The 40,642-nt window shown below is 70.5% G+C and carries 44 protein-coding genes, 3 tRNA genes and 1 pseudogene; 19 read left to right on the forward strand and 29 right to left on the reverse strand.

Annotation, left to right across the window (positions count from 1 at the left end):
- Nucleotides 1–39: 39 nt before the first annotated feature.
- Nucleotides 40–306 (forward strand): hypothetical protein, encoded by a 267-nt coding sequence (locus E6G06_13510; protein TML89965.1) that lies wholly within the window; start codon nt 40–42, stop codon nt 304–306.
- Nucleotides 307–635: 329 nt separating this feature from the next.
- Here E6G06_13510 and E6G06_13515 read toward each other — a convergent pair whose 3' ends face one another.
- The 5 genes from E6G06_13515 to E6G06_13535 form a co-directional block, all read right to left on the reverse strand.
- Nucleotides 636–1,580 carry an integrase gene (locus E6G06_13515; protein ID TML89966.1) on the reverse strand — a complete coding sequence of 315 codons (945 nt, stop codon included), beginning with the start codon at nt 1,578–1,580 and terminating at the stop codon, nt 636–638.
- A 94-nt stretch (nt 1,581–1,674) separates the two neighbouring features.
- Nucleotides 1,675–2,217 carry a redoxin domain-containing protein gene (locus E6G06_13520; GenBank protein ID TML89967.1) on the reverse strand — a complete coding sequence of 181 codons (543 nt, stop codon included), beginning with the start codon at nt 2,215–2,217 and terminating at the stop codon, nt 1,675–1,677.
- A complete protein-coding gene (locus E6G06_13525; protein TML89968.1) occupies nt 2,210–3,196 on the reverse strand; it encodes a hypothetical protein in 987 nt (328 codons plus the stop codon). Before E6G06_13525 ends, E6G06_13520 begins: the two co-directional genes overlap by 8 nt.
- Nucleotides 3,197–3,823, reverse strand: a complete 627-nt coding sequence (locus tag E6G06_13530) for a hypothetical protein (protein ID TML89969.1) — start codon at nt 3,821–3,823, stop codon at nt 3,197–3,199.
- On the reverse strand, nt 3,823–5,529 hold the full coding sequence (locus E6G06_13535) for a hypothetical protein (GenBank protein ID TML89970.1): 1,707 nt from the start codon (nt 5,527–5,529) through the stop codon (nt 3,823–3,825). The genes E6G06_13530 and E6G06_13535 overlap by 1 nt, the downstream gene beginning before the upstream one ends.
- Here E6G06_13535 and E6G06_13540 point away from each other — a divergent pair.
- Nucleotides 5,513–6,478 carry a cytochrome c oxidase assembly protein gene (locus E6G06_13540; GenBank protein ID TML89971.1) on the forward strand — a complete coding sequence of 322 codons (966 nt, stop codon included), beginning with the start codon at nt 5,513–5,515 and terminating at the stop codon, nt 6,476–6,478. The two genes, E6G06_13535 and E6G06_13540, sit on opposite strands and share 17 nt — an antisense overlap.
- On the opposite strand, the gene E6G06_13545 is transcribed toward E6G06_13540, so the two are convergent.
- Nucleotides 6,420–7,319, reverse strand: a complete 900-nt coding sequence (locus E6G06_13545; protein TML89972.1) for a protoheme IX farnesyltransferase — start codon at nt 7,317–7,319, stop codon at nt 6,420–6,422. The two genes, E6G06_13540 and E6G06_13545, sit on opposite strands and share 59 nt — an antisense overlap.
- Nucleotides 7,320–7,385: 66 nt before the next feature.
- Between E6G06_13545 and E6G06_13550 the strand changes: the two genes are divergently transcribed.
- Genes E6G06_13550 through E6G06_13560 form a run of 3 tightly spaced genes read left to right on the forward strand, consistent with a single transcriptional unit; the run spans nt 7,386 to nt 9,125 of the window.
- Nucleotides 7,386–8,348 (forward strand): heme A synthase, encoded by a 963-nt coding sequence (locus E6G06_13550; GenBank protein TML89973.1) that lies wholly within the window; start codon nt 7,386–7,388, stop codon nt 8,346–8,348.
- A 2-nt stretch (nt 8,349–8,350) separates the two neighbouring features.
- Nucleotides 8,351–8,662, forward strand: coding sequence for an ATP-dependent Clp protease adapter ClpS (gene clpS / locus E6G06_13555; GenBank protein TML89974.1), 312 nt, complete (start codon nt 8,351–8,353; stop codon nt 8,660–8,662).
- On the forward strand, nt 8,652–9,125 hold the full coding sequence (locus E6G06_13560; protein TML89975.1) for a DUF2017 family protein: 474 nt from the start codon (nt 8,652–8,654) through the stop codon (nt 9,123–9,125). Before clpS ends, E6G06_13560 begins: the two co-directional genes overlap by 11 nt.
- Here the strand turns inward: E6G06_13560 and E6G06_13565 are convergent.
- Together E6G06_13565 and E6G06_13570 are read right to left on the reverse strand one after the other, a co-directional pair.
- Nucleotides 9,122–9,952, reverse strand: coding sequence for a DegV family protein (locus tag E6G06_13565; protein ID TML89976.1), 831 nt, complete (start codon nt 9,950–9,952; stop codon nt 9,122–9,124). The two genes, E6G06_13560 and E6G06_13565, sit on opposite strands and share 4 nt — an antisense overlap.
- Complete coding sequence (locus E6G06_13570; GenBank protein ID TML89977.1) at nt 9,949–10,545, reverse strand: glycerol-3-phosphate acyltransferase; 597 nt, start codon at nt 10,543–10,545, stop codon at nt 9,949–9,951. Before E6G06_13570 ends, E6G06_13565 begins: the two co-directional genes overlap by 4 nt.
- Before the next feature lie 15 nt (nt 10,546–10,560).
- Here E6G06_13570 and E6G06_13575 point away from each other — a divergent pair, with 15 nt between their 5' ends.
- The 5 genes from E6G06_13575 (at nt 10,561) to E6G06_13595 (ending at nt 12,990) form a co-directional block, all read left to right on the forward strand.
- Nucleotides 10,561–11,436 carry an alpha/beta hydrolase gene (locus E6G06_13575; GenBank protein ID TML89978.1) on the forward strand — a complete coding sequence of 292 codons (876 nt, stop codon included), beginning with the start codon at nt 10,561–10,563 and terminating at the stop codon, nt 11,434–11,436.
- Complete coding sequence (locus tag E6G06_13580; protein ID TML89979.1) at nt 11,433–12,695, forward strand: hypothetical protein; 1,263 nt, start codon at nt 11,433–11,435, stop codon at nt 12,693–12,695. Before E6G06_13575 ends, E6G06_13580 begins: the two co-directional genes overlap by 4 nt.
- Before the next feature lie 36 nt (nt 12,696–12,731).
- Nucleotides 12,732–12,804: transfer RNA gene (locus E6G06_13585), tRNA-Glu, on the forward strand.
- Nucleotides 12,805–12,819: 15 nt separating this feature from the next.
- Nucleotides 12,820–12,894 (forward strand) — tRNA-Asp (locus E6G06_13590).
- A gap of 20 nt (nt 12,895–12,914) precedes the next feature.
- Nucleotides 12,915–12,990: transfer RNA gene (locus tag E6G06_13595), tRNA-Phe, on the forward strand.
- A gap of 27 nt (nt 12,991–13,017) precedes the next feature.
- On the opposite strand, the gene E6G06_13600 is transcribed toward E6G06_13595, so the two are convergent.
- The gene (locus E6G06_13600) at nt 13,018–13,839 is read right to left on the reverse strand and encodes a sulfite exporter TauE/SafE family protein (protein TML89980.1); all 822 of its coding nucleotides are present in this window, start codon (nt 13,837–13,839) and stop codon (nt 13,018–13,020) included.
- A gap of 11 nt (nt 13,840–13,850) precedes the next feature.
- Here E6G06_13600 and E6G06_13605 point away from each other — a divergent pair, with 11 nt between their 5' ends.
- Nucleotides 13,851–14,741 (forward strand): LysR family transcriptional regulator, encoded by an 891-nt coding sequence (locus E6G06_13605; GenBank protein TML89981.1) that lies wholly within the window; start codon nt 13,851–13,853, stop codon nt 14,739–14,741.
- A 25-nt stretch (nt 14,742–14,766) separates the two neighbouring features.
- Here E6G06_13605 and E6G06_13610 read toward each other — a convergent pair whose 3' ends face one another.
- From E6G06_13610 to cbiM, 3 genes are read right to left on the reverse strand one after another with little or no spacing between them, the layout of a single operon-like run.
- A complete protein-coding gene (locus E6G06_13610) occupies nt 14,767–15,627 on the reverse strand; it encodes an ABC transporter ATP-binding protein (GenBank protein TML90005.1) in 861 nt (286 codons plus the stop codon).
- A complete protein-coding gene (gene cbiQ, locus E6G06_13615) occupies nt 15,584–16,510 on the reverse strand; it encodes a cobalt ECF transporter T component CbiQ (protein TML89982.1) in 927 nt (308 codons plus the stop codon). Before cbiQ ends, E6G06_13610 begins: the two co-directional genes overlap by 44 nt.
- The gene (gene cbiM, locus E6G06_13620; GenBank protein TML89983.1) at nt 16,507–17,613 is read right to left on the reverse strand and encodes a cobalt transporter CbiM; all 1,107 of its coding nucleotides are present in this window, start codon (nt 17,611–17,613) and stop codon (nt 16,507–16,509) included. Before cbiM ends, cbiQ begins: the two co-directional genes overlap by 4 nt.
- 74 nt (nt 17,614–17,687) lie before the next feature.
- Here cbiM and E6G06_13625 point away from each other — a divergent pair, with 74 nt between their 5' ends.
- Together E6G06_13625 and E6G06_13630 are read left to right on the forward strand one after the other, a co-directional pair.
- On the forward strand, nt 17,688–18,260 hold the full coding sequence (locus E6G06_13625; protein ID TML89984.1) for a transcriptional repressor: 573 nt from the start codon (nt 17,688–17,690) through the stop codon (nt 18,258–18,260).
- A complete protein-coding gene (locus E6G06_13630; GenBank protein TML89985.1) occupies nt 18,236–19,417 on the forward strand; it encodes a DUF2029 domain-containing protein in 1,182 nt (393 codons plus the stop codon). The genes E6G06_13625 and E6G06_13630 overlap by 25 nt, the downstream gene beginning before the upstream one ends.
- Nucleotides 19,418–19,451: 34 nt before the next feature.
- Here E6G06_13630 and E6G06_13635 read toward each other — a convergent pair whose 3' ends face one another.
- Together E6G06_13635 and E6G06_13640 are read right to left on the reverse strand one after the other, a co-directional pair.
- The gene (locus tag E6G06_13635; GenBank protein TML90006.1) at nt 19,452–20,348 is read right to left on the reverse strand and encodes an alpha/beta fold hydrolase; all 897 of its coding nucleotides are present in this window, start codon (nt 20,346–20,348) and stop codon (nt 19,452–19,454) included.
- Nucleotides 20,349–20,401: 53 nt separating this feature from the next.
- The gene (locus tag E6G06_13640) at nt 20,402–21,337 is read right to left on the reverse strand and encodes a diiron oxygenase (protein TML89986.1); all 936 of its coding nucleotides are present in this window, start codon (nt 21,335–21,337) and stop codon (nt 20,402–20,404) included.
- Nucleotides 21,338–21,390: 53 nt separating this feature from the next.
- Between E6G06_13640 and E6G06_13645 the strand changes: the two genes are divergently transcribed.
- Nucleotides 21,391–22,122 carry a MerR family transcriptional regulator gene (locus E6G06_13645; GenBank protein TML89987.1) on the forward strand — a complete coding sequence of 244 codons (732 nt, stop codon included), beginning with the start codon at nt 21,391–21,393 and terminating at the stop codon, nt 22,120–22,122.
- Between the two features lie 17 nt (nt 22,123–22,139).
- Here E6G06_13645 and E6G06_13650 read toward each other — a convergent pair whose 3' ends face one another.
- Nucleotides 22,140–22,337 carry a BldC family transcriptional regulator gene (locus E6G06_13650; protein TML89988.1) on the reverse strand — a complete coding sequence of 66 codons (198 nt, stop codon included), beginning with the start codon at nt 22,335–22,337 and terminating at the stop codon, nt 22,140–22,142.
- 201 nt (nt 22,338–22,538) lie between these two features.
- Between E6G06_13650 and E6G06_13655 the strand changes: the two genes are divergently transcribed.
- The 3 genes and pseudogenes from E6G06_13655 (at nt 22,539) to E6G06_13665 (ending at nt 25,733) form a co-directional block, all read left to right on the forward strand.
- Entirely contained in the window at nt 22,539–23,618 is a 1,080-nt protein-coding gene (locus E6G06_13655; protein ID TML89989.1) for a Glu/Leu/Phe/Val dehydrogenase, read from the forward strand.
- 96 nt (nt 23,619–23,714) lie between these two features.
- Nucleotides 23,715–24,605, forward strand: a pseudogene (locus tag E6G06_13660) (thiamine pyrophosphate-dependent dehydrogenase E1 component subunit alpha).
- Nucleotides 24,606–24,671: 66 nt separating this feature from the next.
- The gene (locus E6G06_13665; GenBank protein TML90007.1) at nt 24,672–25,733 is read left to right on the forward strand and encodes an alpha-ketoacid dehydrogenase subunit beta; all 1,062 of its coding nucleotides are present in this window, start codon (nt 24,672–24,674) and stop codon (nt 25,731–25,733) included.
- Here E6G06_13665 and pyrE read toward each other — a convergent pair.
- From pyrE to purL, 5 genes are read right to left on the reverse strand one after another with little or no spacing between them, the layout of a single operon-like run.
- The gene (pyrE, locus tag E6G06_13670; protein ID TML89990.1) at nt 25,702–26,337 is read right to left on the reverse strand and encodes an orotate phosphoribosyltransferase; all 636 of its coding nucleotides are present in this window, start codon (nt 26,335–26,337) and stop codon (nt 25,702–25,704) included. The genes E6G06_13665 and pyrE overlap by 32 nt on opposite strands.
- 9 nt (nt 26,338–26,346) lie before the next feature.
- A complete protein-coding gene (locus E6G06_13675) occupies nt 26,347–26,769 on the reverse strand; it encodes a response regulator (GenBank protein ID TML89991.1) in 423 nt (140 codons plus the stop codon).
- Entirely contained in the window at nt 26,766–27,887 is a 1,122-nt protein-coding gene (locus E6G06_13680; protein ID TML89992.1) for a phosphoribosylformylglycinamidine cyclo-ligase, read from the reverse strand. The genes E6G06_13675 and E6G06_13680 overlap by 4 nt, the downstream gene beginning before the upstream one ends.
- A complete protein-coding gene (purF, locus tag E6G06_13685) occupies nt 27,850–29,394 on the reverse strand; it encodes an amidophosphoribosyltransferase (protein ID TML89993.1) in 1,545 nt (514 codons plus the stop codon). Before purF ends, E6G06_13680 begins: the two co-directional genes overlap by 38 nt.
- Nucleotides 29,355–31,604: a phosphoribosylformylglycinamidine synthase subunit PurL gene (purL, locus tag E6G06_13690; GenBank protein ID TML89994.1), complete on the reverse strand. Its 2,250-nt coding sequence runs from the start codon at nt 31,602–31,604 to the stop codon at nt 29,355–29,357. The genes purF and purL overlap by 40 nt, the downstream gene beginning before the upstream one ends.
- A gap of 125 nt (nt 31,605–31,729) precedes the next feature.
- Here purL and E6G06_13695 point away from each other — a divergent pair, with 125 nt between their 5' ends.
- Nucleotides 31,730–32,152: a hypothetical protein gene (locus E6G06_13695; protein ID TML89995.1), complete on the forward strand. Its 423-nt coding sequence runs from the start codon at nt 31,730–31,732 to the stop codon at nt 32,150–32,152.
- Here the strand turns inward: E6G06_13695 and purQ are convergent.
- From purQ to E6G06_13715, 4 genes are read right to left on the reverse strand one after another with little or no spacing between them, the layout of a single operon-like run.
- Nucleotides 32,149–32,853, reverse strand: coding sequence for a phosphoribosylformylglycinamidine synthase subunit PurQ (gene purQ, locus E6G06_13700; protein ID TML89996.1), 705 nt, complete (start codon nt 32,851–32,853; stop codon nt 32,149–32,151). The genes E6G06_13695 and purQ overlap by 4 nt on opposite strands.
- Nucleotides 32,850–33,098, reverse strand: a complete 249-nt coding sequence (gene purS / locus E6G06_13705; GenBank protein ID TML89997.1) for a phosphoribosylformylglycinamidine synthase subunit PurS — start codon at nt 33,096–33,098, stop codon at nt 32,850–32,852. Before purS ends, purQ begins: the two co-directional genes overlap by 4 nt.
- Before the next feature lie 4 nt (nt 33,099–33,102).
- Nucleotides 33,103–33,984, reverse strand: coding sequence for a phosphoribosylaminoimidazolesuccinocarboxamide synthase (locus tag E6G06_13710; protein TML89998.1), 882 nt, complete (start codon nt 33,982–33,984; stop codon nt 33,103–33,105).
- The gene (locus E6G06_13715) at nt 33,981–35,285 is read right to left on the reverse strand and encodes an adenylosuccinate lyase (GenBank protein ID TML89999.1); all 1,305 of its coding nucleotides are present in this window, start codon (nt 35,283–35,285) and stop codon (nt 33,981–33,983) included. Before E6G06_13715 ends, E6G06_13710 begins: the two co-directional genes overlap by 4 nt.
- 104 nt (nt 35,286–35,389) lie before the next feature.
- Here E6G06_13715 and E6G06_13720 point away from each other — a divergent pair, with 104 nt between their 5' ends.
- The gene (locus E6G06_13720) at nt 35,390–35,572 is read left to right on the forward strand and encodes a hypothetical protein (GenBank protein ID TML90000.1); all 183 of its coding nucleotides are present in this window, start codon (nt 35,390–35,392) and stop codon (nt 35,570–35,572) included.
- Nucleotides 35,573–35,575: 3 nt separating this feature from the next.
- Here the strand turns inward: E6G06_13720 and purE are convergent, their stop codons facing one another.
- From purE to E6G06_13745, 5 genes are all read right to left on the reverse strand, one after another.
- On the reverse strand, nt 35,576–36,007 hold the full coding sequence (purE, locus tag E6G06_13725) for a 5-(carboxyamino)imidazole ribonucleotide mutase (GenBank protein ID TML90008.1): 432 nt from the start codon (nt 36,005–36,007) through the stop codon (nt 35,576–35,578).
- A 14-nt stretch (nt 36,008–36,021) separates the two neighbouring features.
- A complete protein-coding gene (purD, locus tag E6G06_13730; GenBank protein ID TML90001.1) occupies nt 36,022–37,245 on the reverse strand; it encodes a phosphoribosylamine--glycine ligase in 1,224 nt (407 codons plus the stop codon).
- Nucleotides 37,246–37,252: 7 nt separating this feature from the next.
- Nucleotides 37,253–38,533, reverse strand: a complete 1,281-nt coding sequence (locus E6G06_13735; GenBank protein ID TML90002.1) for an adenylosuccinate synthase — start codon at nt 38,531–38,533, stop codon at nt 37,253–37,255.
- 73 nt (nt 38,534–38,606) lie between these two features.
- Nucleotides 38,607–39,065, reverse strand: coding sequence for a hypothetical protein (locus tag E6G06_13740; protein ID TML90003.1), 459 nt, complete (start codon nt 39,063–39,065; stop codon nt 38,607–38,609).
- Between the two features lie 83 nt (nt 39,066–39,148).
- The gene (locus E6G06_13745; GenBank protein ID TML90004.1) at nt 39,149–40,630 is read right to left on the reverse strand and encodes a hypothetical protein; all 1,482 of its coding nucleotides are present in this window, start codon (nt 40,628–40,630) and stop codon (nt 39,149–39,151) included.
- Nucleotides 40,631–40,642 lie beyond the last annotated feature (12 nt).

A 40,642-nucleotide genomic window follows, 5' to 3' on the forward strand; every position in this document is an offset into this window, starting at 1 on the left:
CACGTGCCGGGATGTCGACCGATCTGCGACGACTGCGGCATGGACACGGTGTCTCAGACCGAGACCGAATGGTTCCGGGTCTGGGACAGGGTTTGGGCCGAGACCGGGCTGGGCGAGTACGACGCCGTTCTGTGCGTCGGCTGCCTGGAGGACCGCCTCGGCCGGCAGTTGACGCCCGCAGACTTCTCGAGAGCCGATGTCAATCAGCCCTCACTCATCATGAGTGACCGGATGCTCGACCGGTTGGGGTACAAGAAGCTGGAGTACCCCGTCGACGACGCCAACGCATCCCGGCCGGAGGGGTAACGGGGGTCTACAAGGCTCGACCGGTGGCAACCGGCGGCGCCGGCCCACTTTGTGCCTTAGAGACAGCATCTTATTCCGGCTAATTCGCTGGTCTCAGGCAGGCGTATTAGCTAATCAGCCGCACCGCTCAGCCCGCCATTGTCCGTAGTCAGATGCTCTGATCCACTGAGCTACGAGCGCTGGTCGTGGTGCGAACTGAGGGTCTACCGGCGGCCGCTCGCCGCCATCGCAGCAGCTTCTCGTCGTGGTCAGCCGTCGTGAGGTCCGCTGACTACTACAAGGAGCGACGCCACCCGCGCCCGGCAGCCGCACCGGCACGGCCGGACAGACTAGAGGCGGTCGGCCGGGCTAAGCCGCTCATGCTCGGCGTGGGCTCGGGCAACGCTCGTGGAGGCGGCATGGCGCCGGGCCATCGTGGAGTCCTTCCATCCGGCGATGGCCATGAGGCCCTCCTCGCTCCCACCCTGTGCCTTCCAGGTGTGTGCGAAGTAGTGCCGGAGGAGGTGAACGTGGAACCCCTCGACCCCGGCGAGGAGCGCCCGGCGCCGGAGGGCCTGGTCCACTCCGGCATCGGTCAGGTGACCCCGCCGGCCGAGCCAGAGCCAGGGAAGGCAGGCGTGGGGGTGCCGGGGCCTGGCTCGTAGGTAACGGTCGAGGCTGACCGCCGTCTGGGACCCGTACCGGACGACCCGGCTACGCCCCCCCTTGCCCCGGACAACCGTCGCCGTGCCGGCGTCGAGGTCGATGTCCTCGACCTGCAGGTCCGCAAGCTCCCGCAGCCGGAAGCCGCAGTCGATGAACAGCCGAACGATGGCGAGGTCCCGCCGGTCCTCGAAGCTCCGACCCTCACACGCCTTCAGGAGGGCACGGACGGACGCATCCGACAGAACCGGCACCGGCTGCTCGGGGATACGAGGGGGCCGCATACGGGCCATCGGCGAGGCAGCCACCTCGCCCTCCTCCTCCAGCCACCTCCAGAACAAGGCACAGGCCCGGTACTGAAGGGCGACCGTCGCCGCCTTCCACCGGGCTAGCTGGTCCTCGATGAACGCCTCGACGTGCTCCCGCCGGACCTTGGCCGCTTCGGTCGGCATGCCGTGCTCGGCGAGGTGGTCGGCCATCCGCTGGACGGCGTCGGTGTAGGTGCGGACCGTCGAGGCCGACAAGGCCCTAGCCCGCAGGTGTCGCCTCCAGGACCCGATTAGGGCCTCCAGGTCGCCGAGTTCCCGCCATGTTGAGCAGTTGTACCACGAGCGTGCGTCGTGCTCAACCACAAGGCGTGAGCACGCCCGTGTTCGAGCAGTTCAGCGGGGGTATCGGCGCCTGCTACAGGTTCGACGGTTCGTGGTTCTATTGGGTGTTGAAGGGTCATTCTGGCGCCTGACCCCGCTCGAGCAGGTCGTCCAGGCGGCTCCGCGTGACCGCCCCGGTGACCCGGTCGACCACCCTCCCGTCGCGACCCACGAGCACGGTGACGGGGAGGCCCACGAACGCGAACGAGCGGCGCAGCGAGGCACCCGGGTCGTAGGCCGACGGGTAGTCGACGCCGCGGTCGGCGAGAAAGCGCACCGCTTCGGCGCGGTTGTCCTTCACGTCGACGCCCACGATCGCCACCTTGCCCCCCAGGCGCTTGTCCGCGGCAGCGAGGAGGGGCATCTCCTGGCGGCAGGGCGTGCACCACGTGGCCCAGAAGTTCACGAGCACCGGTTTACCGCGCAGCGCGGCGAGCACGACGCGCGCCCGGCCGGGACGCACGTCGGGCAGGTCGATCGCGGGCGCGAGGGTACCGACCAGCGCCACGCGCTCACCCCTGTGCCCGCCCGTGAGCAGCAGCGACAGCACCACTGCTCCGCCGATGACGGTCGCCGCGACCAGAGCCACGACTCTTCGTCTGGTGCTCAACTCAACGATGGGCGACCGCCGCTTCGACGACGACCGTGCCTCTCATCTGTGGGTGGACGTCGCACCGGAAGAAGTACCGGCCCGCCGCAGGCGCGGTGAACTGGAAGTCCTGCGAGATCGGGCCCGGGATGGGGTCGAACGAGAAGATCCTCTTGTTGAGGGTGGCGTCGTTGTAGATGGCCACGTTGTGCGGGACGGGATCCTCGTTCTTGAAGTGGAGGATTGAAGGGCTGTCGGCCCGGAACTGGAGCACGGACTTGTTGAACTTGAGGTCCTTGGCCCGCACCGACGCCGGCGCGGTGAACCCCGAGCCCTCGGCCTTGTGCTCACCCAGGCCGGCAGCCACGAGTCCGCCCGCGAGGAAGAGCGCCCCGATCACACCCATCGCCGCGACGAGCGTGGACGACGAGATGTTCGGCTTGGAAGCCACGAGCGTGCCGCCCCCGAGGACGAGGAGGGCGACCACGATCGCAAACGTCGTCGATGCGTTCGCCGAAGGGACCGCGAGCAGGATCCTCGACATGAAGAAGATCAAGGTGCCGATGAAGAAGAACCCCATCAGGGGCAGGCCGATCGGCAGCAGGTTGATCGTGCGCCCGCTGCGCTCGCCCGACATCGATGCCAGCCAGCCGCCGATGACGATGGCCCCGAGCGCACAACCCGAGATCGATGCCGCAGGCCCGATGACGAGGCCGCTCAGAGCCAGGCCCGCGGCGGCCGCGCCGAGCAGCGCCCAGCCCCCGCCCGCAGGTGCAGGCTCGTGCCGCACCCGCCGCGGCTCGGCCGCGGGTGCGTCGGCCGCGACGGGCGGGGCCACCTCGTTGTCTCGGTACCGCTGGAGCGTGATCCCGACGACGCCCGCCGCCACGCACAGGAACAGGAGGAGCGTCACGCCGGCGTCGTCGGATGACGCGGCCGCATAGAAGAGTCCGACCCCGAGACCGACGGCGGCAAGGGGCAGGAACACCTTGGAGGAGTCGGTCAGCAACTACTTCCCCATCACGTAGAAGACGCCGTACGCCGCGAGCCACACCAGGTTGGCCCAGTGCCAGAACAGGGTGGTCGCCGCGACCGCGTCGTGCTCGTCCGCGCTGAACTGGCCCGCGATCGTGCGTCCGAGCACCACACCGAGCAGAACCACCCCGGCGATGGCGTGGAGCAGGTGGAAGCCGGTGAAGAGGACGAAGAGCGTGGAAAACGCGTTGGCGCCGATCTTCAGTCCTGCGTGGGTCATCAGATAGGACTGGCCGTTGGCAATCGCGACCGCGAGCAACAGCGTGAGGCCACCCGCCGTGACCGCGGTACGACGGTCGTCACGGCGAGCCGCCCACAACATCCACGCGGCAGAGAACGACGACATGACTGCCGTGAGCACGAGCATGTTGGGGAGGTACGTGCTCAGGTCGACACCTTTGGGTCGCCACGGGCCGGGGACGTCGTCGACCGCCAGCGCGGCGGCGACCAGCGCACCGGTGGCCATGGCGCTTGCGGCGACGAACATCGCGGTGGCAAGCACCGACGCGCCGCGGCGGCTGAGCTCGGGCCGCACGTCGGCCGGTGCCGCGGGCAACGCGGGTGTCGGCGAGGACGGCGGAGGCGCGGTTGCAACTGCCATCAGCCGCCGGTCCCGACGTCGAGCAGGTCGAGCAGGGGCCGCTCGGAGCGCACCTCCGGGAGGACGTCGAAGTTGTGCGGTGGTGGGGGCGACGCGGTGGTCCACTCGAGCGTGTGCCCCTGCCACGGGTCGCCGCCACCCGCCGTCTCACCGTCGCCCGCGACCGCCCGCCGCCGCACGATGACGGCGCCCGCGGCCGCGACGAACGCGACCAGCCCGAGCCCGAGCAGGCATCCCCCGGCGGTGGCGATCACGTTCGCCGCCTGCCAGCTGTGGTGGGTGGGGTAGCGCGGCGTGTGGCGGGGCATCTGCTGCAGCCCGAGCACGTACATCGACAGGTTCGTCACGTGGGTGCCGAGTATGACCCCCACGAGGCCGAGCGCGGCCGCGCCCTCGGGCAGCCGCCGACCCCAGAGCTTCGGTGCCCAGTAGACGATCGCGGTGAGCAGACCGAGCGTCGCGGCATCGAAGAACAGGTAGTGCTGCACCGCGACGGTCCAGTAGGTGCCGTTGCCCATCCGGCTCGTCGGCGCGACCGCGGCGATCGCGGCACCGGGCAGCCCGAGCAACACGACCGACGCGATGCCGAGGCTGCCCAGGAGTGGCGCGCCGAGCTGCGGGCGCCCGAGACGGAGGCTGGCGAGGCAGGTGAGGAGCAGCACCGCGACGGGACCGAGTATCGCGAGGCTGGTCGCGGAGAAGAACCATCGCGGCAGGCTCGGGTCACCTGGGAGCTGACTCCCCCAACCGACGAACGCGAGCGCGCCGATCGCGACCATCGCCCCGGTGACCATGGCATGGCCGGCGCGGTTGCCACCGAGCCGCGTGCGCGTGAAGACAGGGACGATCTCGCCCAGCACGCCAAACGCGGGCAGCACCAGCGCCCACATGGCCGGATAGGCGAAGAACCAGAACAGGCGTGCCCACACGAGCGGGTTGCCGCCGCGGCCGGCGTCGAAGACCCGGCCGCCGTAGTGGTGATCCGCGAAGAGGAGGCCGAGGCCCACCAGCAGCACGGGCGTCGCGAGCAGCAGCATGGCGCACGAGACGAGCACCGAGAAGCTGAAAGGGGGTACCCGGCGCAGCGTGAGACCGGGAGCGCGCAGCAGCACGATGGTCGCGACGATGTTGATCGCGGCGACGATCACCGCCCCCGCGACGAGCATGAGGCCGAGCATCAGGAGCTCGGGACCGTCGCCCGGCGCCTGAGCGCGGCGAGCCACGAGCGCGCCGAGCGTCCAGCCTGTGCCCAGCACCCGGCCCTTCACGAGCGGCGCCGCGAGAACCATCCCGCCGCCCGAGGTGAACAGACCGAGGGCGAGCGGCGCGAGTCGGGGGAACGCGAGACGAGTGGCGCCGATCTGCAGCGGGACGAGCACCGTCGCCAGGCCGATCCACGCGGGGAGCAGGAACAGGAACAGGCTGTAGGTGCCGTGCAGGGTGAGCAGTCGCGTGTAATCGACGTTCGTGACGACGTCGAGGTCGGGCGCGGCGAGCTGGGTGCGCATGATCATGGCGACCACGCCACCTACCAGGAGGAAGACGAGCGCGAGGGCGAGATGCAGCTTGCCGATCAGCTTGTGGTCGGCCAGCTTGTCGGCTGCACCCGGGGCGCGCCCCGCGGAGGCGGGGGGAACGGGTGGCTCCGGCGGTGGTGCGGCCGGCGCTTCCGCATCGGTCTCGTGACTCGTGTCGGTGATCGCCATACGTCGGTACCGGGCGGGGACTCTATACAGCCGTAACGTCTCCTTCGAGTTGGCGCCTCTGCGGCACGGCCAGCAGCATGAGGGGGTGACCCGGTGGTCGTTCGACCCCCTCACCGTGCCGGCACTGGTCGTGGCTGCGATCTCGTACCGCCGCGCCGAGCGCACGGTGGCCGCCGCTCACCCCCGACACGTGGTCGCCCCGGCCCGTCGCCGATCGTTCTTCGCGGGCTTGGTGGTGGTGGCGGCCGCCGTCCTCTCGCCCGTGCACGCCTACGCGAACGAGCGGTTCGTCGTGCACATGGTCCAGCACCTCCTGCTCACATTCGTCGCCGCACCTCTTCTCGTCATCGGCGCGCCGCTCACGCTGGCGGTACGCGCCGCGTCACCGGAGCACCGCCGGCGGCTGTTGCGGGTCCTCAACGGGCCGGTCGTCACCCTGCTCGGGCACCCGGTGGTGGCCTGGGCCCAGTTCGCGGCGGTGATGTGGGCGACACATTTCTCGGGCTTCTTCGAGGCGGCCGTCGAGAACCCGTGGCTGCACGCGCTCGAGCACGGGCTCTTCCTCGGGTCGGCCGCGCTCTTCTGGTGGCCGGCCCTCGGCGAGTCGACCGGTCGCTGGCGGCTCAGCCATCCGCTCCGACTGCTGTACGTGGCGCTGGCGATGCCGCAGAACACCTTCCTCGCGGTCGCCATCCTGTCGTCGGGCCGGGTGCTCTATCCCCACTACCGGTCGCTGGCCGACCAGCGTCAGGCCGGCGGTGTGATGTGGGTCGCCGGCGACGTGGTGCTGCTCGTCGTGGTGCTCCTGCTCGCGGCCGCGTGGGCTCGCCACGAGGAACAGACGACACGCCGGCGCGAGCGGCTGGCGGACGCGCGCGACGCGCCCGCGGTCAGCCGCGCAGGAGCTGATCGACCGCCATCGCCGCGAACAGCAGCGTCAGGTAGCTGATCGAGTAGCCGAACAGCCGCATGGCGCGTTCCGGAGTTCGGTCGCGCAGCAGCCGCACGGCCTGCCAGAGGAAGATCGCGCCGAGGACGATGGCGGCGACGAGATACAGGTCGCCCATGCGCGCGACCGGGTAGAAGACGAGGCTCGCCGCCCACAGGAGCACCGTGTAGACCACGATCTGGCGGGCCGTGCGCGTGAAACCGACGACGGTGGGCATCATCGGCACGTCGGCACGTCGGTAGTCGTCGCGGTAGCGGATGGCGAGCGCCCAGAAATGCGGGGGCGTCCACACGAAGATGATCGCGAACAGCACGAGCGGTGCCATCCCGAGCGAGTCGCGTACCGCCGCCCAGCCGACGAGCACCGGCACCGCGCCCGCCGCGCCCCCGATCACGATGTTCTGCCTCGACGTGCGCTTCAGCCAGAGGCTGTAGACGAAGACGTAGAAGAGGGTGGCGGTGACCGCCAGCACCGCGCTGAGCAGGTTGACGAGGGCCCAGAGCTCGGCGAACGCCAATAGCTCGAGCACGATGGCGAACGTGAGCGCGGCTCGAGGCGAGATCGCGCCCGTGACGAGCGGGCGGTTTCGCGTGCGAACCATGAGCCGGTCGATGTCGCGGTCGACGTACATGTTCACCGCGTTGGCGCCGCCTGCGGCCAGTGCGCCACCCACGAGGGTGGCGAGCACGAGCCGGCCCGAGGGCACACCCCGCGCCGCGACGACCATCGTCGGCACGGTGGTGACGAGGAGCAACTCGATGATGCGCGGTTTCGTGAGCGCCACGTAGGCGCCCAGCCGGGCCCGCCGCGTCAAGGGTTGTGCGGCGGCGGCAAGAGACATCGCTCCGACACTACGGGGCGCGGCCGAGATGCTCAAAGCGGGCACCCGGTCGTACGATCGCCTGACATGCGCACGTTCCGCCTCTCGCCGTGGGCCTACCGGCGCATCACGCTCGTGGCCCTGCTGGCGCTGGCGTTCATCATCGTCACCGGCGGCGCGGTTCGCCTGACCGGCTCCGGCCTGGGGTGTCCCGACTGGCCCGCGTGTGCTGACGGCCGCGTCGTGGCCGAGCGGTCCTTCCATCCGATGGTCGAGTTCGTCAACCGCGTCATCACGGGGGTCGTGTCGCTCGCGGTGATCCTGGCCGTGCTCGGGTCGGTGATACGCCGCCCCCGCCGGCGCGACCTGATCGTGCTCTCGACCGGGCTCGTGCTCGGGATCGTGGCGCAGATCGTGCTCGGAGGCGAGACGGTCAAGCACGACCTGGCGCCGCCCTACGTGATGGGCCACTTCCTGCTCTCCCTGCTCCTCGTCTGGGACGCCGTCGTGCTTCACCACCGGGCCGGTGAGGCCGGTGAGGAGGACGGCCCGCACCGGGGCCCCCGCCGACCGGTCGTGCCGCCCGAGCTGCTCGCGCTGGCCCGCCTCATCGTGGTGAGCGCCGCCCTGGCCATTTTCCTGGGCACGGTCGTCACCGGGGCCGGGCCCCATGCGGGCGACCCGACCGCGAGGCGCCTCGATCTCGACGTGGCCGACGTCGCCCGCTTCCACGGCATCAGCGTCATGTTCCTCCTGGCCCTCACCGTCGTGACCCTGTGGCGCCTTCGTCGCGTTGGGGCGCCGCCGGACGCCGTGCGCCGCGGCGATGTCCTGCTCGCAACGCTCGTGGCCCAGGCCGGGGTCGGCTACACGCAGTACTTCGCCGGCGTCCCTCCGCTGCTCGTCGGCATCCACATCGCCGGGGCGACGGCGGTCTGGGTCGCCGCGCTGCAGTTCAACCTCGGCCTCGTGCGTCGCGCCTCGGCCGACCCGCCGCCCACCGGGACGGCAGGTGACACCGGGGCGCCCGCGTACGCGCGAGCCTGGTAGCGATGGGTTGCCTCGAACCTTCGGTCGGGCTCCTGCCCACCGAGGTCAAGGAGCCGGTGGGCGGTCAGGAGGTCGTGCCCGACCGCCCGTGGGTCGTCGTGGTCTGGAACGACCCCGTCAACCTGATGTCCTACGTGACCTACGTCTTCCAGAAGCTCTTCGGCTACTCGAAGGAGAAGGCCACCCGGCTCATGCTCGACGTGCACCAGAAGGGAAAGGCGGCGGTGTCGAGCGGCCCGCGCGAGAAGGCCGAGCTCGACGTGTTCCGACTTCACGAGCACGGGCTGTGGGCGACGATGGAACATGACACCTAGACGGGTGGCGAGACGGGCCGACGGGCACTTCGACCTCGACCTGCCGCCCGAGGAGCGCACACTGCTGCGCTCGCTGCCCGCGTCGATGCGCCTCGCGCTCACCGAGGGCACGCCCGCCGACGACCCGGGCCTGGCGCGCCTCAACCCCAAGGCCTACCCGGCGGACGACGAGCTCGAGGCGGAGTACCGCGACCTGATCGGCAACGAGCTCGACGCCGGCCGCCTCGCCGCCCTCGACACGCTCGAGGCCACGGCCGACGCGCCGACGCTCGACGAGAACCAGATGGAGGCGTGGATGCGCGCCATCAACGACACCCGCCTGCTGCTCGGCACCCGGCTCGCGGTCACCGAGGACCGCGCGGGTCGCGAGGTGCCCGACGACCACCCCGACGCGCAGGCCATCGCGGTGTACGACTACCTCAGCTGGCTGGAAGAGCAGCTCGTCGAAGCCCTCTTGGACTAGCTGGTCGACGGGTAATAGCAGGCGCCGACCGAGCCGGGGCCGGTGTGCACGCCGACGCTCGGGCCGACTCGGTAGCGCACCACCTCGAGCACCTCGGCGGCGTCCGCCAGTCGTGACGCGAGCGCGTCGCCCAGCGGCCGGGTGCCCGCGGCGGCCACGCCGACGCCGACGCGAAGGGCGGTGCCCCACGCCTGCACGAACGACGCCATGACGTCGGCCGCGTCGTCGGGGTCGCGCGCCTCGCCGACCGTCTCGACGACACCGTTCACGAGTCGAAGCACCGGGATCGCGTCTCCGATGCGAGTGTCGGGTGACAGCCGGCCGCCGGCGCGCACGAGGTCGAGCGCCTCGACGATGAAGATGTTGGCGACGGTGCTCGCCACCTGCTCGGCCACCTCGGCCGCGTCCTCCAACGACGCTCCCGCCGCCACCGCCTCGGCCGCCTCCCAGAGACAACACGCCACACCGAAGCTGGCCGTGCCGGTGTCGACCAGTCGCACCTTGCGCACCGCGCTCTGCGCGGCGAGGCGAGCCGCGTTGATCGTGCCCGACACCGCCGAGCCGACGTGCACGGAGAGGATCTCGTCGACGCCGCGCGACGCGACGCGCGCGTAGGCCTCCGAGAACTGCCCCGGGCTCGGCTGCGACGTCGACACCTCCGGCCGGCCCGACTCGAAGCGCGCGTAGAAGCCGTCGGCGTCGATGTCGACACCCTCGAGGTAGGGCGTGCCGTCGATGGTCACGGTGAGGGGCACGACCTCGACGGTGTAGCGCTCGACCAGCTCGGCCGGCAGCTGCGCGTTGGAGTCGGTGACGAAGCCGATCATCGGACGCGGGGGCGAGCCACCATGAAGCGCGAGAGGATCACGCCGCTGGTCGCGACGGCAGCCAGCGGCAGCGCGGCCGACGGCTGCGGTCCCCACAGGTTCGGCCAGCCCCGCCGCCACCACACCACGCCCGCGCCCACCCAGGTGACCGACGCGGCCACGGTGGCCGCCAGCGCCTGCCGGCGCCAGCGCGCGGTCGCCAACGCCACGCCGAGGTCGATCGGGAAGTAGGCGGGAAACGTGGCCAGGCACTGGCCCGCGCTCGCCGCCACGCCCTTGCCGCCGCGGAAGCCGTTCCAGACCGGCAGGCAGTGGCCCACCACCGCGGCAGTCCCCCCGACGTGCGCGCCGACGGCGCCGGCGAGACGACTGCCGGTCGCGCATGCCGCGGCTCCCTTCGTCACGTCGGCGATCAGCACGCCGTAGCCCCAGCCCTTTCCCAGGACCGCCATCGCGTTGACCGCCCCCGGGTTCCCCGAGCCCGCGTCACGCAGGTCGGTCGCGCCACGCGTGGCGAGGCGCGCCGCGACATCGGCCGACGGGATCGTGCCGAGCGCATAGCCGGTCGTCGCCGCGGCGATCAAGCGGAGCATGCCTAAGGTTCGCGCGTGAACGTTCCCGTCACCGAATGCATCGCGGTCGCGCCGGGCGTCGAGTTGCAGGCGCGAACGTGGGGCGGCGACGAGATGCCCTTCCTGTTGGTACACGGCCTCGCATCGAACGCCCGCACCTGGGACGGCGTGGCCGGCCGGCTGTACGAGCACGGACACCCGGTGACGAGCGTCGACCTCCGAGGTCACGGCATGAGCGCCAAGCCCGACGACGGCTACGACTTCGCGACCCTGGCGAACGACCTGCTCGCGGTCCTCGACGATCTCCGTTGGGCGAACGCGGTGGTGGCCGGTCAGTCCACGGGCGGCAACCTCGCGATCGAGCTCGCGTCGCGAGCGCCGACGCGGGTCGCCGGCGTGGCGGGCGTCGACGGCGGCTTCATCGAGCTCCGGCACCGCTGGCCGCGGTGGGAGGACTGCGAGCGGGCGCTCGCCCCGCCTGTGCTCGACGGCATGCCGCGGTCCCGCGTCGCGGCCGCCATGCGCGTCGCCCATCGCGACTGGAGCGCGGAGGGGATCGAGGCCACGCTCGCGAACCTCGAGGTGCTCGCGGACGGCACCGTCCGGCCGTGGCTGACGCGGCCCCGCCACCTCCGGATCCTGCGCGCGCTGTGGGAGCACAGCCCGGCGGAGGTCATGGCCACGGTGGCAGCGCCCGTGCTGCTCGTGCCGGCCGACAGCGGCGACGACTGGTCTCGTGCCAAGCGCGTCGAGGTCGACCGGGCGGTCGCGTCCGGACGCGACGTACGCGTGCACTGGTTCTCGCAGGCAGACCACGACGTACACGTGCAGCACCCGGTGGAGCTGGCCGACGTCCTGCACGAGTGGGCCGTCCGTTCCGCCTCCGCGGCCGGTGGGACGGCACCGTCGTGACCCGGCTCCTCGTGATCATGGGTTCGGGCGAGACCAGCCCGACGATGATCAAGGTCCACCGCTCCCTGTTCGCGCGCCTCGGGGAAAGCGAAACCGCCGCGGTGCCGGCGGTGCTGCTCGACACGCCGGTCGGCTTCCAGGAGAACGCGGAGATCGTCGCGGCCAAGGCGGTCGAGTACTTCCGCGAGAGCGTCGGTCGCGAGGTGGAGGTGGCCACGTGGCGCAGAGGGCCGGCTGCCGACGACCCGCTCGGGTACGTGACCATGCTCACGCGCCTGCGCGCCGCCCGTTACGTGTTCGCGGGCCCCGGGAGCCCGTCGTACGCGCTCGCGCAGTGGGCGGGCTCCGACGTGCCGGCCGCGCTCGCCGAGAAGCTGCGTACCGGCGGATGCGTCACCTTCGCCAGCGCCGCCGCCCTCACGCTCGGACGCTTCACCGTGCCCGTCTACGAGATCTACAAGGTGGGCGAAGACCCCCATTGGCTCGACGGCCTGAACCTCGTGGCCGAGGCCGGGCTCGATGCGGTCGTCATCCCCCACTTCGACAACGCGGAGGGCGGCAACCACGACACCCGCTTCTGCTACCTGGGCGAACGCCGGCTGGCCCTGATGGAGCGGCTGCTCCCCGACTCGACGTTCGTGCTGGGGGTCGACGAGCACACGGCCTGCATCATCGATCTCGACACGGAGACGGCGACCGTCGAAGGGCGTGGTGGCGTCACCGTTCGTCGCGCGGGTCGGGTCTCGACGGTGACGAGCGGGTCGACGGTGCCTCTCACACAGCTGCGCGAGATGGCGGAGACCGGCGGCGCCCGGCCGGCCGGAACGCAGGCTCCATCCGCGCCACCGCGTCCCGCGGCCGCCGCGGCCGGAAGTCCGTTGCTCGAGGCGGTCAACGCGCTCGACCGCTCCTTTGACAACGCGCTCGCGCGTGGCGACGCCCCCGCGGCGGTGCGAACGGTGCTCGAGCTCGAGCAGACGCTCGTCGACTGGTCGCGCGACACGCTGCAGTCCGACGAGCTCGACCGCGGCCGCTCGGCGCTGCGATCGATGATCGTCCGCCTGGGCGAGGTCGCGCGCTCGGGCACGGCCGACCCACGCGACACGCTCGGCCCCTTCGTCGAGGCGCTTCTCGCGGCGCGTGATCGCGCCCGGGCCGACCGCCGGTGGAACGAGGCGGACGAGATCCGCGACCGGTTGGTGGCAGCAGGCGTCGAGGTGCGCGACACCCCCGAGGGGACCTCATGGGGCCCGGCGTAGGCGCTGCTATCGTGAGCTGCCCCCGCGGAGGCTCGTGCCCCCATCGTCTAGCGGCCTAGGACACCGCCCTTTCAAGGCGGCAGCACGGGTTCGAATCCCGTTGGGGGTGCTCGCAGCACGCCACGGTCCTGTGGTGCAGTTTGGAGTGCACGCCGGCCTGTCAAGCCGGAGGTCGCGGGTTCAAATCCCGTCAGGACCGCGCAACAAGAGTCACGACGCGGTCGGGTAGCTCAGTTGGTAGAGCGCGCGCCTGAAAAGCGCGAGGTCCGCGGATCGATCCCGCGCCCGACCACCGGAGAGATGCCGTTCCGACTCGCCTTGCTCAGAGGGCGACGAGGAGCTGTCGGGCGACGAACCAGAACGCGAAGACGACGAGCAGCGTCCCGAAGCTCTTGCGCAGCCCGTGCACCGGAAGCCGCTGGGCGAGCGCTCCGCCGAGCAGCGCGCCGGGCACGAGACCGGCGCCGAACACGCCGGCGACGAGCCAGTTGATGTCGCCGAGCACCGCGTGGGTCACGAGCGTCGGAACGGTCAGCGCGGCGGCGGCCACCATGCTCGTCCCCGCGGCCTCGTTCATGTCCAGCCCCAGCATGAGCAGGAAGAGCGGCACCAGGAGGAACCCGCCGCCGTTCGCGAGCAGACCCGACGCGAAGCCGATCGTCGCGGCGGCGACCACGACGAAGGCGGCGTTCGCCCGTCGGCGTCGAGTGGCGGCGTCGTCCTGAACGCCTGCCGCGGGCCGTAGCACCCGCACGCCGACCGCAAGGAGCACGATGCCCGAAAGAGCCAACAGCACGGTCCCGCCGATCCAGCGGCTGGTGAGCGCGCCGACGATCGACGCCGGGACCCCTCCGACGATCGTCCGACGGGCGACGGACCAGTCGACCTTGCCCCTCCGCGAGTAGGACCATGCGCCCGCCGCGGAGCCCGGCAGCAGTCCGGGCAGCGGTGCGACCACGGCAGCGAGCCCCTGCACGCCGAGGAGGGCGAGCACCGGGGTGGCGAAGGCGGAGCCGACGCCGAACAGGCCGTAGAGGACGCCCACGCCTCCTCCGGCGACCAGGATCCACATCGAAAGGCTCACGGGTCCATTGGACCGCTTTCCATTCTTATTCGTCCAACGAAAAGTATGGATAGATCCCATAAGCTAGATCAATGGAACTGCGGCAGCTGGAGTATGTCCTGGGGATCGTCGACCACGGGGGCTTCACCCGCGCCGCGAGCGCGCTCCACATCTCGCAGCCCGCTCTCTCCCAAGCGGTGCGCACGCTCGAGAAGGAGATCGGCGTCGACCTGTTCGTCCGGACCGGCCGGCGCGTGTCGCTCACTCCCGCCGGCGAGGCGTTCGTCGGGCCCGCGCGCCAGGCGCTACGCGGGGTGGGAACCGCCCGCGCGGCTGTCGACGAGGTGGTCGGGCTGCGCGCCGGTCGTCTCGACCTGGTGTGCCTCCCCACCCTCGCGGTGTCGCCCGTCGCCGATCTCATCGGCCGCTTCCGCACGGCCCACCCGATGGTCGCGGTCCGCCTGGTCGAGCCGGAGGACATCGACACCGTGGCTTCCCGGGTGATCAACGGTCAGTCCGAGATCGGTTGCTCCGACCTGCCGGTGAAGGAAGCGGGAATCACCACGACTCAGCTCGAGCCCCAGCAGTACATGGCGATCTTCCCGCCCGGGTCGGTGCACGGCGGCGCGCGCCGATCGATCCACGTGAGCGCTCTGGCCACGATCCCGCTCATCACGACGCCGGTCGGGACGTCGACCCGGCGCCTCCTCGACGAAGCGCTCGCGGCGGCGCAGATCACTGCGAGCTTCGCGGTCGAGACCGACCACCGCGAGGCCATCGCCGAGCTCGTGATCGCCGGTGCCGGCGCCGCGATCCTGCCCCGCCCGGTCGCTCAGAACGCGGCGACGCGAGGGGTCGTCGTCTGCGACATCCGCCCGAGGATCAACCGCCGGATCGCGCTCATCCACCGCACGGACGCGCTCTCGCCCGCCGCCCGTGCCTTCATGGACGTCGCGGCCGGCCGGCTCGTGCGAGCCGACTGAGCGGGACGGAGCCCACGCCGGCTCATCACCCGGCCGCCGTCGCCTCGACGTGATGGTCGAGGCCGTGGACGTGATTGTGCACCGTGGCGCCGTGCAGGTGGCTGTGCTCGTGGATGAGGTTGACGTCGAGCAGGAGTTGACGCTCCGCGAGCAACTCGGCGGGCGCGCCCTCGCCCACGATGCGGTGCTCCTCGGAGAACACGAGGCAGCGGTCGGCGAGCACGCCAAGCGTGTCGAGATCGTGGGTGGCCAACACGATCGTCTTGCCCGCCTGGTTGAGCTCGACGATCAGCTCCATGAGCCACTGCTGGGTGCGCGGGTCGAGCGCGGCGGTGGGCTCGTCGAACAGCAGGACCTCGGGGTTCATCACCAGCACGGATGCGATGGCGACACGCTTCTTCTCGCCGCCGGAGAGCTGGTAGGGCGCGCGCTCGGCGAGGTCGTCGATGTCGAGCATGGTCAACGTGTCGGCGACGCGCGCTTCGATCTCGTCACGGGGCAGACCCATGTTCAGCGGGCCGAAGGCGAGCTCTTCACGCACAGAGGGGGAGAACACCTGCGCATCGGAGTTCTGGAAGATGAAGCCGACGCGACCTCGGAAGCCCTGGTTGAACTGCTCGTCCTCCAAGTTGTCCTCGGTCACCTCCGAACCGAAGGCCCGGTAGGTGCCGGAGTCGGGGAAGACCAGACCGTCGACGACCTTGAGCAATGTCGACTTGCCACAGCCGTTCGCGCCGAGAAGCGCGACCTTCTCACCCCGTCGGACGGTGAGCGACACCTTGTCCAGTGCCTGGAAGCGGCCCAGGTAGGAATACGAGACGTCGTCGACGACGAGTAGGTCGTCAGCGGCCGAGGGCACGATCGACTCCCAGAGTCGCGAGCGCAGCGGCGACGCATGCCAACGCCCACAACCCGTCGCGGGCCGCCATCCGCGCCGGCGCGATTGTGCGCACGTTGCCGGTGTAGCCCCGGGCCAGCATGGCCATGTGCACCTCTTCGGACAGGGCGTGGGACTTGCCGAACAGCGCACCCGCGGAGGCGGCCACGAACCGCCGGCCGGAGGTGGCGTCGGTGTCGGCCCCGACCGTGCGGGCCTGGCGCGCGGTGTACATCTCCGAGACTGCGCTCAACAGGTGGAACACGTAGCGGTAGGCCATCGCCAGCACCAGCACGAACATCCGAGGGAGCGCCAGCGCGCGCAGCGCTGCCAGCAGCCGGTTCCACGGCGTCGTCAGGGTCAACAGCACCACGAGCGAGATCGACACCGCCACGCGCGTGACGATCAGACCCGCTGCGGTGAGCCCCTGGCTGGTCATGCCCACCCGGTGACCGAACCAGGTGCCGAAGGGCACGACGATGTGGCCGTGGGTGATGAAGCTGAACGTGGCCGGCAGCACCACGATGCCGGTGAAGACAGGGATGAACAGCCAGACCCGCTTGACGAAGAACGACAGCGACAACCTGGACGCGGCCGCGACGAGCAGGGTTCCCGCGTACAGCGCGAGTAGAACCGGGATGTGGCGGACGAGCGCGGCTGCGACGAGCAGGCCGAGCAGGCCGAGCAGCTTCGCCCGCGGCTCGATGCGCTGGAGGAGCCCCCGCTCGGCGGCGACGTCGTCGGAGAACATCGCCTGCTGCAGAAAGCCGGAGGCACCACTGATCGTCTTTTCGACGAAGCTGCCCCGCTTGCGCCTTCCGATGCACCCGCAAGGGCACAGCCCGACCTGTCCCTCGAGCAGCCAAATCGGCGCCGTTGCGTTCGTCGTCACGCGCGCGCCGGTTCCAGCTCGTCGTCGCGCTCGCGGCGCGACCGCCGGACCAAACGGACGACCACGAAGACGGCGAAGACGACCGCCGCGATCACTGCGATGCCGACGACCGCGGAGACGACGTAGCCGATGACGGGGTGGCTGTCGCTGGTGAAGTCGTAGCCGTCGAACAGCGCGTTGTGCCAGAAGCCGGCGTAGTGCCGAACGCCGCTGGGCACGGCGTCGAGGTGGTACTTCTTCAGGTCGAGGTCCTGCGGTGCGCTCTCGCCGAAGGCGCCGCCCGGCGCGAGGAGCCCGAGCGGCGTGAGGATCGCCATCGCGCCCAGCCCGATCAGCCCCCCACGCCAACCGGGACCGCGCAGCGGGCCGGGCCGGCTCTGGAAGCCACCAGCACGGGCCATCTCCTCGTCGGTCTCGGGCAGCGCTGGGTGGTTGATCCGCAGGATGGGCAAATTGGCCCGCTGGAGGTACGCGACGACGCCCGCGGTCAGGACGACCTCGGCGATGCCGGCGACGGTGAGGTGGGCGAGAGCCATCGTCGGGATCGTGTGGGCCAGATGGAACGGTGCGTACAGCGGCGTGCCGTCGGCGGAGTGGAACAGCGTGGGCTGGACGCCGAACTCGACGGCCGCGCACAGTGCCGCCAGGTTGAGGCCGACGTAGCCGCCGATGCCGGCGGCGACCGCGCGGCGGGGCGATGTGAGGGACACCTTCCGGGCAACCAGCCGGTAGATGGCATAGCCGACGATGGGCATGACGATGGCCATGTTGAACACGTTGGCTCCGTAGGACAGCACGCCGCCGTCGCCGAAGAACAGGGCCTGGATCAACAGGGCGATGCTCACCGCGACGACCGCAGCCCACGGTCCGAGCAGCACCGCGATGAGCACGGCACCGACGGCGTGGGCAGTCGTGCCGTCGGGGATGGGCACGTTGAACATCATCACCAGGAAGCTGTAGGCGGCGCCGATCGCCACCAGCGGCACGTAGCGGTTCTTCACCACCTTGCGCACCCGCCGCCCGGCAACCATCCAGACGGGCACGGACGCGCCGTAGAAGGTCGCGCAGGTCGCGGGGCTCAGGTACCCGTCAGGAATGTGCACCGTCGAGCTCCACGATCTCGTCGGCGAGCGGCAGTCGCTCCATCGGTTCCTCCAGTGGGCGTCAGCGCGTACTGATGCGAGGCCTCGCACCGAACCTACATGCGAACTGGTCGCACCTTAGTCCACGTGCGAGCTGTTCGCACCAACGGAGGCTTCCGGATGACCGGTCCGGGACGAGTCAGTGTCCGACGAGCGGCCGCACTCGCCGTAGCCTTTCGGCGATGTCGGATCGCGTCGAGAGAATCCTCGCGGACCTCCGCCGCCAGGGCGAGCGGATCACACCCGCGCGGCGGACGGTCGTCGAAGAGCTCGTCGGTGCCGACGGTCACCTCACCGCGGACGAGCTCGTGGAGCGGGTCCACGAGACCGTGCCGGGTGCCCATCTCGCCACCATCTACCGGACGATGGACGTGCTCGAACGGCTCGGCGTGGTCGAGCACACCCATCTGGGCCACGGCCGCGCCGTCTATCACCTCGCCGACGACGTCCACGCCCACCTCGTCTGCGAGAGCTGTGGCGCCGTGGTCCAGGTGTCCCCGAAGCTCTTGGCCGGCGTCGAACGCCGAGCACGCGAAGAACACGGTTTCGTGCTGCGAGCCCATCACTTCGCGCTCGTCGGGCGGTGCCGGCGCTGCAAGTCGGCCTAACGATCCATCGGCTTCCCAGGCGGGCGGTCGGCACCGGCGCTGGGCTCATTTGCGTCTGCCTCGCGATCTTCGCGGTCGGGATCGGGGCGCGGGTCGTCTGCCGCGATGTCTGCGCGAGCGACATCGGCCGCCTCTACGAGGCCCGGGGGATCGACCGTGGGTCGCTCCCGTTCGTCGATCGCCCCCTCGAGTACCCGCCGCTCATCGGCGTCGTGATGTACGTCGCCGGAGTGCCGGGCGACGGGTCACCGCGTGTGTCGTTCGTGCTCAACGCGGTGGGGCTCGCCGTGCTCGCCGTGACGGTGAGCTGGCAGCTCTCGCGTCGCTACGGCGCGCGCACGATGCGCTGGTTGCTGGCACCACCCCTGATCTTCGAGGGTCTCGTCAACTGGGACGTCCTCGCCGTCGCCCCGGCAGTGGGTGGCCTCCTCCTCTGGAGCCGGAGCGCGTTCTGGGCCGGCGCGCTGCTCGGTGTCGGTGCGGCCGCCAAGCTCTTTCCCGCGCTCTACGTCGCGATGCTCGTCGCGAGCTGCGTGCCGACGGGCGAGTGGCGTCGTGCCGCGCGGTTCCTCGGGGGGGCCGCGCTCGCAGTTGCGACGATCGTCTTCCCCATCCGCCTGGCCGCTCCGAACGCCATCAGGTACTTCCTCGACTTCCATGCCGCGCGCTCGCCGACACGCGGCACCCTCTTGTCCTACGTCCTGCGCAACCCGGCCATGCCCGACTCCTGGGTGCCGCAGAGCGGGTTCGCGACTGTCGGCACGATCGTCAGCGTCACCCTGACTGCCATCGCGCTCGGGCTGCTGGCGATGCGAGTGCTCAGGGGCAGACTCCACGCGCTCCCCGCGTGCGCGCTCGGCACCATCGCGTTTCTCCTCGCGAACAAGGTCTACTCGCCCCAGTACGACCTGTGGCTCGTCCCGTTCTTCGTGATGCTGCCCGTGCGAAGTCGCCTCGTCGCGCACTTCTACGCCAGCAGCTTCATCATGTTCCTGCTGTCGTTCGTCTTCTCGCACATCATCCCGAAGGCGTTGTTCTTCCAACTGAACGGTGCGGGGATCCTCTACCGGGCGATCGTCCTCATCGTGATCTCACGGGAGCTGCTCCGGCCGACGCGCCGTGCCGCGGAGCTCGCGACCGACCTCGGTGTCGCCTGACCGCGGTGCCGCCTTTCCTTCAGTGTCGCCCTACTTAGTGCTGCGCGTCGGCCGTGCGTGCGGTCAGCACGTCGTGCCAGCTCCGCTCGGGCGCGGCGGGCGCTGTCGTGGCGAGGAAGTCGCGGAGCAGCTCGACGAAGCGCTCCGGGCGCTCGAGCGGGACGAAGTGGCCCGCGTCGTCCACGATCTCGAGCCGGCTCCCCGGGATCAGGTCGTGGGCGACATGGGCGTGGGCGACGGGGATCACGTGGTCGCGCGCTCCCCACACGATGAGCGTCGGCACCTCGGCCGCCAGGTACAGGCGGTCGCGGGCGCTCACCCGTTGACCGGACGGGTCGATCACCGCACGGATGGTGTGCACGAACGCCCGCTGGGCACGGGCATCGGTGAGGCGCGTGTAGGAATCCCAGATCTCCTGGAGGAGGGAGTTGGCCCGCACACCCGATCGACCCACGAACCGACCGACGCTCGCGGCGGCATCGTGCAGGCCTCGGGTCAGCACCAGCGGCAACACGTACTCGGTGCCGGGCGCGCTCAGCACCTTGAGCAGCGTCCCCACCTCGCGGCCGAGCCCGCCGCTGCCGACGAGCACGAGCCGCTCGCACCGCTCGGGGAACTGGTAGGCGAGCTGCATGGCGATGCCACCGCCGAGGCTGTGGCCGACGAAGGTGGCCCGGTCGTGACCGAGCACCGCGAGCAGGTCGCGCACGCCTGACGCGTACGCGCCGAGGCTGTAGTCGCCGCGCGGCTTGGCCGACTCGCCGTGACCGAGCAGGTCGGGTGCGACGACGGTGTAGCGCTCGGCGAGGGCCGGCATCACCCGGGCCCACGTCGCCGAGCTGCCGGCGATCCCGTGGATGAGGACGACCACCGGTCCCTCACCTGCGGTCCGGTAGGCGACGTCGTGGCCGTGGATGCGGACGAACTGCATACCGTCCGGCTGCGGTGCGTCCGGCCCGATCTCGAGCTGATGCCGGGCCTCGGTCACGCGACGAGCCCCAGCTCTTCCCAAACCGGCCGGCGCTCGTCGTCGATCACCCCGAGCTGGGCGAGGAAGCCGGTGAGCTTGGCCAGGCCCTCGGTGATCCGGGCGCGATGGTGCGGATTGGCGCGGGCCTGCGCTTCGCCGTCCTGGATCTCGAGCGTGCGGTAGACGTCGGGATCGACGATGACCTCGGCGATGGCGTTGACCGCGATCGGGGCGACGTCGAGGGCCGCTTCACGGTCTGCTGCAGTCAGGGTGGGCCAGACCTCGGCGAGATAGGTCTTGGCGAAGCTCACGTGCCGAGCCTCCTCCAGCACGTGGAGCCGCGCCACCTGGCGGGCCACCGAATGGACGCGCTCGTCGTTCATCGTGGCCCGGTTGGCAGCGTCGAGCAGCTCCTCGACCGCGAGGATCAACAGGTAGGACATCGCCTGACCGCCCGGCAGACCATCGATCCCGCCGACACCGGACCGGGTCGGACGGTATGCCGGCGTGCCCGCCCGACGGATGAACTCTCCGAACATGGTGGAGTGACGGCACTCGTCGGCCACCTCCACGAGCAGGTAGCGATGGGCGGGGTGGGTCACGGGCAGCTCGGCCAGGTGCCGCAGGACGGACTGCATGAGCAGGTTCTCGAACCAGATGCCCGCGCCACACAGGGCGGCGGCCTCGTGGCGGCTGTACGTGATGCGAGCCGCCTCGGTCATCGAGTCCCACGCCGGCGTGCCGTAGAGCGGCAGCCACTCGGGCGGGAGGTGATAGGTGGAGTCGTCGATCGGCACCGACCAGTCGACCTCGACGAACGGGTCGAGGGTGGTGCGGCCCGAGGCGGCGACGAGCTGGGCCGAACGCCGAGCGGTCCGCGGCAGGGCGGGGGTCATGGAGGTCTGGCTCATGGGTCCACTCTCAACCATGACAGTGTCCACTGTCAACATATTCTTACAGTAACAACTGTCACAGTCGCCGAGACCTGTGCTTCACTGGCCCGATGGCTGACGAGTACGGCTTGCACGAGCTGGCCGCCCGCAGCGGCGTGGCGCCGCGGACCATCCGCTTCTACCAGTCGCAGGGCCTGCTCCCGAAACCCCGCCGGGACGGGCGCGACGCCCGCTACGACGAGCGCCACGAGGAGCGACTACGCCTCGTCGCGGAGCTGCAGGACCGGGGGCTCACGCTCGGCGCTATACGCGACCTGGTCGGCCGAGAGGGCAAGGAGGTGCTCTCCGTCGCCGACTGGCTGGGCCTCGACCAGACGCTGCGCGGCCCCTGGTCGGACGACCGGCCCCGGCTGTTCGACACGGCGGAGCTCACCGCCACGCTCGGCGGGCGTGGGCCGGGTCTGCTGGCGGCGCTCGAGCGGGCCGGCTACGTCGAGCGCCAGGCCGAAGGCGAGTTGTGGCTGGTGACGAGCCCGGCTCTGCTCGAGATGGCGCTCCGCCTCCATGACGCCGGCGTCGACGTCGAGCTGAGCGGTCGGGCACGCGACCTCCTGCGTCGCCGGCTGGCCCGGTGCGCCGACGACCTGGTCGACCTGTTCACGACGCGCGCCGGTACCGGCTTCGGGGGACGGGCGACGCCGGGCGACGTCAGCAAGGCCCTCGACACGCTCCGCCCGGTCGCCCGCGACACCGCCGGGCTCATCTTCGCTCAGGAGATCGAGCGCGCCCTCCACCGGCTCGTCGAGGCGGGGCCGGCCGCGGTGGTCAAGCGGCGGCGCTGATCACGGGGGGCGGGCGGTCAGGCCTCGGTGCGCTCGGTCTGCTCGAGGAAGGCGCGGACCTCCGACTGACGGAAGCGCCGGTGGCCGCCGAGGGTGCGGATCGCGGTGATCTTCCCCGAACGCGCCCAGCGGGTCACCGTCTTCGGGTTCACGCGGAAGAGCGCGGCCACCTCTGAAGGCGTCAGCAGCTGATCGGGAACCTCTGGTTCGGCCATGGTGCCGCCCTTCTGACTCGCCCCTCGTCCGGTCGTCAAGGAAGGCGCGGGGCGCCACTCGCGTGTCCGATTTCAGCGCTGACGTTACGTCCGGCGAAGAATGACCGTCGATAGCACGAAGTCGCCAATTCAGCCACCACCCGAACGTACTAGTCATCAGGGCGCGGGCTGCGGTCGGTGGGCCTGTACGCTCGGGTCGGCGTGAACGTGTTCGACCGCATCGGATCGGACGATTACGAGCAGGTCGTGTACTGCCACGACCGGCCCACCGGACTGCGGGCGATCGTCGCCGTCCACTCCACCCGGCTCGGCCCCGCCCTGGGTGGCACCCGCTTCTACCCGTACGCGTCGGAGGACGACGCGCTCTCCGACGTCCTGCGGCTGGCGCGGGGCATGACCTACAAGTCGGCGGCCGCGGGCCTCGACCTCGGCGGTGGCAAGGCAGTGATCCTCGGGGACCCCGCCACGGCCCGGACCGAGGCCCTCATCCGGGCCTACGGCCACTTCGTCGAGGCGCTGGGGGGGCGCTACATCACGGCCGAGGACGTGGGCACGACCCAAGCGGACATGGACCTCATCCGCCGCGAGACCCGGCACGTCACCGGGGTGAGCCGATCGCTCGGGGGCTCCGGTGACCCCTCCGCGGCCACCGCCTACGGCGTGCTCCACGCGATGAAGGCGGTGAGCCGCCGGCTCTGGGGGACGACCGACCTCGAGGGCCGTCACGTTGGCGTCGCGGGCGTCGGCAAGGTGGGCTCCAACCTCGTGCGCCACCTGATCGAGGAGCGGGCGCGGGTGACGGTTGCCGACGTCGACCCCGCTGCCGTCGAGCGCGTCACGTACGGCTTCGGGGTCGAGAGCGTCGCGGTCGAGAAGATCCACGCGATCGAATGCGACATCCACTCGCCGTGCGCGCTCGGCGCGTCGCTCAACACTGTCACCATCCCCGAGCTGCACTGCGCGGCGGTAGTCGGCTCCGCCAACAACCAGCTCGCGGAGCCGGAGTGCGGGCCGCTCCTGGAGCAGGCGGGTGTGCTCTACGCGCCCGACTTCGTCGTCAACGCGGGTGGTGTGATCAACATCGCCGAAGAGCTCGTCGGGTACCACCGCGAGCGGGCGTACGCCGCCGTGCGACGTATCTTCGACACCACGACGCGCGTCATCGAGATCGCGGCGCGCGACGGGATCCTTGCGGTCGAGGCGGCCGAGCGCATGGCCGAGCAGCGCATCGCCGACGTCGGCCGGCTCGGTCGCATCCGCACCTTCCCGGGAATGAGGTAGGCGGTGGCACAGGTCGCAGACGACCACGACCTCTCGGCTCTGCACCTGCACGACCGCCACAGCGGGCTGGGGATCACCAACGACGACCTGGTCGCGATGTACCGCACCATCCTGCTGGCGCGGCTGCTCGACCAGAAGATCTGGGGCCTCAACCGCATGGGCAAGGCCGCGTTCGTCGTCAGCGCACAGGGTCACGAGGGCGCGCAGATCGGCTCGGCGTGGGCGATCCGGAAGGGTCACGACGTCGTGCTGCCCTATTACCGCGACCTCGGCGTCGCGCTCACGCTCGGCATGAGCGCCTACGAGATCCTGCTCGCCGTCTTCGCCCGGCGCGACGACCCCAACTCAGGCGGGCGGCAGATGCCCAGCCACTGGGGGAGCAGGCGACTCGGCATCATCTCCGGGTCGTCGCCCATCGCAACCCACATCCCCCACGCGGCCGGCATCGGCCTCGCCGCCAAGCTCAGGGGTGACGACCGCGTGGCCGTCTGCTACTTCGGCGACGGCGCCGCGTCGAAGGGTGACTTCCACGAGTCCCTGAACTTCGCGGGCATCCACCGCCTCCCGATCGTCTTCATCTGCGAGAACAACGGCTACGCCATCTCCGTGCCCCTCGCCAAGGAGTCGGCGGTCGAGAACATCGCCCAGCACGCGCACTCCTACGGAATGCCGGGGATGATCGTCGACGGCAACGACCCGCTCGACGTGTACGCCACTGTGCACTCCGCCATCCGCCACGCACGGAAGGGCGAGGGCCCCGCCCTCGTCGAGTGCAAGACGTACCGCTACCTGGCCCACACCTCCGACGACGACGACCGCACCTATCGCACACCCCAGGAAGTCGAGCTGTGGCGCAAGAAGGACCCGCTGCAGCGCATGAAGCAGTACATCATCGAGCAGCGCCTGCTCTCCGAGCAGCGCGAGGACGAGATCGAGGCGGAGCTGCGGGCGGAGGTCGACGACGCGACGCGTCGGGCCGAGGACGCGGCCCAGCCCACCGCCGACATGGCGTTCACACGCGTCTACGCGAAGCCGCTGCGCGCCGCCCCCCGCATGCCCGACGGCACAGGCGACCGACCGGCGCGTCGCGCGGACGGGGGATCGCCGGCGCTCGAGGCACAGGCCGGTGGCACCGAGCGAACGATCGTCGACACCGTGCGTCACGTGCAGCACGAGCTCCTGGCCGCAGACGAGCGCGTGGTGATCCTGGGGGAGGACGTCGGACCGCGCGGCGGCGTGTTCCGCGCGACCGACGGGCTGCACGCGGAGTTCGGCGAGGGGCGGGTGATCGACACCCCGCTCGCGGAGTCGTCGATCGTCGGCATCGGGATCGGGCTGGCGCTCGCAGGCATGCGTCCGATCGCGGAGATCCAGTTCGCCGACTTCATCCACTCCGCGTTCGACCAGCTCGTCAGCGAGGCGGCCAAGCTCCACTACCGCTCCAACGGTGACTTCCACGTGCCGCTCGTGGTGCGCGCGCCCTGGGGCGGCGGGGTGCACGGCGCGCTGTACCACTCGCAGTGCATCGAGGCGTTCTACGCGCACGTGGCCGGGTTGAAGGTGGTGGCGCCATCGACGCCCGCCGACGTGGCCGGGCTGTTGCGCGAGGCGGTCGACGACCCCGACCCCGTCCTGTTCCTCGAGCACAAGAAGACCTACCGGCTCGTCAAGGGACCGGTGCCCGACGGCGACTGGCGGGTTCCGATCGGCGTGGCCGACGTCGCGCGTCGCGGCGACCACCTCACGGTGGTCACCTATGGGCTCCACCGCCACCTCGCGCTCGAAGCGGCTGACGCCCTCGGCGCAAGTGACGGCGCGTCGATCGAGGTGATCGACCTGCGCACGATCGCCCCACTCGACCGCGAGACGATCCTGGCCTCGGTGGCCAAGACCGGGCGCATGCTCGTCGTGCACGAGGACAACATCAGCTTCGGCGTCGGCGCCGAGGTGGCGGCGATGGTGGCCGAGGAGGCGTTCTACGACCTCGACGCGCCGGTGCGCCGCCTCGCCATGGCCGACGTGCCGGCCATGCCGTTCGCGGCACCGATGGAGGCAGCCGTCTCGATCGGCGCCGACGCGATCGTCAGCGCGATGAAGGCCCTGCTGGCTGAGTAGCGGCTGGCTGAGTAGCGGCTGGCTGAGCAGCGGCTGGCTGAGCAGCGGCTGGCTGAGCAGCGGCCGGCTGAGCAGCGGCCGGCTGAGCCGCGACCAGCTCGGTCATCGTGAAGAGCGCGTGCAGGTCGAGACCCGCTGCCTCCAGCGCGGCGGCACCACCCGCCTCGCGGTCGATGACGCAGAGCACGCGCACGACCTCTGCTCCCCGCTCGCGCAGGTCGGCGCAGGACATGACAACCTGGCCGCCCGAGGTGATGACGTCCTCGACGACGACGAGTCGCGCACCGTCGACGTCGCCGCCCTCCGCGAGTCGACACGTGCCGTAGGCCTTGGCCTCCTTGCGCACGAAGCGCGTCGCCAGCCCCGTCTCCCGAGAGAGCGCGGTGGCGAGGGGAACCCCGCCCAGCTCGAGGCCCGCCAGCGCGTCGGTCGAGGGCGGCACGAGCGGTGCCATCGCCTCCGCGATGGCACGCAGCAACACCGGGTCGGACTCGAAGAGGTACTTGTCGAAGTACTCCTCGCTCGTGGCACCGGATCGCAGCAGGAAGCGACCCGTGAGGTGGGCGGTCTCGTAGATGCGGCGACCCAGATCCTCGCGGTCCATCCCGCGAAGCTAACCCGTGGCGCTCCTCGTGACGCGGGCCAGCAGCTGGGTGCGTTCCTCCTCGAGCTGGGCAGGTGTGCTCGACAGCACCCGGCCGATCACCTCGATGAGCTCGTCGGGGTCGAACGGCTTCGACAGGTACGCGCTCGCGCCGAGCTCGAGCGCCCGGGTGACGTCGCGCTCGGCCGACTTGGCCGAGAGCACGACCACGCGATGGGCGTAGACGTCGCGGTCGAGCGCCTCGAGGACGCCCCATCCGTCGACCACCGGCATCATCACGTCGAGCAGGATCAGGTCGGGCCTCTCGTCGGCGATGCGCCGCAGCGCGGTCTCGCCGTCGGCCGCGAGCGCCGTCTGGTAGCCCTCGGCCTCGAGGTTCACCCGCAGCATCAGGAGGATGTCGGGCTCGTCGTCGACGATGAGCACCTTCATGATCGACCCTCGCTCGGACCGCTCGGGCCCAGTTCACTCCGCTCTGAAGGGCCGCTCGGGCCCAGGCGGACGATGCCCTCGCCCGGCACGATCTGTCCGATTTGGGTGGCCTTGTGGCCGTGGGCCCGCAGAAGATCGAGGGTCCGGAAGCCGTCGTCGGCAGGCACCACCACGACCATGCCGATCCCCAGGTTGAACACGCTCACCATCTCATCATCGGCCACTTCTCCCGCCCTCTGAATCTCGGTGAAGATCCTCGGCGTCTCCCACGCCCGGCGGTCGAGCTCGGCGTCGCAGGTACGCGGAAGCACCCGGGGCAGGTTGCCGGTCAGCCCGCCCCCGGTCACGTGGGCCATCGCCCGGACGTCGACCCGCTGGGCGAGGGCGAGCAGCGCGGGGGTGTAGATCACCGAAGGAGTGAGCAGCTCGTCGGCCAGGCTGTGATGCGCCCCCGCGTAAGCGGGCTCGTCGAGCGAGCGACCAGCCCGCTCGAGCAGGACCCGGCGCGCCAGCGAGTAGCCATTGGACCGCAAACCCGGTGACGGAAGGCCGACGACGACGTCGCCCACCTGCACGTGCTCACCGGTGATGAGCCGGTCGCGCTCGACGACGCCCACCGCGAAGCCGACGAGGTCGAACTGCCCGGGTGCCATCGCCCCCGGATGCTCGGCCATCTCGCCGCCGACGAGCGCGCACCCGGCCTGGCGACACCCGTCGGCGACCCCTTCGACGAGTTGCGCGATCTGGTCGGGGTCGAGACGTCCGACCGCGATGTAGTCCTGGAAGAACAGTGGCTCCGCACCCTGGGTGACGACGTCGTCGACGCACATCGCGACCAGGTCGATGCCGATCGTCGTGAACCGCCCGGTGGCCTCGGCGATCAGCGCCTTGGTGCCGACGCCGTCGGTGGAGGACACGAGCACCGGCTCGCGGTAGCGCGACGGGTCGAAGGCGAACAGCCCTCCGAAACCACCGATGTCGCCGATGACCTCGGGCCGGAACGTCGAGCGCACGGTCTCCTTGATGCGGTCGACGGCCGCCTCGCCCGCGCCGATGCTGACGCCCGCCGCCTCGTAGGACTCACCCACAGGGGTGGACGAGGTCGATCTCCTCGAGATCGGGGCTGCCGAGCTTCACCGGGACGTCGATCGGGTAGTCGCCGGTCATGCAGGCCGTGCAGAAGCCGGCGCCCGCCGCGCCCGTGGCCCGCAGGAGCCGGTCGAGCTCGAGGTACGCGAGGGTGTCGCACCCGAGGTAATCGCGCACCTCGTCGACGGTGAGGTCGGCCGCCAGCAACTCGGTGCGCGAGCCGGTGTCCATCCCGTAGAAGCACGGCCACTTGTACGGCGGCGACGAGATGCGCAGGTGCACCTCGATGGCGCCCGCCTCGCGCAGCATGCGCACCATCGCCCGTTGCGTCGTCCCCCGCACGATCGAGTCGTCGACCACGACCAGGCGCTTGCCCGCGATGTTCTCGCGGATGGGGTTGAGCTTCATGCGCACACCCAGGTTGCGCATCTCCTGGCTGGGCGCGATGAAGGTGCGGCCGATGTAGCGGTTCTTCACCAGGCCGTGGCCGAAGGGGATACCGCTGCGACGCGCGTAGCCCTCGGCCGCGGGGATCCCGGACTCGGGCACCGGCATCACCATGTCGGCCTTGACCGGCGTCTGGTCGGCCAGCTCCTCGCCCATCCGCTGGCGGGCGCTGTGCACGGTCTGGTTGTAGAGACGGCTGTCGGGTCGCGCGAAGTAGACGAACTCGAAGAGGCAGAGCTTGGGCTCGACGCGCTCGGTGGCGAAGGGGTGAAGCGAACGCGTGCCCGTGGCGTCGATGACGACCATCTCTCCGGGCTCGAGCTCACGGACGAATCGGGCGCCGACGATGTCGAGCGCCGGGGTCTCCGAAGCCAGCACCCACCCCGCGTCGAGCCGACCCAGACACAGAGGGCGGAAGCCGTTCGGGTCACGCACGCCGATGACGTGGGCGTCGTCCATGAGGACGAACGAGAAGGCGCCCTTCAACTGCGGGAGCACCTCCATGAGCGCGCGCTCGAGATCGCGACCGTCGCTGCGCTCGCCCTCGCCGCCGGCGCGGATGGCGTTCTGCAGCAGCTCGGCCACGACGTCGCTGTCGCTGGTGATCGTGCCGGCGAGCACGCCGGCATCGCTCATCAGCTCGGCGGTGTTGACCAGGTTGCCGTTGTGACCGAGGGCGAAGCCCGCGTCACCCGGCTCGCGGTAGATGGGTTGCGCGTTGCCCCAGGTGCTCGAGCCGCTCGTCGAGTAGCGCGTGTGGCCGATGGCGAGGTGTCCTTCGAGCGGTGCCATGTTGCGCTCGTTGAAGACGTTGGTGACGAGGCCCATGTCCTTCAGGACGTAGATGTCCTCGCCGTCGCTCACCGCCATGCCGGCCGACTCCTGGCCCCGATGCTGCAGCGCGTGGAGACCGGCATAGGTGAGATGAGCGACCGGTTGGTCGGGCGCATACACGCCGAACACCCCACACGCTTCGCGAGCGTCCACGACTTCATCCTCGCACACGGCAACCCCATACCCCGGCAGGGGGCGCTGCGACGCGGTCGGGCTCAGGTCGATCGAACTGCGTCCGGCAACGCGTCGCGCCATGCGCTCGTCGCGTCGGCGAGCGAGATGTCGACGAGACCCTCGATCACCAGGCGGTCGCCATGGGCGCGACCGATCTCGGTCACCGAGATGCCGGCCGCGACCGCCCGTGAGGTCACCGCGGCGACCTCTGCGCCCTCGACGCACGTCACGACGCGTGACGGCGACTCGGAGAACAGCGAGAGGTGGTCCGCCACACCCGTCACCTTGAACCCGACGCCCGAGCGCACCGCCATCTCCGCGAGCGCCACGCCGAGCCCGCCGTCGGACACGTCGTGAACGCCGGCGAGGCGTCTTTCGACGACGAGGGCGCGCACGAGCTCGAGCAGGGCGCGGTGACGCTCGAGGTCGAGGGTCGGAGGCACGCCACCATGATGGTCGTGCAGCTGCCACGCCCACGCGGAGCCCCCGAGCTCCGGCCGCGTCTCTCCCAGCAGAACGAGCGAGGTTCCGTCGACGAGAGCCGCGGGGGGCGGGCGGTGGTCGAGCCGGTCGATCAGACCGAGCACACCGACGACAGGCGTCGGGTCGATGTCGCGGCCGCGGCTCTCGTTGTAGAGGCTCACGTTGCCGCCGACCACGGGCAGGTTGAAGGCGCGACACGCCTCGGCCATGCCGTCGATCGCCTCCGCGAGCTGCCACATCACCTCGGGGTGCTCGGGGTTGCCGAAGTTGAGGCAGTTGACGAGCGCGACCGGGAGCGCGCCCGCGCACGCGACGTTCAACGCGGCTTCGGCCACGATCAGTGCCGTCCCCCGACGAGGGTCGAGCGCACACCAGCGGGCGTTGCCGTCGGTGCTGAGGGCCATCGCCCGCGAGGACGGGCCCGCCAGGTCGGGCGCCTTCAGCCGGAGCACCGAAGCGTCGCCTCCCGGCCCTTCGACGGTGTTGAGGAACAGCTGGTGGTCGTACTGCGACCACACCCACGAGGTGTCGCTCAGCAGGCGGAGGAGATCGGTCGCGCAATCGACCGGAGCGGGCACGGCTCGCGCCGGGTCGTCGACGCGGCGGGCGTCGAGGTCGGCCGGGCGCCGGCGGGGCCGGTCGTACATCGGGGCGTCGTCGTGCAGGGTGGCGGCAGGCACCTCCGCGAGCACCTCGCCGTCCATCCGGTCGAGGATCCGCAGCTGTCTCCCCGCGGTCACGGTGCCGACGACCGACGCGCGCACCTCCCAGCGCCGGCACAGGTCGAAGACGTCGTCGAGGTGCTCGGGCCGGATGATCGCCAGCATGCGTTCCTGGCTCTCGCTCGTCATCACCTCGAACGGCGCCATGCCGGGCTCCCGCTGGGGCACCTCGTCGACGTAGACGTCCATACCGACGCCGCCGCGCGACGCCGTCTCGCTGGTCGCGCACGTCAGCCCCGCGCCTCCCAGGTCCTGGATGCCGACGACGAGCCCGGCGTCGTACAGGGCGAGGCACGCCTCGATGAGCCGCTTCTCCTCGAAGGGGTCGCCCACCTGCACGCTCGGTCGCTTGGACTCCTCGTCGACGCCGGCCTTTCCGCCTCCGGCGGAGGTCGGGCTGCCGAAGCCGGCGGAGGCGAGCACGCTCACGCCGCCGATGCCGTCGCGACCGGTGGCCGAGCCGATTAGCACCGCGAGGTTGCCCGGCCCCGACGCCCTCCCGAGCACCAGGTTGTCGCGGGGCATCACGCCGACGCAGAGCACGTTGACGAGCGGGTTCTCCGCGTAGCACTCGTCGAATACGACTTCGCCGCCGACCGTGGGCACGCCGACCGAGTTGCCGTAGCCCGAGATCCCGCTCACGACGCCCTCGAATATCCACCGGCTCCGGGGGTCGTCGAGGGGACCGAAGCGCAGCGCGTCCATCACCGCGATCGGCCGCGCCCCCATGGTGAAGATGTCACGCAGGATGCCTCCGACGCCCGTGGCCGCGCCCTGGTAGGGCTCCACCGCGGACGGGTGGTTGTGGCTCTCGATGCGGAGCGCGACGGCGATGCCGTCGCCGGCGTCGATCACACCGGCGTTCTCCCCTGGGCCCACGAGCACCCACGGCGCCTCCGTCGGCAGGCGTCTGAGGAGACCTTTCGACGACTTGTACGAGCAGTGCTCCGACCACATCACCGCGTACATCGCCAGCTCGAGCGGGTTGGGAAGGCGGCCGAGCAGTCGCTCGATGGCCGAAGCCTCGTCGTCGGTGAGGCCGAGAGCTCGGTGGATCGGGGGCTCGCTCGTGTGCTCGACAGCCATCTCCGCTCACCGTAGCCGGACGCGGAGACCGGCAATGACCCCTTGCGCTCGACCGATTCTCGCCCTAAATGGGCCCGCGACTGACGGAGTTGTCATCGATACGCGGAGGCGGCAGACTCACCACAATGTCTACGACGGAAAGACGCACCCGCTCGCCTATGTCGAACAGCCACAAGGCCGCGCTGGCCGAGGGTCGAGAACAGGGTCGGGCAGTCCGCCGTTACCTGGAGGCGCTCGAGGCCCACAAGCCGAAGCGAGGGCGCAAGCGCACCCCGGAATCGGTGCAAAAGCGGCTGACCGTCATCGAGGAAAAGCTGCCGGACGTCGACCCCCTCAGCCGCCTCCAGTTGGTGCAGGAGCGCCTCAACCTCCAACGCGAGCTGGCGGCGGCGGATACCACCGTCGACCTTTCGGCCCTCGAGGAGGAGTTCGTGGCCGCCGCCGGGCCCTACGGGCAGCGCAAGGGCATCTCCTACGCGGCTTGGCGGGAGGCCGGCGTCGACCCGTCGGTGCTGCGGCGGGCGGGGATCGGCCGGGCGGCCGGCTAGCCGACCGCGTCGAGGGCGCGGTGCGGCGCGGAGCGGCCTGAAGCGGCCGCGAGCAGCGACCGCAGCATCGGGACCCCGTCCGACGAGCCGAGGAGTGCATCAGAGGCGCGTTCCGGGTGCGGCATGAGCCCGACGACGTTGCGGCCGGCGGAGCAGATTCCGGCGATGTCGTCGATCGAGCCGTTGGGATTGTCGAGATAGCGCAGGATCACGCGGTCCTCACCCCGTAGTTCGGCCAGGGTCTCGGTCGTGCACGTGTAATTGCCCTCAAAATGGTTGATCGGCACCCGCACGACATGACCGACAGCGGTCTCGGACGTGAGGATCGAGTCGGCGGACTCCACCCGCAACGACACCGTCGTGCAGAGGAACTTGAGGCCGCGATTCTTCTGCAAGGCGCCGGGCAACAGCCCCGCTTCGGTGAGCACCTGGAACCCGTTGCAGATGCCGACCACCGGGCCCCCGTCGGCGGCGAAGGCGCTCACGGCCGTCATCACGGGCGAGAAACGGGCGAGCGCGCCCGGGCGCAGGTAGTCACCGTGGGCGAAGCCCCCGGGCAGGACGACCGCGTCGACGTCGCCGAGAACGCGGTCGCCGTGCCACACGATGCGTGCGTCGCCGCCGAGCCGCCGGATCGCCTCGATCACGTCGTGCTCGCAGTTCGAACCGGGGAAGAGGACCACGCCAACACTCGCGGTCATGGTCCGACCGCCACGCTCGTCGCCTCGATCACCGGGTTGGCGAGAAGCCGCTGCGAGAGCGCCTCGGCGAGCTGGCGGGCCGACGACTCGTCGGGTGCCTCCACCGTGAAGCGGAACGCCTTGCCCACCTGCACGTCGTGGACACCCTCGAAGCCGAGCGCCGGGAGCGCGCGTTCGATGGTGGCGCCCTGGGGGTCGGCGATGCCGGGCCGCAGGCGCACCTCGACGAGCACGGGAAACCTCACGCGCTCACTCTCCCACGCCGTACCATTCGGCAAAGGCCTTTCCGGTGATGCGCTCGTACGCGGTGACGTAGCGCTGCCGCGACGCGTCGACGATTGCGCCGGGCAGGTGCGGCGGCGGCGGCTTCTTGTCCCAACCCTCTGCCTCGAGCCAGTCGCGCACCGGCTGCTTGTCGAACGACGGGGGTGTGGTACCGGGCTCCCACTCGTCCGCGGGCCAGAAGCGCGAGGAGTCGGGCGTGAGCACCTCGTCGCAGATGGCGAGTCTGCCGTCGATCAGGCCGAGCTCGAACTTGGTGTCGGCGATCAGGATGCCCCGCGCCGCCGCCCACGCCGCGCCCCGCGCGTAGGCGGCCAGCGAGATGTCGCGCGCCGAGGCCGCAAGGTCGGCTCCCACGATCGCGACCGCGGCGTCGAAGGTGATGTTCTCGTCGTGGCCCGCGTCGGACTTCGTCGACGGGGTGAACACCGGCTCGGGCAGCGCCTCCGACTCGCGCATGCCGTCGGGGAGCGGCGTTCCGTGCATCGTGCCCGACGCCCGGTACTCCTTCCACGCCGACCCCGAGAGGTAGCCGCGCACGATGCACTCGATCTTCAGCATCTCTGCCCGGCGCACGAGCATCCCCCGGCCCGCCACACCCTCGATGTCGTCCGCGCCGGCGGGGAAGTCGCCCGGATCGACGCTCACGAGGTGGCTGGGCGCGACGTCGGCCAGCTGGTCGAGCCAGAAGGCGGTGATGGCCGTGAGCACTCGACCCTTGTCGGGCACCGGCTCGGGCATGACCACGTCGAAAGCGGAGATGCGGTCGGACGCGACCATCAGCAGATGCCGCTCGTCGACCTCGTAGATGTCGCGCACCTTCCCGCGATATGTGTGTTTAAGCGTCATTCGACCTCCTCGATGGCCTCGAACACGGATCCGACATTTCGCAGCGCCCGCTCGAGGCTGAACGCCTCGTCGAGCTGCTCGGCGGTCAGCGGCACCCGCCCGTCGGCCTCGAGCAGTGACCGGAACGACCGGTCGCTCTCCCACGCGGCCGTCGCCACCTCCTGGACGACCCGGTACGCGTCGTCGCGGGAGAGCCCCGCCGCGACGAGCGCGAGGAGCACAGGCTGGCTGAACACCAGGCCGTGGGATCGTCCGATGTTGTCGAGCATGCGCTCGGGGTACACGCGCATGCCTTCGACCACGTCACGCATCTTCGCCAGCATGTAGTCGGCGAGGAGCGACGAGTCGGGCAGGACCACGCGCTCGACCGACGAATGGGAGATGTCACGCTCGTGCCAGAGCGCCACGTCCTCGAGCCCGGGCGCGACGTTCGCGCGCAGCACGCGCGCCAGGCCCGTCAGCCGCTCGCACGTGATCGGGTTGCGCTTGTGGGGCATGGCCGAGCTGCCCTTCTGCCCGGCCCGAAACGGCTCTTCGACCTCGCGGACCTCGGTGCGCTGAAGATGACGCACCTCGGTGGCGAACTGCTCGACCGACGCTCCCGCGCACGCGCACGCCCAGAGGTACTCGGCGTGACGGTCGCGGGCGATTACCTGGCTCGCGGGCACGGGTGTGAGTCCGAGCGCCTCGCACACCCGTCGCTCGACCTGCGGGTCGATGTTGGAGTACGTGCCCACCGCGCCCGAGAGCTTGCCCACGGCCACCGCGTCGCGCGCCCGCCGCAGACGCGTGCGGTCGCGGTCGGCCTGAAGGCACCACAGCGCGAGCTTGGCTCCGAAGGTGGTCGGCTCCGCGTGCACACCGTGGGTGCGACCGACCATCGGCGTGGACCGGAACTCGATGGCCCGGCGCTTGAGCGTGGCGACCAGCTCGCCGCCGGCCCGCACCAGCAGGTCGGCTGCCTCGGTGAGGGTGGCGCACTGCGCGGTGTCGACCACGTCGCTCGACGTCAGCCCGTGGTGGACCCACTTGCCGGCGGGGGGGCCGATGGCCGTCTGGACGACGTCGACGAACGCCGCCAAGTCGTGGTCGGTCACCCGCTCGCGCTCGGCCACCGCGGCGACGAAGGCGGGCGTGACCTCCGGGGCGCGCTCCCGGATGGCCTTGGCGTCGTCCTCCGGGACCACCCCCACCGATGCGAGCGCCTCCGCCACGAGCACCTCGACCTCCAGCCACCGGGCCAGGCGGGCCTCGTCGGTGAACAGGGCGGCCATCTCGGGACGTGCGTACCGGGGGATCACCCGTCCCACTCCCAAAAGGGGTCAAATGAGGCAAGTGACCCATTGGACACGGAGAGTGGGCGCCTTACCCTCGTACGAGACCCCCCGAGCCAGCGAGGACCACGATGGGCAAGTGTTTCAAGCACATCTTCGACGACGCGGTCGGCGCCTGCCGCACCTGCCAGAACGGCTTCTGTGAGATGTGCCTCGTGTACGCGAAGGGCCCCAAGAAGCCGCCCTACTGCGTGCCCTGTGCCCTCGTGGCGGCCGGCGTGCGCCACACGCAACGCGGCCTCGTGCGGAACTGACACCTAGCGCGCCGCCAGCCGGCGGCGGCGCTCGGCGAGCTGCTCGGCCAGATCCGCGTCGGAGATGGCGAGCATCTGCACGACGAGCAGCGCGGCGTTGAGCGCCCCGTCAATGGCGACGGTGGCCACCGGGATCTCTCTCGGCATCTGCACGGTCGAGTAGAGCGCGTCGACACCGTTCAGCGCGCCCCCGGACAGCGGCACCCCGACGACCGGCAGCGTGGTCTGGGCGGCCACCGCTCCGGCCAGGTGGGCCGCCATCCCCGCCGCGCAGATGAGCGCGACGTAACCCTGCTCGCGCGCCGAACGGGCGAGCGCGGCGACGTCGTCGGGCGTGCGGTGGGCCGAGAGCACCCGTTCATCGACCTCGAGGCCGAACTCCCCGAGCGTGGCGACGGCCGGCGCCATCTTCTCGCGATCGTTGGGCGAGCCCATCAGGACGGCGACCTTCACGGCTCTTTGTTAGCAGCCGCGGCGGCGATGTCGGTGCGGAATTGCATACCCGGCCAGCTGATCCGCCCCACGGCCTCGTAGGCCCGTTCCCTCGCGGTCGTGAGCGTCGACGCACGCGCGATCACGTTCAGCACCCGGCCGCCCGCGGTGACCAGCTCACCGGCGCGCCCGCCCGCCCTCACACCCGCGCAGTACACGGTGACCCCGTCGAGCGCCTCGGCCGAGTCGATGCCGGTGATGAGGTCGCCCGCTCGCGGCGACTCCGGATAGCCCTCGACCGCCAGCACGACACAGACCGTGGCGTCGGGTACGAACGTCGGTGCCGTCTCCGTCCTCCCGTTGGCGGCCTCGGCGAGGATGGCCGCGAGGTCACACGAGAGTCGGGGCAGCACGACCTGCGCCTCGGGATCGCCGAAGCGCACGTTGAACTCGATGACCTTCAGCCCGTCGGGGGTGCGCATCAGACCGGCGTAGAGCACACCCCGATAGTCGATGTCGCGTTTCCGCAACGCTTCCAACGTGGGCTCGACCGCCACCTCGACCACCATCTCCAGGTCGATGCCCGGCACCGGTGAGAACGCACCCATGCCGCCCGTGTTGGGCCCCGCGTCACCGTCGCCCACCCGCTTGAAGTCCTGGGCAGGGGCAAGGGGCACGCCCCGGTCGCCGTCACAGACGCACAGCACCGACAGCTCGGGGCCGGTGAGGCCTTCCTCGACCACCACCCGCCGGCCCGCGGGGCCGAACGAGGCGCCCGACAGCTTGGCGCGCACGTCGTCGGCCGCCTCGTCGAGCGACTCGGTGACGAACACGCCCTTGCCGGCCGCGAGCCCGTCGGTCTTGACCACGTAGAGGCCGGGCAGCGTACGCAGATACGCGAGCGCGGGCTCGACCTCGGTGAACGCGCGGTGGCGCGCGGTCGGCACACCGGCCTCGGCGAGCACCTCCTTCATCCATGCCTTCGACCCCTCGAGCCGCGCCCCGTCGGCACCCGGCCCGAACACGTGCTTTCCCTGCGCCCGCAGCCGGTCGGCCAGCCCGTCGACCAACGGCGCCTCCGGCCCGACGACGAACAGCTCGGCGTCGACCTCCTCCGGCGGTGTGGCCGTCGAGTCGGGGATGCCTGCGTTGCCCGGCGTGACCACGACGTCGGCGGTCCGTCCGAGCACGTCGGCAAGCGCGTGCTCACGTCCGCCGCTGCCGACGACGCAGACCCTCATCGCCGCTTCATGCTGCGAAGTGGACGAACTGCTCCCGGCCGGGGCCGACCCCGACCAGGCTGACCGGCACGCCGGCCTGTGCGGCGAGGAACTCGACGTAGTCGCGCGCGGCCTGAGGCAGGTCGGCAAGCGACGTCGCCTCCGTGAGGTCGGCATGCCAACCCGGTAGCTCCTCGTAGATCGGTGTGACCTTGTGCAGCACCGACTGGTGGTAGGGCACGTGCTCGTAGCGCTCGCCGTCGGCCTCGTAGGCAACGCACACCTTCAGCGTGTCGAACACGTCGAGCACGTCGAGCTTCGTCAGCGCGACCTCGGTGAGGCTGTTGAGCCGGACCGCGTGCCGCAACATGACCGCGTCGAACCAGCCGGTGCGCCGGCGTCGACCGGTGTTGGTGCCGAACTCGTGGCCTCGCTCGACGAGCAGTTCACCCTGCTCGTCGAACAGCTCGGTCGGGAACGGCCCCGCGCCGACGCGCGTCACGTACGCCTTGGCGATCCCGATGATGCGCTGGATGTCGCGTGGGCCGACGCCGGCGCCCGTGCAAGCGCCTCCCGCACACGGGTTCGACGACGTGACGAACGGATACGTGCCCTGGTCGAGGTCGAGGAACGTGGCTTGCGCGCCCTCGAACAGCACGTGCTGGCCCGCCTCGAGCGCCCGGTGCACCAGGTCGACGGTGTCGGAGATCATCGGCTCGATGCGCGGCGCCAGCTCTTCGAGGTACTGCGCGGCGATGTCGTCGGCGCGCAGCGCGAGGCGGTTGTACACCTTGGCGAGGATGAGGTTCTTCTCCTTCAGGACGACGTCGAGCTTCTCGCGGAAGATCTTCGGGTCGAGCAGGTCCTGTACGCGCAGGCCCACTCTCGCCGCCTTGTCCGCGTAGGCCGGGCCGATTCCCCGCTTCGTCGTGCCCAGCCGCGCCTTGCCCAGATAGCGCTCGGTCACCCGGTCGAGCTCCCGGTGGTACGGCATGATCAGGTGGGCGTTGCCGCTCACCCGCAACCGGCTGCAGTCGACGCCACGGGCGGTCAACATGTCGACCTCGTCGAGCAGCACCCCGGGGTCGACCACCACGCCGTTTCCGATGACCGGGGTGATGAACGGATAGAGGACGCCGCTCGGGACGAGCTGGAGCGCGAACGCCTCACCGTCGACGACGATGGTGTGCCCCGCGTTGTGGCCGCCCTGGTACCGGACGACCATCGACATCTCCTTGGCGAGGAGGTCGGTGAGCTTGCCCTTGCCCTCGTCGCCCCACTGGGTACCGACGACCACGGTTCCGGGCACGCGCGTCTCCTACGGGAAAAACCTACAGCGGTCCGGTGAGTATAGACGGCCCGGTTGCTCGAGTCGCGGGAAGCTACGGCGCGCTGTGGTTGACGACTTTGATGGTCCAGGACCCTCGAGCCTTGATGACGAGCCGGAAGGTGCCCGACCCCACCGGGTAGGTCGCGCCGCCGCCGGCACCGACCTGGTTGACGACAGTGCCGAAGTCCCGGTCGCCCGTGATCGCGACTTGGAGGCTTGCACCCGTGGTCTCCCAGCGGATCTCCCAGCCTTCCTTCACCGTGAAGGATTTCGTCTCCTGGTCACCGTCGCCGTTTGACTCAGCGACGACGTCGCGCTCGGCGGTGGGGCTTCCTTTGCGCGTCGAGACGGCGTTGTTCGGCGGTTTGTGATCGTCTCCGCGAAACGCGAAGAACGCGCCGACCGCGGCCGCCGCGACGAGCAGAACGATGAGAGCGAGCACCAAGGGAAGCCGGCTCGTGGACGACTCGGTGGCCGTGCCATCCCCGTACGGGAGGTCGGGTTCGGACATCTCGGCGGCCGATCCTAGGGTTCGAGCGGGCGGGGTCGGCGCACCCGGTGGGCGCCCCGACCCCGCGTCCATGTACGGCGTGATCATTTCGTTTTGAAGTACGCGCCCTGGAGCGTCGTGGCGTCGGAGACCGTCACCATCATCTGGTAACACTTGCTCGCCCCTGAGGGCGTCGCCCAGTTGAAGATGAACTGGCCATCGGTGCTGCTGTAGCGGAGCCCGGTGCCACCCGTCGCCGTCGCCGTGATGACATCAGGATCAATGACGCCGGTGTCACACGCCACGGCGGAGTACGACACGCTCATGCCTGTCGTGCCCGTGACCTGGTTGGTGCCGGTGTACACCCGGAACTTCAACGGCACCGTGCTGCCCGCCTTGACCAGGTTGTACACCCTCGTGCCGCCGGGCGCCGTCATGTCGACAGGGCTGTAGAAGCCCTCGATACGGAGGTTGACCGTCAGCGCTCCGTTGACGAAGTTGATCGCGTAGTTCGCCGAGCTCAGGCCGCTGGGCACGATGTCGTACTTGCCGGCGGGGGTCGACGGCCCGACGGCCACCACCGCGTTGGTCACCTGGTCTCGCACCTGGAACGCGAGCGTCCCGAGGAGGTTCGACGGGCCCTCGCCGCTGACGAAGCCGGAGTAGCCGGCCGTGAACGTCGGAGCGCTGCCACCCGACACCATCGACTTGCTGTCGGCCGTGACGGTCAACGGCTTCGGGGTGATGTTGGCCGTTGCAGTGAGCGTGCCCGGCAGGTTGTAGTAGTTGCCGGCGTCCAACCCACCGAGGGTGAGTCCGTTGGCGGTCACGATCTTGCCGGTGCCCGCATTCGACGAGTCGAACGTGGCGGTGCCACCCGAGATCGTCAGGTCGTCACCCGGGACTGCGTCGCTGACCGTGCGGCTCGTGATCGTCGCCGCGTTGGTGCCGTCGTACGCCTTGTTGGCCACGGTGAATCCGCCCTGCGCGTTCTTCTTGAAGATGCTGGCGAGCGTCGTCAGCGTCGTCGAAGCCGGCGTGTAGTTGCCGGCGTCGAGCCCGGTGATGGTGAAGCCGGTGGCGGTCACGGTCTTGTTGGTCCCGATCTGCTTTGTACCGAAGAGCGCGGTGCCGCCGGTGAGGCTGACGCTGTCGGTGCCGAGCACGCCGCTCAAGGTCCGTGACGTGATGGTTGCGTTCTTGGTGCCGTCGTAGACCTTGTCGACCGCGGTGAAGGCGCCGCTCACGGCCTTCGGGGTGATGTCGGCGGTGGTCGAGGCCGTCGTGTTGAAGGTGTAGTTGGCCGCGTCGGCGCCGCTGATCGAGATCCCGGTCACCGACACCGGCTTGGCCGTGCCGACGTTCTTGTCCGCGAAACTCGCCGCCGTGGAGGCGTCGGTGAGGAGATCGCCGGCCACCCGGTTGTCGGACAGCGTCACCGAGGCAACGGTGGTGCCGTCGTAGACCTTGTTGACGCCCGCCGCGCTCACCGTGAGGGCTCGAGCGGTGATGGCCGCGGTGGTGCTCGCGGTGGTGTTGAAGGTGTAGTTGGCCGCGTCGGCGCCGCTGATCGAGATCCCGGACACCGACACCGGCTT

This window comes from Actinomycetota bacterium, from assembly GCA_005888325.1.
Classification (GTDB): Bacteria; Actinomycetota; Acidimicrobiia; order Acidimicrobiales; family AC-14; genus AC-14.

Coding starts and splice junctions, on each gene's coding strand:
- E6G06_13510 (TML89965.1), top strand. CDS start 40: ATGGACACGGTGTCTCAGACCGAGACCGAATGGTTCCGGGTCTGGGAC.
- E6G06_13530 (TML89969.1), bottom strand. CDS start 3,823: ATGGCAGTTGCAACCGCGCCTCCGCCGTCCTCGCCGACACCCGCGTTG.
- E6G06_13535 (TML89970.1), bottom strand. CDS start 5,529: ATGGCGATCACCGACACGAGTCACGAGACCGATGCGGAAGCGCCGGCC.
- E6G06_13545 (TML89972.1), bottom strand. CDS start 7,319: ATGTCTCTTGCCGCCGCCGCACAACCCTTGACGCGGCGGGCCCGGCTG.
- E6G06_13550 (TML89973.1), top strand. CDS start 7,386: ATGCGCACGTTCCGCCTCTCGCCGTGGGCCTACCGGCGCATCACGCTC.
- clpS (TML89974.1), top strand. CDS start 8,351: ATGGGTTGCCTCGAACCTTCGGTCGGGCTCCTGCCCACCGAGGTCAAG.
- E6G06_13560 (TML89975.1), top strand. CDS start 8,652: ATGACACCTAGACGGGTGGCGAGACGGGCCGACGGGCACTTCGACCTC.
- E6G06_13565 (TML89976.1), bottom strand. CDS start 9,952: ATGATCGGCTTCGTCACCGACTCCAACGCGCAGCTGCCGGCCGAGCTG.
- E6G06_13570 (TML89977.1), bottom strand. CDS start 10,545: ATGCTCCGCTTGATCGCCGCGGCGACGACCGGCTATGCGCTCGGCACG.
- E6G06_13600 (TML89980.1), bottom strand. CDS start 13,839: ATGGGATCTATCCATACTTTTCGTTGGACGAATAAGAATGGAAAGCGG.
- E6G06_13605 (TML89981.1), top strand. CDS start 13,851: ATGGAACTGCGGCAGCTGGAGTATGTCCTGGGGATCGTCGACCACGGG.
- E6G06_13625 (TML89984.1), top strand. CDS start 17,688: ATGCGAGGCCTCGCACCGAACCTACATGCGAACTGGTCGCACCTTAGT.
- E6G06_13635 (TML90006.1), bottom strand. CDS start 20,348: ATGCAGTTCGTCCGCATCCACGGCCACGACGTCGCCTACCGGACCGCA.
- E6G06_13640 (TML89986.1), bottom strand. CDS start 21,337: ATGTTGACAGTGGACACTGTCATGGTTGAGAGTGGACCCATGAGCCAG.
- E6G06_13645 (TML89987.1), top strand. CDS start 21,391: ATGGCTGACGAGTACGGCTTGCACGAGCTGGCCGCCCGCAGCGGCGTG.
- E6G06_13650 (TML89988.1), bottom strand. CDS start 22,337: ATGGCCGAACCAGAGGTTCCCGATCAGCTGCTGACGCCTTCAGAGGTG.
- E6G06_13665 (TML90007.1), top strand. CDS start 24,672: ATGCCCGACGGCACAGGCGACCGACCGGCGCGTCGCGCGGACGGGGGA.
- pyrE (TML89990.1), bottom strand. CDS start 26,337: ATGGACCGCGAGGATCTGGGTCGCCGCATCTACGAGACCGCCCACCTC.
- E6G06_13675 (TML89991.1), bottom strand. CDS start 26,769: ATGAAGGTGCTCATCGTCGACGACGAGCCCGACATCCTCCTGATGCTG.
- purF (TML89993.1), bottom strand. CDS start 29,394: ATGGCGCGACGCGTTGCCGGACGCAGTTCGATCGACCTGAGCCCGACC.
- purL (TML89994.1), bottom strand. CDS start 31,604: ATGGCTGTCGAGCACACGAGCGAGCCCCCGATCCACCGAGCTCTCGGC.
- E6G06_13695 (TML89995.1), top strand. CDS start 31,730: ATGTCTACGACGGAAAGACGCACCCGCTCGCCTATGTCGAACAGCCAC.
- purQ (TML89996.1), bottom strand. CDS start 32,853: ATGACCGCGAGTGTTGGCGTGGTCCTCTTCCCCGGTTCGAACTGCGAG.
- E6G06_13710 (TML89998.1), bottom strand. CDS start 33,984: ATGACGCTTAAACACACATATCGCGGGAAGGTGCGCGACATCTACGAG.
- E6G06_13720 (TML90000.1), top strand. CDS start 35,390: ATGGGCAAGTGTTTCAAGCACATCTTCGACGACGCGGTCGGCGCCTGC.
- purE (TML90008.1), bottom strand. CDS start 36,007: ATGGGCTCGCCCAACGATCGCGAGAAGATGGCGCCGGCCGTCGCCACG.
- purD (TML90001.1), bottom strand. CDS start 37,245: ATGAGGGTCTGCGTCGTCGGCAGCGGCGGACGTGAGCACGCGCTTGCC.
- E6G06_13740 (TML90003.1), bottom strand. CDS start 39,065: ATGTCCGAACCCGACCTCCCGTACGGGGATGGCACGGCCACCGAGTCG.